Origin of the sequence: Mesorhizobium sp. B3-1-6, assembly GCF_006439555.1 — a bacterium.
Lineage (GTDB): Bacteria > Pseudomonadota > Alphaproteobacteria > Rhizobiales > Rhizobiaceae > Mesorhizobium.
Genome location: NZ_VFTM01000004.1, coordinates 1 through 55272 on the forward strand (window position 1 = coordinate 1; position 55272 = coordinate 55272).

60 protein-coding genes and 1 pseudogene are annotated in these 55272 nt (G+C 64.8%); 42 read left to right on the forward strand and 19 right to left on the reverse strand.

Translation table 11 applies throughout. The annotated features are described in order from the left end of the window. A pseudogene (locus tag FJ414_RS05370) lies at positions 1 to 434 on the reverse strand (hypothetical protein); the annotation flags it as partial. A gap of 538 nt (positions 435 to 972) precedes the next feature. Between FJ414_RS05370 and FJ414_RS05375 the strand changes: the two are divergent. Then, on the forward strand, positions 973 to 1683 hold the full coding sequence (locus FJ414_RS05375; RefSeq protein ID WP_140642090.1) for a helix-turn-helix transcriptional regulator: 711 nt from the start codon (positions 973 to 975) through the stop codon (positions 1681 to 1683). After that, positions 1680 to 2450: a helix-turn-helix transcriptional regulator gene (locus FJ414_RS05380; RefSeq protein WP_140642092.1), complete on the forward strand. Its 771-nt coding sequence runs from the start codon at positions 1680 to 1682 to the stop codon at positions 2448 to 2450. Before FJ414_RS05375 ends, FJ414_RS05380 begins: the two co-directional genes overlap by 4 nt. A gap of 61 nt (positions 2451 to 2511) precedes the next feature. Here FJ414_RS05380 and FJ414_RS05385 read toward each other — a convergent pair whose 3' ends face one another. From FJ414_RS05385 to motA, 6 genes are read right to left on the reverse strand one after another with little or no spacing between them, the layout of a single operon-like run. Then, complete coding sequence (locus tag FJ414_RS05385; protein WP_140642095.1) at positions 2512 to 2949, reverse strand: hypothetical protein; 438 nt, start codon at positions 2947 to 2949, stop codon at positions 2512 to 2514. 17 nt (positions 2950 to 2966) lie between these two features. After that, complete coding sequence (gene flhB / locus FJ414_RS05390; RefSeq protein WP_140642097.1) at positions 2967 to 4049, reverse strand: flagellar biosynthesis protein FlhB; 1083 nt, start codon at positions 4047 to 4049, stop codon at positions 2967 to 2969. 24 nt (positions 4050 to 4073) lie between these two features. Then, positions 4074 to 5096, reverse strand: coding sequence for a flagellar motor switch protein FliG (locus tag FJ414_RS05395; RefSeq protein ID WP_140642099.1), 1023 nt, complete (start codon positions 5094 to 5096; stop codon positions 4074 to 4076). A 43-nt stretch (positions 5097 to 5139) separates the two neighbouring features. Next, positions 5140 to 5532: a flagellar motor switch protein FliN gene (fliN, locus tag FJ414_RS05400; protein ID WP_140642101.1), complete on the reverse strand. Its 393-nt coding sequence runs from the start codon at positions 5530 to 5532 to the stop codon at positions 5140 to 5142. Between the two features lie 30 nt (positions 5533 to 5562). Beyond that, positions 5563 to 6501: a FliM/FliN family flagellar motor switch protein gene (locus FJ414_RS05405; RefSeq protein ID WP_140642103.1), complete on the reverse strand. Its 939-nt coding sequence runs from the start codon at positions 6499 to 6501 to the stop codon at positions 5563 to 5565. Positions 6502 to 6535: 34 nt separating this feature from the next. Beyond that, on the reverse strand, positions 6536 to 7411 hold the full coding sequence (gene motA / locus FJ414_RS05410; protein ID WP_140642105.1) for a flagellar motor stator protein MotA: 876 nt from the start codon (positions 7409 to 7411) through the stop codon (positions 6536 to 6538). 146 nt (positions 7412 to 7557) lie between these two features. Here motA and FJ414_RS05415 point away from each other — a divergent pair, with 146 nt between their 5' ends. The 32 genes from FJ414_RS05415 to FJ414_RS05570 all read left to right on the forward strand — a co-directional run bounded on the left by FJ414_RS05415 (position 7558) and on the right by FJ414_RS05570 (position 37975). Next, on the forward strand, positions 7558 to 8679 hold the full coding sequence (locus FJ414_RS05415; RefSeq protein ID WP_140642107.1) for a DUF1217 domain-containing protein: 1122 nt from the start codon (positions 7558 to 7560) through the stop codon (positions 8677 to 8679). Positions 8680 to 8686: 7 nt separating this feature from the next. Next, positions 8687 to 9409 carry a flagellar basal-body rod protein FlgF gene (gene flgF / locus FJ414_RS05420; RefSeq protein WP_041012679.1) on the forward strand — a complete coding sequence of 241 codons (723 nt, stop codon included), beginning with the start codon at positions 8687 to 8689 and terminating at the stop codon, positions 9407 to 9409. A 4-nt stretch (positions 9410 to 9413) separates the two neighbouring features. Further along, positions 9414 to 10835: a flagellar protein export ATPase FliI gene (gene fliI, locus FJ414_RS05425; RefSeq protein WP_140642109.1), complete on the forward strand. Its 1422-nt coding sequence runs from the start codon at positions 9414 to 9416 to the stop codon at positions 10833 to 10835. After that, a complete protein-coding gene (locus tag FJ414_RS05430) occupies positions 10816 to 11595 on the forward strand; it encodes a hypothetical protein (RefSeq protein WP_140642112.1) in 780 nt (259 codons plus the stop codon). Before fliI ends, FJ414_RS05430 begins: the two co-directional genes overlap by 20 nt. An 85-nt stretch (positions 11596 to 11680) precedes the next feature. Beyond that, positions 11681 to 12061, forward strand: coding sequence for a flagellar basal body rod protein FlgB (gene flgB / locus FJ414_RS05435; RefSeq protein ID WP_140642115.1), 381 nt, complete (start codon positions 11681 to 11683; stop codon positions 12059 to 12061). 2 nt (positions 12062 to 12063) lie between these two features. Continuing rightward, entirely contained in the window at positions 12064 to 12480 is a 417-nt protein-coding gene (flgC, locus tag FJ414_RS05440; protein WP_140642117.1) for a flagellar basal body rod protein FlgC, read from the forward strand. Beyond that, positions 12480 to 12809, forward strand: a complete 330-nt coding sequence (locus FJ414_RS05445; RefSeq protein ID WP_140642120.1) for a flagellar hook-basal body complex protein FliE — start codon at positions 12480 to 12482, stop codon at positions 12807 to 12809. Before flgC ends, FJ414_RS05445 begins: the two co-directional genes overlap by 1 nt. A gap of 9 nt (positions 12810 to 12818) precedes the next feature. Then, the gene (flgG, locus tag FJ414_RS05450; RefSeq protein WP_140642123.1) at positions 12819 to 13607 is read left to right on the forward strand and encodes a flagellar basal-body rod protein FlgG; all 789 of its coding nucleotides are present in this window, start codon (positions 12819 to 12821) and stop codon (positions 13605 to 13607) included. Between the two features lie 6 nt (positions 13608 to 13613). Then, the gene (flgA, locus tag FJ414_RS05455) at positions 13614 to 14135 is read left to right on the forward strand and encodes a flagellar basal body P-ring formation chaperone FlgA (protein WP_181181535.1); all 522 of its coding nucleotides are present in this window, start codon (positions 13614 to 13616) and stop codon (positions 14133 to 14135) included. A gap of 149 nt (positions 14136 to 14284) precedes the next feature. Then, positions 14285 to 15373 carry a flagellar basal body P-ring protein FlgI gene (locus FJ414_RS05460; protein WP_226892228.1) on the forward strand — a complete coding sequence of 363 codons (1089 nt, stop codon included), beginning with the start codon at positions 14285 to 14287 and terminating at the stop codon, positions 15371 to 15373. Positions 15374 to 15381: 8 nt separating this feature from the next. Next, positions 15382 to 15987 carry a MotE family protein gene (locus tag FJ414_RS05465; protein ID WP_246672307.1) on the forward strand — a complete coding sequence of 202 codons (606 nt, stop codon included), beginning with the start codon at positions 15382 to 15384 and terminating at the stop codon, positions 15985 to 15987. Continuing rightward, entirely contained in the window at positions 15984 to 16688 is a 705-nt protein-coding gene (gene flgH / locus FJ414_RS05470) for a flagellar basal body L-ring protein FlgH (RefSeq protein ID WP_140642128.1), read from the forward strand. The genes FJ414_RS05465 and flgH overlap by 4 nt, the downstream gene beginning before the upstream one ends. A 17-nt stretch (positions 16689 to 16705) precedes the next feature. Beyond that, positions 16706 to 17200 carry a flagellar basal body-associated FliL family protein gene (locus tag FJ414_RS05475; RefSeq protein WP_140642130.1) on the forward strand — a complete coding sequence of 165 codons (495 nt, stop codon included), beginning with the start codon at positions 16706 to 16708 and terminating at the stop codon, positions 17198 to 17200. Next, positions 17197 to 17928: a flagellar type III secretion system pore protein FliP gene (gene fliP, locus FJ414_RS05480; RefSeq protein WP_140642132.1), complete on the forward strand. Its 732-nt coding sequence runs from the start codon at positions 17197 to 17199 to the stop codon at positions 17926 to 17928. The genes FJ414_RS05475 and fliP overlap by 4 nt, the downstream gene beginning before the upstream one ends. A gap of 245 nt (positions 17929 to 18173) precedes the next feature. Then, complete coding sequence (locus tag FJ414_RS05485) at positions 18174 to 19160, forward strand: flagellin (protein WP_140642134.1); 987 nt, start codon at positions 18174 to 18176, stop codon at positions 19158 to 19160. A gap of 263 nt (positions 19161 to 19423) precedes the next feature. Next, positions 19424 to 20494 carry a flagellin gene (locus tag FJ414_RS05490; protein ID WP_140642136.1) on the forward strand — a complete coding sequence of 357 codons (1071 nt, stop codon included), beginning with the start codon at positions 19424 to 19426 and terminating at the stop codon, positions 20492 to 20494. A gap of 174 nt (positions 20495 to 20668) precedes the next feature. After that, complete coding sequence (gene fliF / locus FJ414_RS05495) at positions 20669 to 22327, forward strand: flagellar basal-body MS-ring/collar protein FliF (protein WP_140642138.1); 1659 nt, start codon at positions 20669 to 20671, stop codon at positions 22325 to 22327. Between the two features lie 3 nt (positions 22328 to 22330). Beyond that, positions 22331 to 22957 (forward strand): hypothetical protein, encoded by a 627-nt coding sequence (locus FJ414_RS05500; RefSeq protein ID WP_140642140.1) that lies wholly within the window; start codon positions 22331 to 22333, stop codon positions 22955 to 22957. After that, positions 22954 to 24360 carry a MotB family protein gene (locus FJ414_RS05505; protein WP_140642142.1) on the forward strand — a complete coding sequence of 469 codons (1407 nt, stop codon included), beginning with the start codon at positions 22954 to 22956 and terminating at the stop codon, positions 24358 to 24360. Before FJ414_RS05500 ends, FJ414_RS05505 begins: the two co-directional genes overlap by 4 nt. Then, positions 24357 to 25769 carry a chemotaxis protein MotC gene (locus tag FJ414_RS05510; protein ID WP_140642144.1) on the forward strand — a complete coding sequence of 471 codons (1413 nt, stop codon included), beginning with the start codon at positions 24357 to 24359 and terminating at the stop codon, positions 25767 to 25769. Before FJ414_RS05505 ends, FJ414_RS05510 begins: the two co-directional genes overlap by 4 nt. Further along, positions 25766 to 27133, forward strand: coding sequence for a flagellar hook-length control protein FliK (locus FJ414_RS05515; RefSeq protein WP_140642146.1), 1368 nt, complete (start codon positions 25766 to 25768; stop codon positions 27131 to 27133). The genes FJ414_RS05510 and FJ414_RS05515 overlap by 4 nt, the downstream gene beginning before the upstream one ends. Continuing rightward, positions 27084 to 27653: a lytic transglycosylase domain-containing protein gene (locus FJ414_RS05520; protein ID WP_181181536.1), complete on the forward strand. Its 570-nt coding sequence runs from the start codon at positions 27084 to 27086 to the stop codon at positions 27651 to 27653. Before FJ414_RS05515 ends, FJ414_RS05520 begins: the two co-directional genes overlap by 50 nt. A 221-nt stretch (positions 27654 to 27874) precedes the next feature. Next, entirely contained in the window at positions 27875 to 28543 is a 669-nt protein-coding gene (locus FJ414_RS05525) for a response regulator transcription factor (RefSeq protein ID WP_140642148.1), read from the forward strand. 214 nt (positions 28544 to 28757) lie between these two features. Then, a complete protein-coding gene (locus FJ414_RS05530) occupies positions 28758 to 30011 on the forward strand; it encodes a flagellar hook protein FlgE (protein WP_140642151.1) in 1254 nt (417 codons plus the stop codon). Between the two features lie 29 nt (positions 30012 to 30040). Beyond that, positions 30041 to 31492, forward strand: a complete 1452-nt coding sequence (flgK, locus tag FJ414_RS05535) for a flagellar hook-associated protein FlgK (protein ID WP_140642155.1) — start codon at positions 30041 to 30043, stop codon at positions 31490 to 31492. Positions 31493 to 31495: 3 nt separating this feature from the next. Continuing rightward, entirely contained in the window at positions 31496 to 32545 is a 1050-nt protein-coding gene (locus tag FJ414_RS05540; RefSeq protein ID WP_140642157.1) for a flagellar hook-associated family protein, read from the forward strand. Between the two features lie 31 nt (positions 32546 to 32576). Then, positions 32577 to 32924 carry a flagellar biosynthesis regulator FlaF gene (gene flaF / locus FJ414_RS05545; RefSeq protein WP_140642159.1) on the forward strand — a complete coding sequence of 116 codons (348 nt, stop codon included), beginning with the start codon at positions 32577 to 32579 and terminating at the stop codon, positions 32922 to 32924. Next, complete coding sequence (gene flbT, locus FJ414_RS05550; protein WP_140642161.1) at positions 32921 to 33358, forward strand: flagellar biosynthesis repressor FlbT; 438 nt, start codon at positions 32921 to 32923, stop codon at positions 33356 to 33358. The genes flaF and flbT overlap by 4 nt, the downstream gene beginning before the upstream one ends. A 1-nt stretch (position 33359) precedes the next feature. Next, entirely contained in the window at positions 33360 to 33767 is a 408-nt protein-coding gene (gene flgD / locus FJ414_RS05555; RefSeq protein WP_027165132.1) for a flagellar hook assembly protein FlgD, read from the forward strand. A 126-nt stretch (positions 33768 to 33893) separates the two neighbouring features. Continuing rightward, on the forward strand, positions 33894 to 34160 hold the full coding sequence (fliQ, locus tag FJ414_RS05560) for a flagellar biosynthesis protein FliQ (RefSeq protein WP_140642163.1): 267 nt from the start codon (positions 33894 to 33896) through the stop codon (positions 34158 to 34160). Between the two features lie 154 nt (positions 34161 to 34314). Further along, positions 34315 to 36180 carry an asparagine synthase (glutamine-hydrolyzing) gene (gene asnB, locus FJ414_RS05565; RefSeq protein ID WP_140642165.1) on the forward strand — a complete coding sequence of 622 codons (1866 nt, stop codon included), beginning with the start codon at positions 34315 to 34317 and terminating at the stop codon, positions 36178 to 36180. Positions 36181 to 36331: 151 nt separating this feature from the next. Then, positions 36332 to 37975: an MFS transporter gene (locus FJ414_RS05570; RefSeq protein ID WP_140642167.1), complete on the forward strand. Its 1644-nt coding sequence runs from the start codon at positions 36332 to 36334 to the stop codon at positions 37973 to 37975. Between the two features lie 56 nt (positions 37976 to 38031). Here the strand turns inward: FJ414_RS05570 and FJ414_RS05575 are convergent, their stop codons facing one another. From FJ414_RS05575 to FJ414_RS05620, 10 genes are all read right to left on the reverse strand, one after another. Next, positions 38032 to 38400 (reverse strand): cupin domain-containing protein, encoded by a 369-nt coding sequence (locus tag FJ414_RS05575; RefSeq protein WP_140642169.1) that lies wholly within the window; start codon positions 38398 to 38400, stop codon positions 38032 to 38034. A 67-nt stretch (positions 38401 to 38467) separates the two neighbouring features. Next, complete coding sequence (locus FJ414_RS05580) at positions 38468 to 39853, reverse strand: FAD-binding oxidoreductase (RefSeq protein WP_140642172.1); 1386 nt, start codon at positions 39851 to 39853, stop codon at positions 38468 to 38470. An 81-nt stretch (positions 39854 to 39934) separates the two neighbouring features. After that, entirely contained in the window at positions 39935 to 41047 is a 1113-nt protein-coding gene (locus FJ414_RS05585) for an ABC transporter ATP-binding protein (protein ID WP_140642173.1), read from the reverse strand. Next, positions 41044 to 41841, reverse strand: a complete 798-nt coding sequence (locus tag FJ414_RS05590; protein ID WP_140642175.1) for an ABC transporter permease — start codon at positions 41839 to 41841, stop codon at positions 41044 to 41046. The genes FJ414_RS05585 and FJ414_RS05590 overlap by 4 nt, the downstream gene beginning before the upstream one ends. Beyond that, complete coding sequence (locus FJ414_RS05595; RefSeq protein WP_140642177.1) at positions 41841 to 42710, reverse strand: ABC transporter permease; 870 nt, start codon at positions 42708 to 42710, stop codon at positions 41841 to 41843. The genes FJ414_RS05590 and FJ414_RS05595 overlap by 1 nt, the downstream gene beginning before the upstream one ends. A gap of 19 nt (positions 42711 to 42729) precedes the next feature. Beyond that, a complete protein-coding gene (locus FJ414_RS05600; RefSeq protein WP_140642179.1) occupies positions 42730 to 43803 on the reverse strand; it encodes a PotD/PotF family extracellular solute-binding protein in 1074 nt (357 codons plus the stop codon). A gap of 38 nt (positions 43804 to 43841) precedes the next feature. Next, a complete protein-coding gene (locus FJ414_RS05605; RefSeq protein WP_140642181.1) occupies positions 43842 to 44510 on the reverse strand; it encodes a cupin domain-containing protein in 669 nt (222 codons plus the stop codon). Between the two features lie 354 nt (positions 44511 to 44864). Beyond that, a complete protein-coding gene (locus FJ414_RS05610) occupies positions 44865 to 46646 on the reverse strand; it encodes a chloride channel protein (RefSeq protein ID WP_140642183.1) in 1782 nt (593 codons plus the stop codon). 158 nt (positions 46647 to 46804) lie between these two features. Then, positions 46805 to 47314 (reverse strand): cupin domain-containing protein, encoded by a 510-nt coding sequence (locus FJ414_RS05615; RefSeq protein WP_140642185.1) that lies wholly within the window; start codon positions 47312 to 47314, stop codon positions 46805 to 46807. 17 nt (positions 47315 to 47331) lie between these two features. Next, a complete protein-coding gene (locus tag FJ414_RS05620; protein WP_140642187.1) occupies positions 47332 to 48060 on the reverse strand; it encodes an NAD(P)H-binding protein in 729 nt (242 codons plus the stop codon). A gap of 62 nt (positions 48061 to 48122) precedes the next feature. Between FJ414_RS05620 and FJ414_RS05625 the strand changes: the two genes are divergently transcribed. Further along, entirely contained in the window at positions 48123 to 48596 is a 474-nt protein-coding gene (locus FJ414_RS05625; RefSeq protein ID WP_140642189.1) for a MarR family transcriptional regulator, read from the forward strand. A 13-nt stretch (positions 48597 to 48609) separates the two neighbouring features. Here FJ414_RS05625 and FJ414_RS05630 read toward each other — a convergent pair whose 3' ends face one another. Then, complete coding sequence (locus FJ414_RS05630) at positions 48610 to 48909, reverse strand: putative quinol monooxygenase (RefSeq protein WP_140642191.1); 300 nt, start codon at positions 48907 to 48909, stop codon at positions 48610 to 48612. Positions 48910 to 49030: 121 nt separating this feature from the next. On the opposite strand from FJ414_RS05630, the gene flhA reads away from it, so the two are divergent. The 7 genes from flhA to FJ414_RS05665 all read left to right on the forward strand — a co-directional run bounded on the left by flhA (position 49031) and on the right by FJ414_RS05665 (position 54367). Continuing rightward, entirely contained in the window at positions 49031 to 51118 is a 2088-nt protein-coding gene (flhA, locus tag FJ414_RS05635) for a flagellar biosynthesis protein FlhA (RefSeq protein ID WP_140642193.1), read from the forward strand. Further along, on the forward strand, positions 51115 to 51867 hold the full coding sequence (gene fliR / locus FJ414_RS05640) for a flagellar biosynthetic protein FliR (protein ID WP_095766355.1): 753 nt from the start codon (positions 51115 to 51117) through the stop codon (positions 51865 to 51867). The genes flhA and fliR overlap by 4 nt, the downstream gene beginning before the upstream one ends. A gap of 5 nt (positions 51868 to 51872) precedes the next feature. Further along, entirely contained in the window at positions 51873 to 52259 is a 387-nt protein-coding gene (locus FJ414_RS05645; protein WP_140642195.1) for a hypothetical protein, read from the forward strand. A gap of 71 nt (positions 52260 to 52330) precedes the next feature. Next, positions 52331 to 52900, forward strand: coding sequence for a rod-binding protein (locus tag FJ414_RS05650; protein ID WP_246672308.1), 570 nt, complete (start codon positions 52331 to 52333; stop codon positions 52898 to 52900). 8 nt (positions 52901 to 52908) lie between these two features. Beyond that, a complete protein-coding gene (locus FJ414_RS05655) occupies positions 52909 to 53328 on the forward strand; it encodes a hypothetical protein (RefSeq protein ID WP_140642197.1) in 420 nt (139 codons plus the stop codon). Positions 53329 to 53359: 31 nt separating this feature from the next. Then, on the forward strand, positions 53360 to 53890 hold the full coding sequence (locus tag FJ414_RS05660; protein ID WP_140642199.1) for a hypothetical protein: 531 nt from the start codon (positions 53360 to 53362) through the stop codon (positions 53888 to 53890). Positions 53891 to 54082: 192 nt separating this feature from the next. Continuing rightward, the gene (locus FJ414_RS05665) at positions 54083 to 54367 is read left to right on the forward strand and encodes an SCP2 sterol-binding domain-containing protein (RefSeq protein WP_140642201.1); all 285 of its coding nucleotides are present in this window, start codon (positions 54083 to 54085) and stop codon (positions 54365 to 54367) included. Positions 54368 to 54461: 94 nt separating this feature from the next. Here FJ414_RS05665 and FJ414_RS05670 read toward each other — a convergent pair whose 3' ends face one another. Then, the gene (locus FJ414_RS05670) at positions 54462 to 54986 is read right to left on the reverse strand and encodes an N-acetyltransferase (protein WP_246672311.1); all 525 of its coding nucleotides are present in this window, start codon (positions 54984 to 54986) and stop codon (positions 54462 to 54464) included. Positions 54987 to 55272 lie beyond the last annotated feature (286 nt).

The following is a 55272-nucleotide window of genomic DNA, read 5'->3' on the forward strand; positions in this document are numbered from 1 at the left end:
GGGACCTTGTTTTGCATCAGGAATTTGACCCAATCGGCGCCGATGAACTCGCGGTCGGCGAGCAGCAGTTCGATCGAGGCCGCGCCGAACAGGTCGAGATAGCGCCGCATCAACTCGATGCGCTGGTGCGTGTTGCTGTTGCCCTGGCGGTCGAGCGCCAGGCATTTGGGCCGCGACAGGTTCAGCATGCGCACGACGAGCTGCGCGACGAGTGCCTGATCCAGCCGGATCGACTGGAAGAAGCGCTGCAGGCGGCGATAGTTCGACCCGTGTTGCGCGGCCCCCGGAAACTGGCTCGCCACATGGCTCAGATTGACCGTGCGGCCTTGAACCATGCCGATGATCAGAACCGCGAGTGTTTCCAGGCGCGAATTGCGCAGTGCAAAATGACGGCTTAGGGTCTCGATGAGGGCGGTGTGAATCGTGATCGGCATCGGTGGATCCTTTTGGCGAAGAATCCTCCAATCAAATCACTTCAACCCGTCCTCACCCTTGCGTCGTGTACTGTGGAATCCGTTTCAGCGCGACGCGCTTTAAGCCAATCCCCGTCAAGGAGATACGCCCTTGGATGCAACCGGGGGCGTATTTTTGCGACCCCGCCGCGAAATCATCGGCTCAATTCGACTGTGAAATCACCGCCAAGTAACGCGAAGACCGGCTGCTGAGTCGCAAAGCGAGTCCACCGGATTCGATTTTGTCAAATCGCGTTTGATGTCGGATTCATCTGCGGGTAGATTAGACCCGAATCAGCCGGTCCATGGGGGGCGCGGCGACCACCCAAAGTCTCAAGTTCCGGCGCCAGGCTGGTACCAGACGCGGACGGTTTCGCGTTCCCTAGAGGGATTCGGCGCGGTTGGGCGCCGTTCGCGCCCGTGGGTGTGTCTTCGTAAACGTGACGCGTTTCGGGTCCGGCCGCTGGTTTTGCCAGCACCGGGCACAAGGATCGATTCCGGCAAGAATCCAAGAATTAAAATGAGCAGTTCCGCCGCGCTTCTCCAACCCGACGCTTCAGGCTCGCGCCTGACATCGCGCGGCGATCTCACCAGTTTCTTCATGCAGCTTGCCGCCGATATCGGCGCCGACAGCTACATGCTGGTCGCCATCGTGCACGACCAGGACCGCAACGATGCGCGCATCGTTTCCTCGAACTGGATCTTCGACGGCATAGAGCTGATCGGCAAAAGGCTGATTGCCAACCTGGCGCTGGGCCCCTTGACCGTGGCGCCGGGCGTACGCCCGAAGCCGCTGGTGGCGGCGCACGCGCCCGACGCCGGCGCATTGCTGACCGGCGAGGAAGCCCGCCTGCTCGACGTGCTCGGCCACGCCGAAATCTATTCGTTGCGGCTCAATGTCGGCCGGCAGCGCCTGTTCGTGCTGTTCTCAGCCGCCGAGGCGGGCAAGATCGACCTGGCCGCCCTGATGAAGGCGCAGATCAAATGCTGCTACGCGCTTTCCAGCATTCCGCAGCTGATCGCCGCGGCGTCCATGCAGGATCCGCTGTCGGACCGCGAGCGCGAATGCCTGTTCTGGGTTTCGGAAGGCAAGACCACCGACGAGGTGGCCGTCATCCTCGGTGTCTCGTCGAACACCGTCAACAGCTACATCACGCACGCCATCCAGAAGTTCGCGGCCAGCAACCGCGCGATGGCGATCGCGACCGCGATCAGGAGCGGCATCATTTGAAGCACGCACAGGTCAAAGAGGCCGCCGCGGCCCTTTTCAACGATCAATGCAATCCGTTCGGCGCCTTCTCGCTCGGCTCGGAGACCCATCACGCGGTCACCATTCCGGATGCCGTGCGTCGCTGCCGCTGGATCGCCGTCGATATCAACGCCTCGGCCTTCGGCCTCTATTTCGTCAGCCCGTCGCCCGAGCGCGCGCGTCTCGTGGCGTGTTTCGATTCCGATTATCCCGGCACCGCGGTCGCGACCAAATTCATCTCCGGCGCCAATGGCGAGGATATGGTGCGCCACAGCCGCATCTCGACGGCGCCGCGCTGGTGGGCCGACGACGGCTCCGCCGGATCGCGGCACGCCTTTCAGCCGCTCGCCTGGGCCGAGCCGACCGCGCCGCTGGCGCCCGGCACCAACGGCATCGCCTTTCCGGTGCATGCCGATCGCGGCCAATGCGGGCTGGTCATCTTCCTGGGCTCGGAGATCGCGCTGTCCGACGACATGCTGTGCGAGATCCATGCCCGCTCCTTCGCGCTTTTCGCGGCGGTCGCCCGCATCCGCCCCGGCGACACCGGCAGGACGCGCTCGATCTCCAAGCGCGAGCTCGAATGCCTCAAGCTGACCGCCAACGGCAACACCAGCGAGGAGATCGCCAAGCTCCTCAAGCTCTCGGTGCATACCGCCAACCAGTACCTCACCCAGTCGACGCAGAAGCTCAACGCGGTCAACCGCAACCAGGCGGTCGCCAAGGCGTTGCGGCTCGGCCTGATCGAATAGCTACACAACTGCGGCGCTGTAAACGCGCTGCAGCGAGATTGGCACGGCTGCAATCAAATCGTCAGGGGAATGCGAGCGGCTCGGTCCTGCGGATGCGAGCCTCTTCGATCGCGTCCTCGAGCAAGGCCGTGTTGTGCTCGGGCGTCTCGCCGGGCTTCTCGAACGACACGTAGTTGACCACCACGGACGCCTCGTGCTCGGTCAGCGTCAGCTGGAAATAGACCGTCACGCCGCGCGGGCGCAGCTCGAGATCGAGCACGATGCGCGGGCTGCCGCTCCAGTCGACATGCGCCTCGCCCCCATGGCCGAGCCGCAGCTTGCCCGGCCGGAAGTAAAGCTCGGCCGCCGAGTCCACCAGGTCCGAGAGGCAGGCGAAATGCTCGAGCCGGATGAAGGCGATATAGTCGGCAACGTCGATGAGCCTCAATTCGCCCACCACGGGCTCGATGGCGCTGGCGACGATCAGCTCGCGGGAGTTGGCGTGTGGTTGCCGGTCCATGGATTAGCGGCGTCCGTTCATTGGGTTGCTTTGCGCGTGGCCTTCTTCGAGTAGACGATCCGCACCAACTCGGCGACGGCCTGGTAGAATTGCGACGGGATCACGCTATCAACCGAAACTTGCTTGTACATGGAGCGCGCGAGCGCCACGTCCTCGAAGATCGGGATGTTGTTCTCCCTGGCGATCTCGCGGATCTTGAGCGCCACCAGGTCCTGCCCCTTGGCCAGCACGATCGGCGCGGAATCTTCCTCCCGCACATATTTCAGCGCGATCGAATAGTGCGTCGGGTTGGCGATCACCAGCGTCGCGCGCGGCACGGCCGTCATCATGCGCTTGCGCGCCCGGTCGCGCGCCAGCGAGCGCAGCCGCGACTTGACGATCGGATCGCCTTCCGACTGCTTCATCTCGTCCTTGACTTCCTGCTTGGTCATGCGCAGGTCGCTCCGCCAGTGGAAACGCGACCAGACGATGTCGACCACCGCGATCAGCCCCATGACGAAGACGATCGCCACCAATATGTCGACGAAGATGCCGCGTATGACCAGACCGAACGAGACCGGATTGGTGATCATGCCGGCGAGCAGCTTGCGATGATCTTCCGAGAGCGTGAAGGTCAACACCGCGATAGCGAAGCCGAGCTTGGCCAGCGACTTCAGGAATTCGACCCACCCCTGCACGCCGAACATCCGGCTCCAGCCCTTGGCGATCGAGATGCGCGACAGCTGCGGCCTGATCCGCTCGCCGACGATTTGCGGCATGTTCTGGAACACCGAGGCGCCGATGCCGGCAACCGTCAGCAGCACCAGCAGGCTGACGACGGCGTCGCCGATCTCGACCATGACCTGCTTGTAGAGCGAAATGACGTCGGTCTCGGTGTCCATCGGCCAGGCTTCCGGCTTTTCCAGGAACGTCGACAGGAACATGCCGAGATCGACGATCGCGTCCTTGGCATAGAAGACGGCGAAAACCAGTATGGCGAGGAAGGACGCAAAGATCGCGGTCTCACGCGAATGGGGCAGCTTGCCCTGTTCGATCGTGTCGCGGATCTTCTTTTCTGTGGCTTCCTCTGTTTTGGAATCCTTGTCGACCGCTTCAGCCATGGCGCTCTGACCGGGTGATTATCGTCAAGCGGCTTCGGCGGCGGCGGTCTGCGTCGAGGGCAGCTCGAAGGCTCCTTCGCGCGACAGCCGGATGGCGGCGACCGATATGCCCTTGCGCGCCGCCATGATGTCGGCAAGCGCAATGCCTTCCGATCCCTGTCCGAGTTCGGATTCGATCATGCGGCGAGAGCGCGCGCCGATCGCCGAGAGCGCCGATTCGGCGAGTTCCGGCGCCGCGCCGCGCAGCGCCAGCGTGACGAGCTCGGTCGATAGCCCGTCGAACAGCAAAACCCGGGCTTTCTGCGGCAGCAGCGGCAGATCGTCGAAGGCGAACAGCCGCGACCTGACGCCGGCGAGATCGGGCGTGCCGAGATCCTCCAGGTCCTGCATGAGGTCGTCCAGTTCCGGCTTCGCCATTTCGTTGAGCATGCTGGCGACGCGTTCCTGGCCGGCGGACGTGTCCCTGCTGGCCTTCTGCGACAGCACGCTCACGCGCAGCTGGTTCTCGACGATCCGCGATGCCGCGTCCGGGATGTTGGCCATTGTCACCATGCGCTTGATGATCTGGCTGCGCATCGGTTTTTCCATGGTGAGCAGCACGTTGGCGGCCGTCTGCGACGCGAGCTTCGAAAGCACCATGGCCGACGTCTGCGGATGCTCGCCGGCAAGGAAGCCGCCAAGCCGCGCCGGCTCGAGCTTCTCGAGGTCCGGCCATATCGGCGGCGGTCCTTCCGGAACCGGCTCGAACTTCTTTTCGCCCATGATAGCGCTCATCTCCTCGGGCGACAGCGATTCGTTCAGGATCGTATCCATCCGGTCGGCTGAATCGAGCAGGCCGGCGCCCTCGGTGAACTCGGCTTCGAACTCGGCGACGATGCGCTCCAGGTCGGCCTGTGGAATGGTGCGTAAGAGACGCGCGCCCTCGATCAACGCCTTCAACTCGTCCTGTTTGAAGAATTTGAGCAGGCGGCTGGCCGCGGGCTTGCCCATGGCCACCAATATGGCCGCCGCCTTTTGCGGACGTGTGAGCGCCAATGCCGTCGTCATGCGTGCTGTCCTCGCTGCCGATTGGTCCGCTCGCCCGCCATTCTCAGGCGCTCTTCGTCGCGGCGATGATTTCGGTGAGCCGGATGCCGAAACGCGTCGGATCGCTTTCCAGCACCGTGATCTCGCCGCGCGCTATTCTGCGGCCGTTGACCACCACGTCGACCGGCTCGCCGATGCGGCGATTGAGCGCGACGGTGGAACCCTTCTGCAGCGCCATCAACTCCGACACGGGCATCTCCGTGCTGCCGAGGATGATCTGCACGTCTACCGGAATGGTCATGATGATCGAGGAATTGGCGCCAGACCGAAGCGCAGCATCCGGACGGCCCTCCTCTTCACGGAGCACGCCGCGCAGTTCTTCGATAGCGCGATCAAGCTGCTCGTTAGGTTGGCCGGTTTCCGTTTCGGCCTCGGCTTCCACATTTGTCGCTGCCATGCTTCGTCTCCATGAATCCCGGGCCTGGCGTCAGCCCGGCATCAGTCCGTCGATGAAATCCTGCCCGGCATCATGCGGATGACTGATGCGGACGGTGTAATTCTGCCCCAGCTTGCCGAACTCGCAGACAAACAGTGTCTTGTCGCGGGCGCTGAGCCTGGCGTTGAGCTGCGCGTTGTCCTCGAATTCGATCACCTGGCCGGGTTCGAACGTGGCGAGGTCGCCGAGCGTCAGCCGGGCGAGCGGCATCGTCGCTTCGAGCCGGACGGTCGAGCGCATCACCTCTTCGGAGAAGCGGGCCCGCCAGTCGAATTCCGTGGTCTCGCCGTCCTCGCCCGTGGCGACGTCGCCGCTGCGCGAGGAAAGCAGCAGGCGCTGCGGGATCATCACCGTGAGCGTGCCGCTGTCGGACGGCGTCGACAGGCCATAGACGATGCGCACGGCGGCGCCGTCGCGCAGCACCCGCCGCCTCGCATCGTTGCCGGATATTGCTTTCGGCACCGGCAGGCGCAGCTCGAGCGAACGTTTGCCGGATCCGTTGAGTGCCGTCGCGACCTCCTGGAACACACTGGTCGCGACGTCGGCCTCGATCTGCGACAGGTCGCGCTCGATCGGCGCCACCGGCTGGTCGGGATCGCCGCCGAACAGCGCGCTCACCATGACGGCGACCGCTTGCGCATCCATCACCAGCGTCATGGCATCGGCCGAGGCCGGCGAGGCAACAACGGTCAGCGCAAAGGCATCGCCGGCGCGCGAACGCGCCTCGGGAACGCGGCCGACCTCCACCACTTGCAGATCGACGATCACTGGCGCGCCGAGCTCGCCCGCAAGCGCCTTCTGCAACACCGGCAGCGCCCGCTCGGCCATGCCGCGGCCGACGCCGATCACCTGCGCCGCCTCGCCGCTGTCGCCGACGAGCCGCTCGATGATCAACTCCCGGGTTTGCGAAGGACTGCCCGGACTTGTCATGACGGCAGGCGGCCCTGTCTCGGATGCAGCATGCTCAGGCCGCCTTCTTCTCGGCGGAGCCGGCGTTCATGGTGCTCTGCTCCACCGCGTCGATCGTCGGACGCTCGTAGGAGGATATGGTCTTGCGGCCGAATTCGATCGCCACCTGCGGCAAGGCGCCGTTCATATACGCAAGCAGCGTCTGCTTGACGATGATGTAGAGGCGATTCTTCTTTTCGCGCACCGTCTTGATCTTGGTGGCGACCGGACCGACCACCGCATAGGACAGGAAGATGCCGAGGAAGGTCCCGACGAGTGCCGCGCCGATCAGGCCGCCGAGGATTTCGGGCGACTGGTCCAGCGCGCCCATCGCCTTCACCACGCCGAGCACGGCCGCCACGATGCCCAGCGCCGGCAGGCCGTCGCCGACCGCGACCATCGCGTGATAGGCTTTCAGCTTGTCGGTGCGGATCGTCTGGATCTCTTCGTCCATCAGCGCTTCGATCTCATGCGAGCGGGCATTGCCGATGATGATGATGCGGCAGTAGTCGCAGATGAAATTCGTCAGGTCGTGGTTCTTCAGCACGGTCGGAAAAGCCTGGAAGATGGCCGACTCCTCCGGATTGTCGATATGCGCCTCGACTTCGCTGCGCGACTTCGAGCGCAGTTCGCGCATCAGGCTGTGCAGGACGCCCAGCGTCTCGAGGTAGTCGCGCTCCTTCGGCACCGCCTGCTTGAAGGCTTCGAGAATACCCTTGCCGGTATCCTTGACCGTCTTCATCGGATTGGCGACGAGGAAGGTGCCGAGCGCAGCGCCGCAGATCACCACCGCTTCCCATGGCTGCATCAGCACATGCAGATGCCCGCCCATGGCCATGAAGCCGCCGAGGACGCAGCCGAGCGTCACCACAAGTCCGATCAGAATGCCCACGACAGGTCCTTCCGCATGTCACGTCGTGATCAGGGATAGTCCTCGTGCCTTGTGTGAGGCTTGAATCGAAGGCCGCGAACGCGATTCAGCTTCGCGCAAGGAAGTGACGTTATTGTGCAGGGATAGCTTCGGCCGGAGGCGTATCCTTGCTCAGTACCTACACCAGCTACCAGTTGATCGCGAAAGACATCAACAAATCGATCGTCCAGGTTGAGAAACAGCCGACGGTCGATCGCGATACGCAGTATTATCTGGCCAATATCGGCAAGGTTACATCGATCGACGATTTCGTAAACAATGATCGCCTGTTCAAATATGCCATGAAGGCTTACGGGCTGGAGGACATGGACTATGCCAAGGCCTTCATGGTCAAGGCGCTGAAGGAAGGCATCTCCGACGCCGACAGCTTCGCCAACAAGCTGACCGACAAGCGCTACGCCCAGTTCGTCGCTGCCTTCAACTTCGCGGCCGATGGCACCAGTGCGACGATCTACAACCCGACACAGCAGCAGGTTACGGCGAACTACGCCACACAGGCCGAGATCGCCGGCCTTGATCCGGATTCGGACTATGTAAAAGGCGAGACGACCTACTATCTCGCCAACATCACCAAGGTGAAGTCGATCGACGATCTGATGTCGAACGACCGGCTCTACACTTACGCGCTGGCCGCGTTCGGCCTGGATTCGGCCACCGAGGACAAGGACCTCGTCAAGTCCGTCCTGCAAGGCGGCGTGAAGGATCCCGACAGCGTCGCCAACCAGCAAACCAACAAGGCCTATGCCGGGCTCGCCGCCGCCTTCAACTTCGCACAGTACGGCGACACGACCACCACTCGCGTTGCGGCGCAGCAGCCGACCGTCGACATGTATCTGCGCCAGACATTGGAGGAGAGTGCCGGCCAGACCAACGAAGGCGTGCGGCTGGCGCTTTATTTCCAGCGCAAGGCGCCGGACATCACCAGCTGGTACGACGTGCTCGCCGACACCGCTTTAGCCAGCGTGGTCCGCGCAGCGCTCGGCCTGCCCGATTCCTTTGCCACCGCCGACATCGACAAGCAGGCGCAGCTCTTCGAGCAGAAGCTCGACATCAACGACTTTACCGACCCGGACAAGCTCAGCAAGTTCCTGACCCGCTTCACCAGCATGTACGAGATCAACCACCCGACCTCGACGGCGGTGACGTCTGTCAGCGTGCTCTTCGCGCAGCCGACCAGTGTCGGCATCTCCACCGATCTGATGATGGCCATGCAGCAGTTGAAGTTCTGAGAAGATCATGCAGGACAGTCTTTACGTCGCCCTTTCCTCGCAGATCGCGCTCGAGCGCCGTCTCGACACCATCGCCGATAACGTCGCCAACGCCTCGACCATCGGCTTTCGCGCCACCGGCGTGAAGTTCGAGGACGTGGTCTCGGGCACCGGGCCGAAGTCGGTCTCCTTCGCCTCCTCCGGCAAGACCTATCTTTCCGGCGCGCATGGCGCGCTGACCGAAACCGGGAATCCGTTCGACTTCGCCATCCAGGGCGACGCCTGGTTCGCCATAGAGACGCCCGCCGGCACGGTGATGACGCGCGACGGCCGCTTCTCCATGAACGAGAACGGCGAACTGATGTCGATCGAAGGCTACCCGGTGCTGGACGGCGGCGGCGCTCCGATCCAGCTCGATCCGCGCAACGGCCCGCCCAAGGCGGGCGCCGACGGCTCGCTCAGGCAGAACGACCAACTGGTCGGCGCCATCGGTCTCTACAATTTCGACCCCGGCGAGAATTTCGTCCGCTATGGCAATTCGGGCATCGTTCCGGCGCGCACGCCCGAACCCGTCACCGATCGCTCGGACGTCGGCGTCGCTCAAGGGTTTCTGGAAGAGTCGAACGTCAATCCGGTGCTGGAAATGACCCGGCTGATCCAGGTGCAGCGTGCTTTCGAGAACACGGCGGCGCTGATGCGGCAGACCGATTCCTCCACCGACGACGCGATCAAGACGCTTGGCTCGAAGTGACGGCATGACGAACGGCTCGTCCCTGTTGCGCGCTTCCGATAGCCCGGCGGATACCGGACGTGCCGACAGGCTGGCCGCGCTCGAACGCGTCTGGCGGCGGTTCGACGATCCGCAGGTGCTGCTTTCGCGCGGCGGCCGCGTCGTCGAGATATCGCCGACACATTACAAGGTCCGTGGTCTGTCCGGGATTGCCAGGCTCGGCGACATCGTCGAGCAGCGCGGTAAGGCCGGCGCACGCCGCGGCGAGATCGTCAAGATCGGCAGCGACGAGGTGGTGGTCGCGCCGTTCGAGCGCAGCACCGATGCCGGCATCGGCGATGCCGTCTTTCGCCGTGGTCCGCTCGCGGTCACGCCGCATGTCTCCTGGCGCGGGCGCGCGATCGACGCATTGACCCGCGTCATTGACGGTGGTCCGCCGCTGATCAGGCCGAATGCAGCCAATGCCGCGCATAGCGCGACGCCTGGCGCCCTGGCGCGCCAGCGCGTCGGCACCGGCTTCCTCACCGGCGTCAGGGTGATAGACATCTTCACGCCGCTCTGCTTCGGCCAGCGGCTTGGCATCTTCGCCGGTTCCGGCGTCGGCAAGTCGACGCTGCTTGCGATGCTGGCCGGCGCCGAGGCCTTCGATACGGTGGTCGTGGCGCTGATCGGCGAGCGCGGCCGCGAGGTGCGCGAATTCCTCGAGGATACGATCGGCGCCCAGAGCATGGCCAAGACTGTCGCCGTCGTCGCCACCAGCGATGAAAGCGCCATGATGCGCCGGCGCGCGCCCGACACGGCCATGTGCGTGGCCGAGCATTTCCGCGACCAGGGCCATCGCGTGCTGCTGGTGCTGGACTCCATCACACGCTTCGCGCACGCGCTGCGTGAGGTGGCGACCGGAACGGGCGAGCCGCCGGTCGCGCGCGGCTATCCGGCCTCGGTCTTCACCGACCTGCCGAAGTTGCTCGAACGCGCCGGGCCGGGGGCCGAAGGCCCCGGGGTTAAAGGTAGGGGTTCGATCACCGCCATCATTTCCGTGCTGGTCGACGGCGACGACCACAATGATCCGGTCGCCGACTCGGTGCGCGGCATCCTCGACGGCCATGTCGTGCTCGACCGCGCGCTCGCCGAGCAGGGTCGTTATCCGCCGGTCAATCCGCTGTCGTCGATCTCGCGCCTTGCCGACAAGGCCTGGAGCGCCGAGCAGCGCATGCTGGTGACGAGGCTGAAATCGATGATCGCGCGCTTCGAGGATACACGCGACATCCGTCTGCTGGGCGCTTACCAGAGCGGCGCCGATGCCGAGCTCGACAACGCGGTGCGCCAGGTGCCGCTGATTTACGAGGCGCTCACGCAATCGCCGAGGGACCGCGCATCGGCCGATCCGTTCGCCGACCTCGCCCGCCATCTCAAGGGGAAGCTGAATGGCGATCAAGGAGACTGAATTCCAATACACCGAGCGCATGTTGCGCGACATGCTTGCCGAGGCCGAGGCGGCGGAACGGGCTGAGGCCGACGAGGCAAGAACTGCCAAGCAGAAGGCCGCGCTCGCCAGGACCGAGAAGGCAACGGCGCTTCCGACCAGAGCCGACAAGCCTCATCCGCCGCGGACATCCACCGCCGACATGGCACAGGCCAGCCGCGATTCGTTGCTCGATGGCCTTTTTCCCCGCACCGAATGGCCCGAGCCGCCGAAAGCCCAGTTCCCGCGCCTCACCGACAAGAGCGCCGACCGCCACAGCGATTTAGTCATCGCCGCGCTCGGCATCACACTCGGCCTGATCTGCGCGCTGTTCCCCTGGTATATCTTCTTCAACCAGGAGCAGTTCGGCGTTCAGGCCATCAAGTTCGGCGGCAGCGGCAGCAACTCCGGACGCGCCGGCGGCGGCATCGTGGCCGAACGCAGCGGACCGCTGACGGCCAAGGACGTTCCCAATGCCGATATCGACCTGTTTGCCACCGGAACGGTGCAGGACGATCCCGCGCCACCGCCCGGCGACCAGCCCTTCCCGACCGCCGCTTCGGAATTCAAGATGGTGCATGTCGCCAACGGCCGCGCCATGATCGAGGACGATACCGGTCTGTGGATCGTCCAGCGCGGCTCGGTTCTGCCCGATTCCAGCCGCGTCGCCTCGATCGAGCAGCGCGGCGGCAAGTGGGTGATCGTCACCAGCACCGACAAGGTGATCCAGCTCACCAAGTAAGAACCCGGGCCTTACAGCTCGTCCCGCGCAAGGTCCGCGCAAGACTGGCCGCCTAGTCTTGTGCGTACTTGCCCGGGAGATTCCCATGGAACCCGTAAATCTTTTCGATCTTGCCACGCGGCAATCGCAATGGCTGGCCGTGCGCCAGTCGGCGATTGCCTCGAATATCGCCAATGCCAACACGCCGGGCTACACGGCCAATGACGTCGAGCCCTTCGAAAAGGTCCTCGACCGCACCGCCGTGACGCTTGCCGCCACGCAGACTGGCCACCTTGGCGCCGAAACGGCCCATGCCGGCTTCAACGTCAGGCCGGAAGACGCTGACGGCGCGATCATGCCGTCGAAGAACACCGTGGTCCTCGAACAGGAGCTGATGAAGGCCGGCGAGGTGCGCCGCTCCTTCGAGCTCAACACGGCGATCGTCAAGGCCTTCCATTCGATGATGACGATGGTGGTGAAGAGCTGATCATGGATGCGCTGACTGCAGCCCTCAAAGTCGCGGCTTCCGGTCTTGGCGCCCAGTCGGAGCGCCTGCGCGTGGTCTCGGAAAACCTAGCCAACGCCCAATCGACCGGCAGCACGCCGGGCGCCGAGCCCTATCGTCGCAAGACGATCACCTTTCAGTCCGAGGTCGACCGCGCAACCGGCGGCTCGCTGGTGGAAGTCAGCGCGATCTCCCGCGATCCTTCGGACTTCCCGATCGAATTCCAGCCCGGCAACGAAGCCGCCGACGACAAGGGGTACGTCAAGATGCCCAACGTCAACACGTTGGTCGAAATGGCCGACATGAGCGAGGCGAACCGCTCCTATGAAGCCAACCTGCAGGTGATCAAGCAGGCTCGCGATCTGATTTCCATGACCATCGACCTGATGAGGAACCAGTAATGATCGGCGGTATCGGGGCAATACAATTCAAAACGGCGGTCGATGGAGCGGAACAGGCTTCACCGGGTCTGCTGCAGGGCGGTGTCGGAACGCAGGCCGGCGAAAGCGTCGGCAGCACCTTCGCCGAAGTCCTCGGCCAGGCGGCGACGAAGACCGTCAACACGCTGCAGGGCGCAGAGCAGATGTCGATACAGGCGCTCAAGGGCGATGCCGACACGCGCCAGGTCGTCGATGCGGTGCTGAGCGCCCAGCAGGCGCTGCAGACCACCATCGCGATCCGCGACAAGGTCGTCTCGGCCTATCTCGAAATCAGTCGCATGAGTATCTAGGAGCGCGTCATGAAAGCCCTTGCGATCGCCGCCACAGGCATGAACGCCCAGCAGACCAACCTGGAAGTCATCGCCAACAACATCGCCAACATCAACACCACCGGCTACAAGCGGGCGCGGGCCGAATTCTCCGACCTGCTCTACCAGGTCGACCGCACGCAGGGCGTGCCCAACCGCTCCAACACCTCGCTGGTGCCGGAAGGCGTCTCGATCGGTCTTGGCGTCAAGACCACGGCGGTGCGCAACGTCCACACGCAAGGTGAATTGGCCAGCACCGGCAACAGCTTCGACCTGGCGTTGACCGGCAGGGGCTGGTTCCAGATCGAGGGTGCCGACGGCGGCACGCTCTATACCCGCGCCGGCGCCTTCAACACCAATGCCACCGGGCAGCTCGTGACCGCCGACGGCGCCAACGTCATCCCGGCCATCACCGTGCCGACCGACGCCGTCGAGGTGATCGTCAACAAGACCGGCCAGGTCTTTGCCCGCATCGACGGCCAGACCGACCTGCAGCTGCTCGGCCAGCTTCAGATCGTCAACTTCGCCAATGAGGCGGGCCTGGCGCCGCTCGGCGACAACCTTTTCCAGGAAACGGCTGCCTCCGGCCCGGCCAATGTCGGCGTTCCCGGCGATCCGGGCTTCGCCACGATCCAGCAGGGTTATCTCGAGTCTTCCAACGTCGATCCAGTCAAGGAGATCACCGAGCTGATCTCTGCCCAGCGCGCCTACGAAATGAATTCCAAGGTCATTCAGGCCGCCGACGACATGGCCTCGGTGGTCTCCAAGAACATCAGGTAACGGATGATGGCCGGGCCGATCTCCTCCGCACTCCGTCGCGCCGCGCTGGCCACCGCCCTGGTGGCCGCCGGCACGCCGGCTTTCGCGCAGGACGCGACCGGCCAGTCGGCAAACCAGATCGCCGCCGGCCAGGCCGTCGGCGAGGCCGTGCTGATCCCCAACCGGGTCATCTATCCCGGCGAGACCATCGAGCCCGCCTCGCTCAAGCAGGTGACGCTCATCCCCGGCAAGCACAAGCCGGACGGCATGGCGACGCGCTCCGAGGAACTCCAGGGCAAGGTCGCCAAGCGCACGCTTCTGCCCGGCCGGTATATCCCGGTCAGCGCCATCCGCGACGCCTGGCTGGTCGAGCAGGGCGCTTCCGTACAGGTCTATTTCACCGCCGGCGCGCTCACCATTTCGGCCGCCGGCGTCACGCTGCAGCCAGGTGCTGCCGGCGACCAGATCAAGATCCGCAACATCGACAGCGGCAAGATCATCTCGGGCACGGTGATGGCCGACGGCACCGTCAAGGTCGGCGCTTCGTGATGCGCGTCCTTCTCCTTTTGCTGAGCGCGGCCATCGGCCTGCAGCCGGCATTGGCGGATGGGCTGACGCCCAAGGCCAAGCGCGAGCTCGCGCAGAAGAACGGCGGCGTCTACGACGATCCGGAATACGATCCGGCCACCACCACGCGCATGTTCCGGGTCTCGACCGGGCCGAGCACGCTGCCGCCCGGCCAGGTCGCCGCGCGCATCAAGGACATCGCCCAGCTGCAGAGCGCGCGCGACAACCAGCTCGTCGGCTACGGCCTGGTCATCGGCCTCGCCGGAACCGGCGACAGCCTGCGCAACTCGCCCTTCACCGAACAGTCGATCCGCGCCATGCTGGAGAATCTCGGCATCGCCACCGAAGGCGGCAGCGCGCGCGCCAAGAACGTGGCCGCCGTCATCGTCACCGCCAACATGCCGCCCTTCGTCCAGTCGGGCAGCCGCATCGACATCGATGTCTCCTCGATGGGCGACGCCACCTCGCTCGCCGGCGGCACGCTGGTGATGACGCCGCTGAAGGCAGCCGATGGTGAAATCTATGCCGTCGGGCAGGGCTCGGTGATCGTCGGCGGCTTCACCGCCCAGGGCCAGGCCGAGCAGTTGACGCAAGGTGTGCCGACCGCCGGCCGCGTGCCGAACGGCGCCATCGTCGAGCGCTCGGTGCCGGCCGAATTCGACGACCAGGGCGTATTGACGCTGCAATTGCGCAATCCCGATTTCTCCACCGCCATCCGCATCGCCGACGCCATCAACGATTACACCTCGCAGCGCTTCGGCATGCGGGTCGCCGCGGAACGCGACGCCCGCACGGTGCAGATCAGGCGGCCGAAGAACGTCTCCGCCGCGCGTTTTTATGCCGAGATCGAAAATCTGGTCGTCGAATCCGACGCCCCTGCCCGCGTCGTCATCGACGAACGCACCGGCACCATCGTCATCGGCAGCAATGTCAGGATCTCGCGCGTGGCGATCAGCCATGGCACGCTTACGGTGCGCATCACCGAAGCGCCGAAGGTGGTCCAGCCGGAACCCTTCTCCAGGGGCGAGACCGCGGTCGAGCCTTTCACCGCCATCGAAGCGAGCCGGCCCGACGCGCGCGTCGCGGTGCTCGACGGCCCCGATCTCGAAACGCTTGTATCCGGCCTCAATCGCCTCGGCGTGAAGCCCGACGGCATCATCGCCATCCTGCAAGGCATCAAATCGGCCGGCGCCTTGCAGGCCGACCTGGTTCTCCAATAGGCACGCCGATGACCGCGCTTTCCTCCCCAACACCCCGCCGTCACCTGAGCCTCTGCGCCATCGGAGCAGTGGTTGCTCTGCTTGGCGGGACGGCCTCCCATGCAGACGAGGTGCGACAGGTGTTGCCGGGCGGTCAGGCGCCGGTTCAGCCGGCCCAGCTCACACACGAAAGCGCGCCGCTTCAGCCGGCTGCGCTCGCGGCCGGCAAGGCGCCTGACGAAAGCGAGGTCCAGCGCTTCTGCTCCAACATCGCCGACGCCGCGCGCGACCGCCGCTACGCGCTTCAGGCCGAGGAATTGAAGCAGCTGCAGGCCGGCATCGACGAACGCATGAAAGCGCTCGAGGCAAAGCGGGCCGAATACGAGGAATGGTTGAAGCGCCGCGAAGTGTTCCTGGCGCGCGCCGAGGACGGCGTCGTCAAGATCTATGCCGGCATGAAGCCCGACGCCGCCGCCGAACGGCTGGCGATGGTCAATGCCGAGCTCGCGGCGGCCATCCTGATGAAGCTCGATTCGCGCAAGGCCGGCGTCATCTTGAACGAAATGGACCAGAAGGCGGCAGCGACGCTCACCGGCATCATGGCCAGCGCGGCGCGAAGGGTTGATCCGTCATGAAGTTGAAATTCTTTGTCCTCGTCGCGGTTGCGGCATTGTCCGGCTGCGGCACCAATTTCAAGGAGATCGGCCGGGAGCCCGCTCTGTCGCCGGTCGGTTCCGGCATCGGTGAGGGCGGTTCCGGCCCCTACAGCTACCCCGAGCCGCCTGCCTCGCGGCCGAAGAAATTCTCGCTGTGGGACGATCGCCAGAGCCGGCTCTTTACCGATCCGCGCGCGCTGCGCGCCGGCGACATCCTTACCGTCAACATCAAGCTCAACGACCGGGCCAATTTCAAGAACCAGAACGACCGCAGCCGCACCGCCGCGCGCAAGCTCGGCTACGACGTCAATCTCGGCTGGGAAAACGCAAGCACCAGCGGCAAGGGCGACGCCGGCCTGAGCTCCAGCACCGAGACCAATGCCGACGGCGAGATCAAGCGCTCGGAGGACATCGCCCTCAACGTCGCCGCCGTCGTTACCGAGGTGCTGCCCAACGGCAATCTGATGATCAGGGGCTCGCAGGAGGTCCGCGTCAACTACGAGCTTCGGGTGCTGACCATCGCCGGCATGGTTCGTCCGTCCGACATCGGCGCGGAGAACACCATCCCCTACGAGCGCATCGCCGAGGCGCGCATTTCCTATGGCGGCCGAGGCCGTGTGAGCGAGGTCCAGCAGCCGGCCTATGGCCAGCAGGTCCTCGACCAGGTTCTTCCCTTCTAGGACCGGAGAGCGCTGCCGTGGCCAATGTCGAGCAGGTCCAGCCCAAGAAGGGACCTTCCCTGGTGATCCAACTCGCCATGCTGTTGGTCATAACGGGCGCGGCGGTCGGCATGGGCTGGCTTTCCGGCGGCTATCTCAAGCAAGGCGAAACGCCGGCACCGGTGCCCGCGGCACCGGAAAACGCCGGCACTGCGGAAAAACCCGCCGAAGGCGGCAAGGCGGCCGCCGGGCCGGCGCTGGTTCAGCTGGCGCCGATCACCACCAATCTCGCCTCACCGTCGGACGTCTGGATCCGGCTGGAGGCGTCGCTGCTCTACGATGCTCCCCAGCCGCCGGAAATAGCCGAGCAGATCCACCAGGACCTGCTCGCCTATGTGCGCACGCTCAAGCTGCACCAGATCGAAGGCGCCAGCGGCTACCAGCATCTCAAGGCCGATCTCGAAGAGCGCGCGGCGCTGCGCAGCGGCGGCCACGTCAAACAGGTTCTCGTCAGGACGATGCTGCTCGAATGAGAAAGTTCCTCATAGCCACGGCGCTCATCGTCGTCACCACTTCCGTCGCCGCGGCCCAGCAGCTCGATCTTGGCGGCATCGGCAAGGCCGACGGTACGACGGTCGGCTATCTGATCCAGATGTTCGGCCTGCTCACGGTGCTTTCGGTGGCGCCGGGCCTCTTGATCATGGTGACGAGCTTCACCCGCTTCGTCATCGCCTTCTCGATCCTGCGCGCCGGCATCGGCCTGCAATCGACGCCGGCCAACCTGATCCTGATCTCGCTCTCGCTGTTCATGACCTTCTATGTCATGGCGCCGACCTTCGACCAGGCCTGGAACACCGGCGTCAAGCCGCTGATGGACAACCAGATCACGCAGGCCGAGGCGTTCGAGAAGATTTCCGGCCCGTTCCGCGACTTCATGCTGCACAATGTGCGCGACAAGGACTTCGACCTCTTTGCCGACCTCGCCCGAGAGCGCGGCCAGACCGTCTCGCGCGAGAGCGTCGACCTGCGCATCCTGGTGCCGGCCTTCATGATCTCGGAGATCCGGCGCGGCTTCGAGATCGGCTTCCTCATCGTCCTGCCCTTCCTCGTCATCGACCTCATCGTCGCCACGGTCACCATGGCCATGGGCATGATGATGCTGCCGCCGACGGTGGTATCGCTGCCGTTCAAGATCCTGTTCTTCGTGCTGATCGACGGCTGGAACCTTCTGGTCGGCAGCCTGGTGCGATCCTTCACCTGATCGTTCCCGGCGGACCGCGCAAGTGTGCCGCGCCAAGCCTCGACGGCTTGAGGAAAGTGCGCGCAAGCCTTCCAACATTATTTTCGATTAACCGTCCGATTTAGGTCTTTGGTAGCAACTTGCCGCCATAGTCGCCTGCAGATGGCGGGTGATCGGGTTCACAGATCATTGGCATGATGCCGCACCGTCATACCGGACATGCCGGTATGTCAAAAAAATCCGTGTAAAAACAAGGTACATGTACCATGGCCAGTATCATGACCAACGCCTCGGCGTTGACCGCTCTGCAGAGCTTGAACGCCACCCAGAAGAACCTCGACACCACCCAGGCCCGCATCTCGACGGGCTATCGCGTTTCCCAGGCTTCCGACAACGCCGCTTACTGGTCGATCGCCACCACGATGCGCTCCGACAACCAGGCCATGTCCACCGTTTCGGACGCTCTCGGCCTCGGCGCCTCGAAGGTCGACACCGCCTACACCGGCATGGACAGCGCGATCTCGACCATCAACCAGATCCAGCAGAAGCTCACCGCTTCGTATGGCCAGACCGATGCTTCCAAGGAAAAGACCCAGGTCGAAATCGCCGCTCTTCAGAAGCAGTTGAAGGCCTATGCCGATGGCGCCACCTTCTCCGGCACCAACATGCTGTCGGTATCGACGGCTTCGGGCACGGCGGCGGACGTCAAGATCGTATCGGCCTTCAACCGCGGCGCCACCGGCTCGGTTTCGATCTCGACGATCGACGTCAACGTGGAAAGCATCAAGCTCTATGACGCAGGCGCTGCCCCGACCGCGAAGGGCATCCTCGACACAGAGCGTCTCGGCACCACCGGCGCCGCTGTCGCCGCGGCCTCGGCCCCGACCCTGGGCGCTGCTGCCGCTGCCACCGACACTTATTCGGTCGCCGGCCTGAAGATCTTCTCCGGTACCACCGCTGCAAGCGACACTCAGATCCAGGCGATGATGAACGTCGTCGACGCCGCGCTGAAGGACATGACGAACGCCGCCACCAAGCTCGGCGCCGCCAAGAGCTCGATCGACCTGCAGAAGACCTTCACCTCGAGCCTGATGGACTCCATTGACCGCGGCGTCGGCCAGCTCGTCGATGCCGACATGAACAAGGAATCGACCCGCCTCCAGGCGCTGCAGGTCCAGCAGCAGCTCGGCGTCCAGGCGCTGTCGATCGCCAACGGTTCGTCGCAGTCGATCCTGTCGCTCTTCCGCGGCTGATCGCTCTATACTGACCAGGCTAAAGCATCGGGCCGCGCCAAAAGCGCGGCCCGATTTTCGTTTGCTCAAGGCCCGCGCAACCCTCGTTTCTTAACTTCTCGAAAGCCTACTTTTAACAGGCCATTAACCATATCGCGCTAGATATGGTTAACCAACGACTTACGACAGGTTGTCGAGTCGGCCCGACCGGCACGACCGCAACCGGTGGGCAGGTCGAGACCCGGCCTGTGTGGCATGCCGGCTTTTGAGAAGGAGCGAGTTTCTTGGCGAGCATCATGACGAACGCTGCGGCGTTGACTGCACTTCAAAGCCTCAACGCTACCAACAAATCGCTCGAGCAGACGCAGGCCCGGATCTCGACCGGCTACCGGGTCTCCGAGGCCTCCGATAACGCTGCCTACTGGTCGATCGCCACCACCATGCGCTCCGACAACTCGGCGCTGTCGACCGTGCAGGACGCGCTCGGCCTTGGCGCCTCGAAGGTCGACACCGCCTATACCGGCATGAACAACGTCCTTTCGACGATCGGCCAAATCAAGACCAAGCTTTTGTCGGCCGTCGGCCAGTCGGATGCCAACAAGGCCAAGACGCAGACCGAAATCACCACGCTGCAGGCGCAGATGAAATCCTTCGCCGACGCCGCCACCTTCTCGGGCTCGAATTATCTTTCGGTGACGTCGACGCAGGTCGCGGCCGCCAATGACGGCGTCCAGCCGGACGCCAAGATCGTCTCTTCGTTCAATCGCTCCTCGTCCGGCGCCATCTCTCTCGGCACCATCGACATCGATGTCGAGAGCACCAAGCTGTTCGATTCCGGCCTCGCGACGGCGGTCAAGAACCAGGGCATTCTCGATCGCCAGACTTCGATCTATTCCACCGCCGCGGACCAGTCGGCGTATGACGCCGCCTATGCGGCCTCGATCGCCGGCGGCGCCACCGACATCGCCGCTAACACCGCCGGTCAGGCCGCTGTGACGGGCACGCCCGTCAAGATCGACAACGTCTCCGCCTTCAATCTCGACATCACGGCAACGGGCGTGACCGACGACATCATCACGCAGATGGTCACCAAGATCGACAACGTCATGAGTCAGCTTACTGACGCCGCTACCGTGCTCGGCGCCGCCAAGAGCTCGATCGACCTGCAGAAGACCTTCACCCAGAGCCTGATGGACTCCATCGACCGCGGCGTCGGCCAGCTCGTCGATGCCGACATGAACAAGGAATCGACCCGCCTCCAGGCGCTGCAGGTTCAGCAGCAGCTCGGCATCCAATCCCTGTCGATCGCCAACAGTTCCTCGCAGTCGATCCTGCAGTTGTTCAAGAACGGCTAAGCCGCGGGATTATTCCCACCAGAAAAAGGCCGCGCCCGAGGCGCGGCCTTTTTCGTTGCTCGATAAGACGCCGGTTCGACGCTTTGCGGGCTCTTCGGCGGCACGCCTATCATCCTCGCACAAGCTTCGCGGTCTAGTCTTCCGGCGGACAGTCATGCTGGGAGCGGTTGAATCGTGCCGGAACAGATCCAGAGCGTCATCGCGAATTTGAAGAGCTTCGGCGTCAGGCGTCTGGCGCTCATGGGTGGCATCGCGGCCCTGGTCATGGCCGTTATCGGCATCGCTTCCGTCTATCTCAACCGACCGGCCTATGAGACGCTCTATGTCGGCCTCGAGCGTTCCGACGTCAACCAGATCGGCCTGGTGCTGGCCGACGCCGGCATCGGCTTCGATGTCGGCTCCGACGGCACCTCCGTGCTGGTGCCGGCCGGCACCACCGCGCAGGCGCGCATGCTGCTTGCCGAGAAAGGACTGCCGACCAGCGCCAATGCCGGCTACGAGCTGTTCGACAATGTCGGCTCGCTCGGCCTCACCTCCTTCATGCAGCAGATCACCCGCGTGCGCGCGCTGGAAGGCGAGATCGCGCGCACCATCCAGTCGATTTCCGGCGTCAAGGCGGCGCGCGTCCACATCGTCATGTCCGAGCGCGCCAATTTCCGCCGCGACGAGCAGCAGCCCTCCGCCTCGGTGGTCATCCGCTATGCCGGCAACGATGCCGAGAAGAGCGCCATGTCGATCCGCCACCTCGTCGCGGCGGCTGTTCCCGGCCTGTCGGCCGACAAGGTCACCGTGCTCGATTCCAACGGCAACCTTTTGGCCGCCGGCGACGACCCGTCCAACACGAGCGCCGCGCGCACGTTGGGCGTCGAGCAGACGGTCGAGGCGCAGATCGGCGACAACATCCGCCGCGCGCTCACTCCTTATCTCGGCCCAGATAATTTCCGCGCCAGCGTCAAGGCCGACGTCAACACCGACACGCGCCAGACCGAGGAGACGATCTTCGATCCGAACTCGCGCGTCGAGCGTTCGGTGCAATCGGTGAAGACCAACGAGGCCAGCAACCAGAAACAGGCCTCGACCCCAACCAGCGTCGAGCAGAACCTGCCCGAGACGCAGACCACCAGCACCGAAGGACCGCAATCCACCTCGCAGAACGACCGTAAGGAGGAGATCACCAACTACGAGATCAACTCCAAGAAGATCGCCACCGTCTCCAACGGCTACACGGTCAACAAGATGTCGATCGCGGTCGTCGTCAACCAGGACCGGCTGAAGACCATCCTCGGCAAGGACGCCACGCCCGACCAGATCGCCAAGCGCGTCGCCGATATCCAGAAGATGGTGGCCTCGGCGACCGGCTTCGACGACAAGCGCGGCGATGTCATCGACGTGTCAGCAGTCGAGTTCATCAACGGCCTCGACGGCGAGCCGATCGATCAGCCCGGCATCCTCGCCTCGATCGGCACCTATACCGGCACCCTGATCAATGCCGGCGCCTTCATCGTTGTCGTTTTCCTGGTGGCCTTCTTCGGCCTGAAGCCGATGGCCGCCGCGCTGACGGCGTCGGCGAAGCCTGCGGCCATTGCCGGCCCGAGCTTCGACGACGTACAGCGTTCCTTGCCGACACCGGACGCGCCCGTCGCCGCAATCACCGCCGAGACCCCTGCCGGCGCCCTGCCCGGCGCGCGCGCCGGCGCAACCCCGCTCGACGACCTGCGTCAGAAAATCCGGCCGGCGCCGCAGGAGCGGCTGGCCCGCATGGTCGACCTCAACGAGGAGCGGACCGCGCAGATCCTGCGCAAATGGGCTGCCGCCCCGGAAGCCGTGGGTTAGGCCATGGCCTCGGCGCTCTTCGATCTCCTGCCCGATTTTGGTTCGCGGACCCCGCGTGTCAGCCAGCCGCCGTCCGCGCGCGCCGCCGAGCATATGCCTGCCGCAGCGCAGGCGCCGCAGGCCGATATCGGCGCGCTGATCGCCGAGGCGGTTGCCGATGCGGAGGCGTCGCTCGAGGCACGCCTTGCGCTCTCCCATCGGGCTGCGCTCGACGCCGAGCGTCAGGCCAGCGACGATGCGGCGAAAGCTTTCCTTGAGAGCTTCGGCGGCGATCTCGGCGCTGTCGTCGCCACGCGCATCGAGGCCATGGAGCAGCGCGTTGCCGAGCTTGCCGGCGCGACCGTCGCGCGTATCGTCGGCGGCCTTCTCAGCGACGACCTGCAGCAGCGTTCGCTCCTGGCCCTTTCGCGCGTGATCGGCGCCGCGGTCGCCGATGGCGAGGCCGTGCGTATCGGCGTCCGGGGGCCGCTCTCGCTGTTCGAGCCGCTGAAGGCGGCGCTTGGATCCCGCGCCGCCAATCTCGACTTCACCGAGGCTCCGGGCTTCGACCTGACCGTCACCATCGACGAAACGGTGTTCGAGACGCGTATCGCCGAATGGTCGGCGTCCTTGTCGGAGGTCCTGTCATGAGCGCCGTCGACCATGCCGACCCCCGGCACGAGATCATCATCGTCAAGCGCAATCACGACGGTCATGACGACGCTCACCATGGTGGCGTGTGGAAGATCGCCTTCGCTGACTTCATGACGGCGATGATGTGCTTCTTCCTCGTCATGTGGCTGATCAACGCCGCCAACGAGCAGACCAAGGCAGCCGTCGCCAGCTATTTCAATCCGGTCGAGCTGATCGACCGCAATTCCAGCCGCAAGGGCCTGGAGGACCTCGGCGATGGCCCGAGCAAGGTCGGGCTGACCGCGGACAACCCGCAGCAGGGCGCGACCAAGGCGGGCGATAACGGCAAGGGCGGCGCCGGTTCCTCCGAGCGCCGGCAGACCAAGGACGGGGCGCAGGATGCCCAGCTCTCCGATGAGAAGCTGTTCGCCGATCCCTATGCGGTGCTGGCGGAGATCGCCGCCGATACGGGCGTGATGCAGAACGTCAGCGCCAAGGGTGAAGGCGGCGCCCAGACGGCCGGTCCGGCAACCGGGGCCTCCGGCGGCGAATCCTATCGCGATCCGTTCGCGCCGGATTTCTGGTCGCAGCAGGTGGCGGCGCCTGACGCCGAGGCAACCGCCGAGCGCGCCAAGATCGATGGCGATCCGGTCGTCAAGCCTGGCGACAAGGTCGCCACCGTCGCGGTGCCGAAGGTGAAGGCCGTTCCGGCCGCCCCTCCGCTGACGGCCGCGCCGCTGGAACCGCTGGCGGCTCCGGAAGGCACCGACGCCAAGGGCGAGCAGAAAGCCGCGCAAAGCAAGGCCGGAAAGCTGTCGAGCGAAGGGAAGAAGAGCGAGAAAGCCGACGCCGACAAGCGCGAGATTGCGGACACCGACACGAAGGCTGAAGCGGCCAAGGCGGAAAAGACCGAATCCGAGCAGGCCGCCGACAAAGGTGACAAGGCGCCGAGCAAAGCCGCCCTTCAGCAAGCGGCGGATATCAAGAAGGAACTCGCCAAGGCATTCCTGCCGGGCGAAAAGCTCACCGACGGTGTCTCGGTCGAAGCCACCGACAAGGGTGTCGTCATTTCGATCACCGACCAGCTCGATTTCGGCATGTTCGAGATCGGCTCGGCCATGCCGCGCCGCGAGCTGGTGCTGGCGATGGAAAAGATCGGCCGCATCATCAACGAGAAGAAGGGCACCATCACCATCAGCGGCCACACCGATGCGCGACCGTTCCGCAGCGACGCTTACGACAACTGGCGGCTGTCCACCGCGCGCGCCCATTCGGCCTACTATATGCTGGTGCGCGGCGGCGTCGACGAAAGCCGCATCACCGAGGTCGCAGGCTTCGCCGACCGGCAGCCCAAGATCGCCTCCGATCCGATGGCTGCCGCGAACCGGCGCATCGAAATCCTGATGGCGGCCGGCAGATGAGGGCCAGGACCGTCATCGGCGGCGCGATAGCGCTGCTGCTGTTAGGCGCGGGGTCGTCACCGGCGGCTTTCGCGCAGGATGCGCTGCAGCCCTATCAACTGGTGCGTTCGCTGCAGCTGGTCCAGGATCGTATTGCCGGCGGCGATCACGCCGCGCTGCCGATGCAGGCAAAACTCCTCGAAATGATCGACGCCCGGATGCGCGACGCGAACGCCGAGGATTTCAAGGAGCCGAAGAACTTCCGCGCCTTGCTCGTCTATGGCATGAGCGGCGGCAATCCGGTGACGGTCGCGGCGGCGGCTTCGCGCGCGGTAACCGACCCGCAAAGCCTGGCCCTCGCCAAAGGCGTCGTCGCCTATCTGAGCGGGCAGCCGGCCGAGGCGATCGAAATGCTGAAGCCGATCGATCCGATGAGCGTGCCCGCCGATCTCGGCGCCTTCCTGGCGCTGGTCAAGGGCTCGCTGCTTGCGGCCGACGACCCGTCGGCAGCGCTTGCGCTGCTCGACGAAGCACGCCTGCTCAGCCCCGGCACGCTAGTCGAGGAGGCTGCGCTTCGCCGCTCCGTGGGCATCGCGGCCGCGCAGGGCGACGCAGCACGCTTCGCGCTGGCTTCGACCCAGTATGTCGCGTCCTTTCTTTATTCGCCCTACGCCAGCCAGTTCGCCGATGCCTTTGTTTCCGGCGTCATCACGCTGCACATGGCCATCAGCCAGGACAAGATCGCCGATATCACCTCGATGATGGATCCCGAGCGCGAGAAAGTGATCTACCTGCGCATCGCGCGCCGTGCCGCGATCGACGGGATGACGGAGCTCTCGGCTTTCGCCTCGGCCAAGGCCGAACTGGGCCGCAACGGCGACGGCAACCGGGATGATCCGCGCACCCAGCTCTATTCGAGCCTCTCCACCATGACATCGGCCAATGTCGATGAAGTACGCGCCAAGTTGGGCAAGATCGATCGCGGCAAGCTTTCGCAAGGCGACCGCGACCTGCTCGACGCCGCGCAAGCTGTCGCGGGCGAAGTGATGGCGCCGGTGAAAGCGGCCGCCAATGCTGGACCTAAGCCGGCAACCGTTGCGAAAAGTGACGAGGCGAAATCAGCGACGGAGGCCTCGGCCGATCCGGCCAATGCGGACTTGCCGCCGGTGGAAGGAGCGATGCCCGACAAGCCAGCGGTCGCTGCAAGCGATCAGGCGAAAGACACGACTTCGCCGCCCGCTGTCCCGCAACCGGCGCAAGCATCGGCTGAAACGCCGGCGTCCGCTCCGGCACCGATCGACGCCGCGCCGGTGGTGCAGGCATCGGCGCCGGCCACGCCCGATCCGCAAGACCCGATCGATGCGGCGGTGACCAGCACTCGCCGTCAGCTAGACCAGATCGACCAGTTACTCGGAGCAGCCCCCAAATGACCAGCGTCAACCAGACCCTGCCGGGCTTTGCTTCGACCCAGCCCCGGCAGCACTCGACCGGCGGCGAGGACAAGGATCAGAATTTCGGTGACCTGGTGCATGGGCCCGAGAAGACCGACCGGCCACAGGACAGGCACGCGACCGGACCGGTGATGCCGGACGCGCATCCGGCAAGGCGCTCGGCGGCCAATGCCGGCAAACAGGAGCCGGACCAGGGCCCGCAGGAGGGGAAGACCGGCTCGCAGAAAGCAACCGCGGGAAAGTCCGGGAAGACCACCGCCCAGGCCGATCAGGCAAAGCCGACGGCGGACAAGGATTCCACGGCGCAAACCGACGAGTCCGCGCCGCTGCAGGATCGCCTGCCATTGCTGATGGCGCTGAGCGACATGAAACATTTCGCGCAATCGTCGGGCACGGGCGGCAAGGGTTCCGCCGACGGTGAAGAGGCCGCGAGCGACGGAACATCGTTGAAATTGCGGCTGCGCCCAGGCAAGCGCGAGGCGGTCGACGATTCCGCCGAGCCGCAGTCGCGATCCGCTCGTTTGATGGCGGCTGAAGATCACGGGCCCGACTTCGGGCAAAAGCCGGCGAAGGCGGACATGGCTCTCGACATGGCGGGCCGCAACGATACCAAGATCCTGCCGAAGCAAGGGAATGAACCGCAGGCCGACAACCCGGTACCGCCGCAAGGTTGGCGGCCGGCTTCCGCCTCCAAGGCATCGCAGCAATCCCAGTCGAGCACGCAGCAGACACCGGCCAAGCCGTCTTCTTCCGCCACACGCATGGACGTCGTCAGCCAGCAGAGCTTCCCGGCGCCGGCACAAAACCCGATCGGCCAGACGGCATCGGCGCTGGTTGAGGCGCTTGTCTCCGACAACGGCGTCCAGCAGGCCTTCGCAAGCGCCTCGGCAGGCTCGCAGACGACCAATTCTGTTGCCGTTCCGACACATGTGCTGAAGATCGAGCTCCACCCCTCGGAGCTCGGGTCGGTTATCGCCAGCCTGCGGCTCTCGGGGGAGCAACTTTCGATTGAGATGAAGCCCGAGACACACGAGGCATACCGCCGCCTCACCGCCGACAGCGACGCCATCGTCAAGTCCATGCGCAGCCTCGGTTTCGACGTCGACAAGGTTACCATCCTGCAACCCTCGATAGCAGCGCATGCGGCCAGCCGCGCCGACGCAAGCAGCGCCATGCCGATGTCGACGGGCCGCGACCAGCCTTCGTTCCAGCCCGGGAACTCGGGCGGCAACGGCGCGGGCGGCGGCCGGCAACCGGGAAGGAACGATGGCAATGGCGCACAGGAATTCGGTCATGCCGCTTCGCCTCTTCGCGAGCGCGCTGACGACGATATGTATATCTAGTTTCGCTGCCGGCACGGCCAGCGCCGCCGCCAATTCCTGCGAGCCGGAGATCCTGCGCGCCGCCGATCGCTACGGTGTGCCTGCCGGGATCCTCTACGCCGTCGGCCTGACCGAGACCGGAAAGAAGGGCAGCCTTCAGCCTAATGCTTTGAATATAGAAGGAAAAGCCGTTTTCCCTCGCAGTCGCGGCGAAGCGCTCGCCGCATTCGAGGACGCGCGTCGCGAGGGCAAGACGCTGATCGATCTCGGCTGCATGCAGATCAACCATCGCTATCACGGCGATCATTTCCGCAGCGTCGAGGACATGCTCGACCCGCATCAGAATGTCGACTACGCCGCGCGCTTCCTGGCGAGCCTGCATGCTCGGCATATGACCTGGTCGATGGCCGTCGCTCGCTACCATGCCGGTCCCGACAACGACCCGGCACAGAAGGTCTATGTCTGCCGCGTCATCGCCAACATGGTCGCCACCGGCTTCGGCAAATGGACGCCGAATGCCAGCACTTTCTGCAACCAATAGTTGTCAAATTTCGGATCCAGCCGACCTTCGCCAGCCTATCCGCCGGCGCCAATGTTCGTCTGCCAACAGTTGGCGCGAGTACACCCGCACAACCGCTTTTATTACGGCTCCCAAAAAAACTCCCAAGAAAATAGCTACAAGAAATGATGGTTTTTCAGGATTCGTCGAGCCGGGTAGCCCTTTCCGCACGGGGCAAGTGAAATGATTCGGAGGGCGGGCCGATGATCGTGATCGTTGACGAGCGAGAGCTCGTGACAGAGGGCTACTCTTCACTTTTCGATCGCGAGGGCGTGGCCACGGCCGGCTTCGCCCCAGGCGAATTCGGCGAGTGGGTGAGTTCCGCCGCCGACACCGATCTCAGATGCGTCAGGGCTTTTCTCATCGGCGACTGCCGCGATGGCGCGATATCGCCGCGCCAGATCCGCGACCGCACCGGCGCGCCGGTGATCGCGCTCAGCGAACATCACTCGCTGGAACATACGCTGCGGCTGTTCGAAAGCGGCGTCGACGACGTCGTCCGCAAGCCAGTGCACATCCGCGAGATCCTCGCCCGCATCACAGCCATCCGCCGCCGCGGCTCCGAAGAGGCCGCCTATACCGAAGTCGGGTCGATGCGTATCTTCATGGACGGCCGCGATCCGGAGATCAACGGCGAGCCGCTGCCGCTGCCGCGGCGCGAGCGGCGCATCCTGGAATATCTGGCCAGCAACCGCGGCCGGCGCGTGACCAAGACCCAGGTCTTCAACGCCATCTACGGCATCTTCGACGAAGAGGTCGAGGAGAACGTGGTGGAGAGTCACATCTCGAAGCTGCGCAAGAAGCTGCGTGAGAAGCTCGGCCACGACCCGATCGATTCCAAGAGATTCCTCGGCTACCGGCTGGTGTTTTGATGGCCGCCCTCAAGCATGATCCCGAACCGAAGGTCAGCGAAAGCAAAAAGTGGGAACCGGTTTTCGGACAAAGGTCATGCTCCAACAAAGAGTTAGAGCGTGATGGCGATTCAACGAAGCGCCATCACGCTCTAGGCACATCCCGCACCAGCCTCGCGCAAGACACGAGGCATAATTTTATGGCCTCCTACCCAGGCACTGCGGAGATCGATCGATGAGCCTCTACGGAATGATGCGGACCGGCGTTTCCGGTATGAACGCGCAGGCCAATCGCCTCTCCGCGGTGGCCGACAACATCGCCAACTCGGACACCACGGGCTACAAGCGCTCTTCGGCCGAGTTCTCGACACTGATCATGCCCGGCACCGGGGGCGCCTATAATTCCGGTGGCGTGACCACGACGATCCGCTCGGCCGTCGGCACACAAGGCGTCATGACCTACACCACCTCGGTGTCCGACCTTGCCGTCAACGGCGACGGCTTCTTCGTCGTCCAGGATGCCAGCGGCACCCCCTATCTCACCCGCGCCGGCTCCTTCGTTCCGGACGCGCAAGGCCGGTTGGTCAATGCCGCGGGTTACCAGCTCATGGCCTACAGCTACGCCAATGGCGACCCGGCCGCGACCGCCAACGGCTTCGAAGGCCTCGTGCCGGTGCAGATCTCCGACCAGCAGATGACGGCGACGCCGAGCACCGAGGGCCTGTTCTCCGGCAACCTGCCGGCGGGAGCGACGCCGCCCTCCGGCCCGCTGCCGTCCACCAACGACCCTAACGCGGAATACACGTCGAAAACCTCGCTGGTTGCCTATGACAATCTCGGCAACAAGAAGCTGCTCGACGTCTACTTCACCAACACCGGCGCCGGCACCTGGCAGGTCTCGGTCTTCGACCAGTCGAAGGCGACCGCGGGCACCTCTTTTCCCTATACGGGCGGCGCTCTGGGATCGGCCAACCTCACTTTCGACACCACGACAGGCAAGCTTACCGGCGCGACGGACAGCGTCTCGTTCACGGTACCGGGCGGCTCGACGCTGGACCTCGATCTCTCCCAGCTGACGCAGCTCGGCACCGGCTTCACCGTTGCCGACGCCAAGGTCAACGGCAACGCGCCGAGCTCCATCCAGAAGGTCCAGATCGGCCAGGACGGCATCATCTACGCGCAGTTCGAGGATGGCTCGACCAAGGCGCTTTACAAGATCCCGCTGGCCGACGTTCAGAGCCCCGACAACCTCACCGCAATGCCCGGTAACGTCTATGTGCAGAGCACCGACTCCGGCGCCGTCCACATCGGCTTTGCCAATGAAGGCAAGCTCGGCTCCATCGTCTCCGGGGCGCTTGAAAACTCCAACGTCGATATCGCCGAGGAACTGACCAACATGATTGCGGCGCAGCGCAGCTACACCGCCAATTCCAAGGTCTTCCAGACCGGCTCGGACCTGATGGACGTCCTCGTCAACCTGAAGAGATAAACGACGGGCGCCGCCCGTGAAAGATCAGCATGTCGCTTTCCTCCGCACTAAGCATTGCCCAATCGGCGCTCCTGGCCACGTCCAAGCAGACCAGCGTCGTATCGCGCAATGTGGCCGACGCGTCGAATCCTGACTATACCCGCCGCATCGCCGTGGTGACCAGCACGGCGCCCGGCGCCCGGGCGGTGGAAATCCAACGCGCGGCGAATGATCTCCTGTTCCGCCAGAACCTTTCGGCGCTGTCGGCATGGAGCGGCCAGAGCGCGCTTTACAACGGCATGGATCAGCTCGATCTGTCGGTCAACGGAGTCGACAACGCGTCGTCCCCCTCGACGGCAATCGCCAACCTGCAGCAGTCCCTGCAGCTTTACGCCACGACGCCATCAAACCAGAACCTCGGCACCAGCGTCGTCGACGCCGCCAAGCAGGTGGTGAACTCTCTCAACAGCGGCACCAAGGCGATCCAGGACTTCCGCACCCAGGCCGACAGCCAGATCTCCACCGCCGTCAACGATCTCAACTCGCTGCTCAGCCAGTTCCAGGACGCCAACAAGGCGGTCATCTCGGGCACTCGCTCCGGCACGGACGTGTCCGACGCGCTCGATCAGCGCGACGCGATCCTGAAGAAGATATCGGAATACGTTCCGGTCTCCACCTTCACGCGCGGCGACAACGACATGGTCATCACCACCAAGGACGGTGCGACGCTGTTCGAGACTGTGCCGCGTTCGGTGACCTTCGCGCCGTCGTCCGGCTATTCGGCCGGCACGCCCGGCAACGCCGTCTATATCGACAACGTGCCGGTCTCTGCCGGCACCGGCGACAACACCACCGCCGACGGCAAGCTTGCAGGCCTTCTGAAGCTGCGCGACGGCGTTGCCTCGACCATGCAGAGTCAGCTCGACGAGATCGCGCGCGGCCTGATCACGGCATTTGCCGAGACCGCGCCGTCGCAGCCAAATGCTGCGGGCCTGTTCACATGGTCGGGCGCCCCGGCAATTCCGGCCGCTGGCACCCTGGTCGACGGCCTCGCCGGCACGATCAGCGTCAACGCCGCCTTCGATCCGAGCGCCGGCGGCAATCCCGCGCTGTTGCGCGACGGCGGCGCCAACGGCGCGGCCTATGTCGTCAACACCGGCGGCGCATCCTATTCGGACCTGCTGATCGGCTACGGCAACAAGCTCGATCAGCCGATGGCCTTCGACAGCTCGGCCGGTATCACCGTCAGCTCGGGCGTCTCCGACTACGCGGCCAATGCCATCGGCTGGTTCGAAGGCGTGCGCCAGCAGGCCTCGACCAATGCCGACAGCAAGCAGGCACTGGCCGCGCGCACGGCCGAGGCGCTGTCCAACGACACCGGGGTCAATGTCGACCAGGAGATGTCCCTGCTCCTCGACCTCGAGCACACCTATCAGGCCTCGGCGCATATGATGAAGACGGTCAGCGACATGCTGGACTCGCTGATGGCCGCGGTAGGATAATCCATGAAAGCGACAGGCGTTTCCTCAGCTGCCATTTCCAACGCGCTGCGTTACCAGCAGGCGAAGATGCAGGCTGACCTCATCAAGGCGACCAAGGAATCGCAGACCGGCACCGTCGCTGATGTCGGCCTGGCGCTTGGCAGCCGCACGACCCAGGCCGTCACCTTTCAGCGCGACCTCGACCGGCTGAACGGCATCGTCGATTCCAACGCGCTCGTCTCAGCGCGCCTGACATCGACCCAGGATTCGCTCGGCCAGATCGCCGGTGCCGCGCAGAGCTTCCTGTCTGCCCTGACCAGCGGCGTGTCGGGCGACTCCTCGACCAGCATCCTGCAGACCGCCGGCTCCTCGGCGCTGCAGCAGATGACGGGCATCCTCAACACCAGCGTCAACGGCGAATATCTGTTTGCCGGCACCAACACCGACGTCAAGCCGGTCGACGATTTCAACGCCGCCGGCTCGCCGGCCAAGGCTGCGTTCGATGCCGCCTTTTCGAGCTATTTCGGCTTTACCCAGACAGATCCGGCGGCGGCCAACATCACCGCCGCGCAGATGGACGACTTCATCACCACCCAGGTCGAGCCGCAATTCCTGGGCGCCGGCTGGCAGGCCAACTGGTCGGGCGCCACGGACGACCAGATCACCAGCCGCATTTCGCTCAACGAGACCACCCAGACCTCGGTCAGCGCCAACGAGCAAGGCATCCGCAAGCTCGCCATGGCGGCTACCATGGTCCGCAGCATGCTCACCGGCAGCATCAGCGAGGCCGCCCAGAACGCCATCGTCAGCCGCGCGCAGGCGCTGGTCGGCGATGCCATCGGCGGCATCACTCAGATACGGGCCGAGACAGGCATTGCCCAGCAACGCGTGTCCGACGCCAGCGACCGCATGAAGACGCAGGTCGACCTCTTCGAGAAGCATATCGTCGACCTCGAAGGCGTCGATCCGGCCGAAGCCGCCACCCGCGTCGCCGACCTGACGCAGCATATCGAGACCTCCTTCGCCTTGACCGCGCGTCTGCAGCAGCTCAGCCTGCTGAACTATCTGACTTGAACACATAAACCGGAACGCCAGAGCGCCGACGATGTATCAATTCTCCTACGCCGACATCCAGACCGACTCCGTCGCCGATGCCAAGGACCGGGAGCGGCAGTTGCTCACCCGTTCGATCGACATGCTGGCCGCCGCGGCAGCCGTCGGCACCGAGTCGATGGAAGCGGTCGAGGCGCTGCACTTCACCAACCGCATCTGGACCACCTTTGTCCAGGATCTCGGCTCCAGCGACAACGCCCTGCCCAAGGAGCTGCGCGCCAACCTGATCTCCATCGGCCTGTGGCTGCTGCGCGAGACGGAAGACATCCGCCAGGGCCGCACCAACAATTTCGAAGGACTGATCGAGGTCTCCCAGATCATCCGAGACGGCATCCAATGACCAACACGCTGAAGATCTCGCTGAAGCCCAACGAGAAGATCTATGTCAACGGCGCGGTCATCCGCGTCGACCGCAAGGTCACCATCGAGCTGATGAACGACGTGCAGTTCCTGCTCGAAAGCCATGTCATCCAGGCCGACCAGGCGTCGACGCCTCTCAGGCAGCTCTATTTCATCGTGCAGATCATGCTGATCAACCCGGTCGGCGCCTCCGAGGCGCGCGACATGTTCCGCCGCTCGCTGCCGATGCTGATCGCAAGCTTCGACAACCAGGACATCTGCAAGGGCCTGAAGCAGATCGACCGGATGGTCGGCGAGGATGATATCTATGAGGCGCTGAAAGCGATCCGCGCCCTCTATCCGCTCGAGCGCAGGGCGCTCGAAGACAATGACGACATTCCCGAAACGCCGCGCGCATTGGCTGTAGGAGCATAAGATGGCCGTGGACATGACGACAACGATCCCGGTTGGCGCCAACCAGGCCAGCCAGCAGACCTCGAAGACGGCGGTGGATTACCAGTCGTTCCTGAAGCTCCTGATCGCCGAGATGAAGAACCAGGATCCGACCAAGCCGATGGATTCGACGCAGTATGTCGCGCAGCTCGCCACTTTCTCCCAAGTCGAGCAGTCGGTGCAGACCAACACCAAGCTCGACCAGATCATGCAGTCCTCGGCCTTGTCGCAGGCCGACGCGCTGATCGGCCGCTCGATCACCTCGGCCGACGGCAAAACCACCGGCACGGTGGCGTCGGTGACGCTCTCCAGCAGCGGCCTTATCGCCGTGCTGCAGGACGGCACCCAGGTCCCCGTCGGCGCGGGTGTGTCGATCAAGCCGGCCGCCTAAGCAGGTTTTCCGAAAGGGGGGCCGGTTTCGGGATAAAGACATGCTTAAAATCAAAAAAGCTAAAGCAGGTCGCGTGAAACGTTTTTCACGCGACCCGCTTTAGCCGGCTTCGCACAGGGGCAGCCCATGAACGAGGCCGACGCCCTCGATATCGTCCAGTACGCCGTGTGGACGGTGCTTACGGCTTCCGCCCCCGTGGTGCTGGTGGCGATGGTGGTCGGCATCGGCATCGCGCTCATCCAGGCGCTGACCCAGATCCAGGAAATCACGCTTACCTTCGTGCCGAAGATCGTCGCCATCATGCTCGTGGTGGCGCTGACCGGCCCGTTCATCGGCGGCCAGATCTCGGCCTTCACCAACGTCATCTTCGGGCGCATCGAACACGGCTTCTGACGCGAAGCCGCAGCGAGCGTCTGGCGGCCTGTTCGCAAGCCGCGAGATCGCTTGCGGCGGCGTTTCTTGCAGCTAGATTGTAGGCGCGACGGCGTCGGCCGACGTCTCAGGCGATTCAGGAAGCGATGCATCAGGCAAGAACGGCCGGCGGGCCATGTGCGGAATAGCCGGCGTCTGGCGAAAGCGCGATCCGATCGGCAGCGGCGATCGTCGCGACGTCGCGCGCATGATGCAGGCCTTGGCGCATCGCGGTCCCGACGATCACGGCAACTGGAATAACGCCCGCCTGGCGCTCGGCCACCGCCGGCTGACCATCATCGATCCATCGCCCGCCGCGCGCGAGCCGATGCTGACCGCGTCCGGCGACGGCGTGCTGTGCTACAATGGCGAGGTCTATAATTTTCGCGCGCTGCGCAAGACGCTGCAGGCGGAAGGCCTGACGTTCCAATCGGTCTCCGACACCGAGGTGGTGCTTCAGGCCCTGCATCACTGGGGTCCGCAAAAAGCGGTGCCGCTGTTCGACGGTATGTTCTCCTTCGCCTATTTCGATGCCCGCGACGGCGCCCTGTGGCTTGCCAGGGACAGGCTGGGCATCAAGCCGATGTCGGTCGCCGAAACCGGCGACCGCGTGCTGTTCGCCTCGGAGGACAAGGCGATCCTCGCCTGCCACGACTTTGCGCGCCGGATCGACACGCGCGAGCTGACGCTGCGGCTTGCCTGGCAGAGCCGCGATTCGAGCTACAGCGTTTTTGACGGCATCGAGCGGCTCCCACCGGCAAGCCTTTGGAGGATCACCGGAGACGGCATCGACAGGCGCCGCTTCTGGCACGTCCTCGATGTTCTCGATACCACGCGCATCGCCGGCGACAGGACGTCCGACGCCGAGCATATGGCGACGCTCGAGAGGCTGCTCGAGGAAAGTGTCGAGCTGCATTGCATCGCCGATGCCAGCCTTGCAACCGCCTGCAGCGGTGGCGTCGATTCCGGCCTGATCACCGCGCTTGCCAAGCGCTTCAGGCCAGAGCTGCACGGCTACGTCATCGACCAGAAGCTCGGCCACAGTGAAGCGCCGGACGCCGAGCGCACCGGTCGCCATGTCGGCGTCAGCCTGCGCCGGGTGGCTTTCGACAAGGACCGGTTCCTCGAGCTCTGGCCGCGCGCGATCTGGCACATTGAAACCGACGGCTGGCATGCCAGCCACGCCGCGTTGCTGGCGCTTGCCGAGCAGTGCCGCGCCGACGGCGTCAAGGTGCTGCTCACCGGCGAGGGTTCCGACGAGCTCTTCGGCGGCTACAAATGGCAAGCATCGACGATCAGGGTCTGGCGCCAATCCTGGCTGCAGCGCCTGTTCCGCTCGAAGGCCAGGCAGGACCGCAAATTCGCCGAATTGCGCCGCGCGCCGTTTCGAAACTCGATCGGTCGCGGCTCGCCGACGGACCGCATCATGGCGCTCAGAGCCCTGTCGCCCGAGCTGAACTTCCTGCAGACAAAGCTGTTCGACAGGCTGGAAGGCGTCGCGCCGGCCAGCGACCGCGCCTTCCTGGCAAGCTGCTTCTACGACCTCTACTCGCATCTGCAGGACCTGCTGCACCGGCACGACCGGTTGAGCATGGCGGCCTCCGTCGAGCTCAGGGTGCCGTTCCTCGAGAACCGGCTGATCGACTTCGCCCTTCACCTGCCGCGCAGGCGGAAATACCGCGACGGAACCGGTAAGTGGCTGCTGAAAAAGGCGGCCGAGCGCCATCTGCCGCGCGAAAACATTCGCGCCGAAAAGAACGGCTTCGAGATGGATGCCGCTTTTTCAGCCGGAACGCAGGGCCTGCTGCGCGGCGGTGTGCTGCGCGACGCGATGAAATGGTCTGCTTCCGAATTGGACGACCTGATCGACATGGCAAGAAGCCAGGAAACGTCGCGCCTGCGTCTCGTCGGCATGGAAATGCTGCTCAGGCTTTACATGAATGGCGAGACGGCAGGCGGCCTGACCGAGGCCCTGCATGCCGAGGCGAGAAACGCCAAATAGCCAAAAGTTGGTCCAGACCGGCCAGATGCTTGGTTTAAAGCTTCGCCGACGCATTTTCGCCTTTGCCTTCCTGTTGTTGGGCCGCACTCTTTGGCGAGTCGCCTGCCCTTCCGGGTGCGGCGAGCCCTCTACAGCGGACGAAGGCGCAACCATGATCGACGACGAGCCGGAAAGCGAACGCGTCTCCGCGCTGGCGCCGTTCCGGCACGGTATCTTCCGCGCCGTCTGGTCGGCCAGCCTGGTGTCGAATTTCGGCGGCCTGATCCAGGGCGTCGGCGCCGCCTGGATGATGACCACGATCGCCACCTCGCCCTACCAGGTGGCGCTGGTCCAGGCCTCGACCACCTTGCCGATCATGCTGTTCGCGCTCGTTGCCGGCGCCATCGCCGACAGCTTCAACCGCCGCAAGGTGATGCTGGTGGCGCAGACCTTCATGCTGGTCGTCTCGGCGCTGCTGACCTTGTTCACCTGGCAAGGCTGGATGACGCCATGGACGCTGCTTGCCTTCACCTTCCTCATCGACAGCGGCACGGCGCTGAACAGCCCGTCATGGCAGGCCTCGGTCGGCGACATGGTGCCGCGCGCCAAGGTGCCGGCGGCCGTCGCGCTTAATTCGCTGGGCTTCAACATCACCCGCAGCGTCGGCCCGGCCATCGGCGGCGTCATCGTCGCCGCAGCAGGTGCGGCGGCCGCCTTCGCCGCCAACGCCGTCAGCTATATCGGCCTGATCGTCGTGCTCGCCCGCTGGAAGCCGGCGCTGCCCGAGCAGACCCTGCCGCGCGAGTCGCTGGGCGCGGCGATGGGCGCCGGCCTGCGCTATGTCGCCATGTCGCCCAACATCGCCAAGGTGCTGGTCCGCGGTCTGGCCTTCGGCTTCAGCGCCGGCGCGGTGCTGGCGCTTCTTCCCCTGGTGGCGCGCGACGTCGTCAAGGGCGACGCGCTGACCTACGGCATCATGCTCGGCGCCTTCGGCATCGGCGCGGTCGGCGGCGCGCTGATCAGCGTGCGGCTCAGGCAGCTGCTGTCGAGCGAGGTGATGGTGCGCATGGCCTTTTGCGGTTTCGCCCTATGCGCCCTCAACGCCGCCGTCAGCCACAATGGCTGGCAGACGTCCGCGGGCCTGCTCATTGGCGGCGCCTGCTGGGTGATCGCGCTCTCGCATTTCAACGTCACGGTGCAGATGTCGACGCCGCGCTGGGTGGTCGGCCGCGTGCTGTCGATCTACCAGACGGCGACCTTTGGCGGCATCGCGCTGGGCAGCTGGATCTGGGGCGTCGTCGCCGACGCGCATGGCGCCGAGACCGCGCTGATCGCGGCGGCGGTCGCGATGCTCGCCGGCAGCGCCATTGGCTTCGCCCTGCCGCTGCCGCGGCAGACGGTGCTCAACCTCGATCCGCTCAACCGTTTCAAGGAGCCGATGCTGGCGCTCGATCTCAAGCCGCGCAGCGGCCCCATCGCCATCATGATCGAGTACGTCATCCGCGAGGACGACGTGCCGGAATTCCTTGCGACCATGGCCGAGCGCGGCCGTATCCGCCGCCGCGACGGCGCCCGCAACTGGACGCTCGCGCGGGATCTGGAAAATCCGTCGGTTTGGATCGAGCACTACCACACGCCGACCTGGGTCGAGTATATCCGCCACAACCGGCGCGCCACCCATGCCGACGCCGTGGTCGGCGAACGCATCCGCGCGCTGCACAGCGGCGAGAACCCGCCGCGCGTGCGCCGCATGATCGAGCGCCCGACCACCGCCGGCACGACGCTCGTCTCGCCGAAAGGCCCGATCGATCACTGACGGCACGTCGTTCGAAGCACGCTTCCGGCAAACGACATGCGCCGAAGGATCAGGGATCAATCGGCGCTCTGGATCATGTAGAGCTTGCGGGTGGTCTCGTGGATGCGCCACTCGCCCTTCCATCCCTGCGGCAGGACGAGAAGGTCGCCCGGCCCCAGCTCGCGCATCTCGCCATCGGCGCTGCTCACCTCGGCGCGGCCGCAGATGATGTGGCAGATCTCCGACGAGTTCGTGCGGTCGGCGGTGAACCGTCCGGGCGTGCATTCCCAGATGCCGATATCGATGGTTCCGTCCGGCGATTGGAAGAACGACCGCGCGGCCTCCATCTGATCCCCTTCGAAAGAGGTCGGCTTCGGTGAAAAAGCGCCGATGTCGGCCTTGGCGAGGTCGTGGAAAGTCGAGAGATCGATCAAGCTGGTCTCCATGGGTCAGGGCAATTCCAGCGGTCTGGAACTGCGCGAAAACGAACGATTGGGCGGACGCCGAACCGCCCTAGTGGCCAGTCAAGCTGTCGGCCAGGGCGGCCAGCTTCGAGGTATGCGAAAGCCCGGCGGCCTCGCGGTTATCGGCGATGCGGTAGAGCTGGTACATCGAATGGACGCCCAGCCAACGGAACGGCTCCGGCTCCCATGGCCGCACCTTGCGGTTGACCCAGGGCAGCCGCGTCAGTTCGGTGCTCTCGCCGAGCACGAGATCGCTCAGCGTGCGCCCCGACAAGTTGGAGCTGGACACGCCGAGCCCGACATAGCCGCCGGCCCAGCCGATGCGCGTCGCGGGATCGAGGCCGACCGTCGTGCACCAGTCGCGCGGCACGCCGAGCACGCCGCACCAGGCATGATCGATGCGGCATCCCGCCGTCTGCGGCAGCAGCGTCGTCAGGATCGTGTGCAGCTGGTCGATCGTCGCCTGCTGCGTCTGCCCGTTGACGTCGGTGCGCGACCCGTAGCGGTAGGGCACGCCGCGCCCGCCCATGGTGATGCGCCCCTCGCGCGTGCGCTGGGCATAGCAATAGGCATGCGCCGCATTGCCGAGCAGCTCGTGCCCCTCCCAGCCGATCTTGCGCCAAAGTTCCTCCGACAGCGGCTCGGTGACGATCTGCGCGCTGTTGAGAGCCAGCCAGGTCCGCTCCTCTCCTGGAATGCCGGCCGTGAACCCTTCCGTGGCGCGAATGACGGTTTCGGCCCGCACCGTGCCATGGTCCGTTGTCACAACGCCCTTGGCGATCGCCGTCACCGTCGTCTTTTCGTAGATCGAAACACCGAGACGCTCGACCGCCGCCGCCAGCCCGCGCACCAGCTTGGCCGGCTGCACGCGCGCCTGGCCGTGGATGACGAAGCCGCCGAGTACATTGTGGATATTGATGCGCGCGCGGGTCGCAGCCTGGTCTAGCAGTTCGATGCGTTCGGGGTCGGCATCCCAGGAGCGGATCGTCTCGAATTCCTCGCGCACCCGCTCCAGCTGCGCCGGATTGGTGGCAACCGTCAGATTGTCGACGCGACGGATGTCGGCATCGATGCCTTCTTCCGTCGCCACCCGGATCACCTCGTCGACACAGCCGGCCATCGCCTTCTGCATGGCGGTGACGCCTTGCCGTGTCGACGTCTTCAAATACTTCTCGCGCGACCAGCCGAAGCCGCCCGATAGCCAGCCGCCATTGCGCCCCGAGGCGCCGAAGCCGGCAAACTCGCGTTCGACGAGCACGATGCGCAGCGATGGCTTCGCCTTCTTCAGATAGTAGGCTGTCCAAAGCCCGGTATAGCCGGCGCCGACGATCGCGACATCGGCCTCGATGTCGCCGGGCAAAGGCGGACGCGGCGCGGGGATATGACCCAGATCCGCATACCAGAACGAGATGTCGCCATTGCGCTTGACTTGCATGGGATGGCTTCCGCTAGAGCAATTCCAGGAAAAGTGTGAAACGGTTTTCGGTCCGGGATTGCGTTAAAACAAAGAGATGGATCAGGTGAGCGTTGTGTCGGCCGTGCTGTCGTCGGGCAGGAGTTTCGCATCGGCGCCGTCGAAGCAGAGCTCGACCTTCTCGCCGAGGCCAAAACTCTCGCCGGCGAGCGGCGAGCGCACGATCGCGGTCGAGCCGTCTGCGAGCTTCACTTCATATTTCGACCCCGAGCCGAGATAGATCGCCTCGGCGATCGTCCCCGACAACCGGTTCGTGCCGGCGGCATCCTGGCCCGATCGGCGGATGGCAAGCTTCTCCGGCCGCAGCAGCATGACCGGATTGGCTTCGCCGGCCAGCCGACGGGGCGCGGTGACCGTCTCGCCGGCGACACTCAGAGCCGTCCCGGTGCCGTCGCTTTTCGCCTCGCCGCGCAACACGGTGGAATCGCCGATGAAGCGGCCGACGAAGAGCGTCGCCGGTTCGTCATAGAGCTGGCGGCCGGTGCCGATCTGCTCGATGCGCCCGCGATTGAAGACGGCGATGCGGTCCGACAGCACCAGGGCCTCTTCCTGGTCGTGCGTGACATAGACGAAGGTGGTGCCGAGCTCGCGATGAATGCGCTTGATCTCGAGCTGCAGCCATTCGCGCAGCTTCTTGTCGAGCGCGCCGAGCGGCTCGTCCATCAGGAGCAGCGGCGGATCGAAGACGATGGCGCGTGCAAGCGCGACGCGCTGCTGCTGGCCGCCGGACAATTCGCTCGGATAGCGATGCGCGAAGTCGCCCATCTTGACCATGTCGAGCGCTCTCGCAACCCGCTTCTTGCGCTCGTCCTGCTTGATGCCACGCAATGTCAGCGGATAGGCGACGTTGCGGCCGACCGTCATATGCGGGAACAGCGCGTAGTGCTGGAACACGACGCCGATATTGCGCTTGTGGGCCGGCACGCCGACGACGCTCTTTCCCCCGACCAGAAGCTTGCCGCTGGTCACGTCGGTGAAGCCGGCGACGACGTTGAGCGTCGTCGTCTTGCCCGAGCCGCTCGGCCCCAGCAGCGTCATGAACTCGCCTGGCTCGATCCTGAGCGAGACACCGTCCAGCGCCTTGAAGGACCCGTAGGCCTTGCTGACCATGTCGAGGTCGATCGCGGCGCCGCGATTTTCCGCTCTCGGGTTCATAGGCGTCCCTTCCGTTCGCGGCCGAGGAGGAGCATGCCGCCGCCGATCAGGATCGTGGTGGCGAACAACAGGATGGTGCCGACGGCCGCGACCGTCGGGTCGGCATCGCGCGTGATCGAGGAAAATATCTGCACCGGCAACGTCTTGAGATAGGGGTTGGTGATAAAGAGCGACACCACGATCTCGTCGAAGGACGTGGCGAATGCGAACAGCAACCCCGACAGGATGCCGGGCAGGATCAGCGGCAGCGTCACCGTGCGGAACGTGGTCAGCGCGCCGGCGCCGAGGCTTGCCGCCGCGGTCTCAAGCCGCCTGTCGAACACTTCGAGATTGGCCGAAACCGCGATCAGCACGAAGGGCAGCGCCAGGATCGTATGCGCAAGCACGAAGCCGGTCAGCGTGCCCACGAGCTGCGCATCGAGATAGACGGCATAGATGCCGATGGCCAGAACCACGCCCGGCACGACCATCGGCGTCAGCATCAGCATGCGCAAGAGATTGGCCGGTCGCGCCTTCATGCGGTCGAGGCCGAAGGCGGCGAGCGTGCCGAGCACCGTCGCCAGCACCGCCACCAGCGAGGCGACCTTGAGCGAGTTGAGGAAGCTGGAAGACCAATCCGGGTTGGTGGCGAAATTCAGGTACCACTGCCAGGAAAAGCCCTGCGGCGGAAAGGCGAGCGACTTGTTCTCGTTGAACGACATCGGCACCACGACCAGTGTCGGCGCCACCAACCATATCGCCACCAGCAGGCAGACAAGCCCGAGGATGACGCGCGTGAGCGGCTTCATCTCCATCAGCGTCGCCCCGCTTCCCGATGCCTCGACCGCATCACCGGCGCCGCAAGCGCGAGCAGCACGAAGGTCGCGACCAGCAGCACCACGCCCATGGCGCCACCGCGTCCCCATTGCAGCAGGCTGAGCACCTGCGTCTGCACCAGCGTCGACAGCATGGTCGAGCGCGGTCCGCCGAGCAGCGCCGGCGTGATGTAGAAGCCCAGCGCCAGGATGAAGACGATGATCGCGCCGGCATAGACGCCTGGCAGCGACAGCGGCAGGTAGACGGTGAAGAACGCGCGCGATGGCCGCGCTCCGAGACTCCGCGCCGCCTGCACCAGCCTGAGATCGATCCCCTTCATCACCGAATAGAGCGGCAGGATCATGAACGGCAGGAGCACCTGCGCCATGCCGATCACCACGCCCGTCTGGGTACGGATCAGGCGGATGCCGTCGAAACCGGCCGATCTCAGCAGCGAGTTGATGACGCCGGAATCCTGCAGCAGGATCACCCAGGAAAGCGTGCGCACCACGCCGCTCACCCAGAACGGGATCAAGACGCAGAGCACAAGGACGAGCCGCGCGCGTGGCCCGACGGCGGTCATCAGATAGGCGTAAGGGTAAGCGCAGAGCACGCAGACCACAGTCACCCAGGCCGAGATCGTAAAGGTGCGCTGGAGCACCGTCAGATTGACGGGTGCGCCGAAGAACCAGGCATAGTTCTGCAGGCCCCATTGCGGCTCCGACAGGCTGCGCAGCACGATGGTGATTAGCGGATAGCCGATCACCGCGGCCAGCAGCACCAGCGCCGGCAGCGTGAGCGCGAACGGCCGCCATGCCCAGCCCGCCCGTTGCGGGGCGGAAGGCGTCGTCGGTTCGAGCGCGCTCACGGACCTCTCCTTCAGCCCGTCAGTTGCCGGCCATCAACGCCGACCACTTCTCCTGCGCCACGGCGAAGTTCGGGACCCAGAACTTGAAGTTCTGCTTGTAGCCCTGCTTCTGGCGCTCAGGCGTGTTGGTCAGGAAGGCGGCGACGGAGGCGTCGACCTTGGGCTGCGCGTCGCTGTTGATCGGCGTGTAGGACGTCTTTTCCGCCAGGATCTCCTGCGACTGCTTGCCGAGATAGGCGTTGAGCAGCGCGTAAGCGGCATCCGTGTCCTTGACGCCGACCGGGATCGTCATCTGGTCCATCACCACCAGCCAGTCCTGCCATGCGGGCGCATATTTGGCGCCGTTCTTGACCGCGGTCATGGCGCGGCCGGTCCACATCATCAGCATGTCGGCTTCGCCGGACTCCGCCAATTGCTGCGATTCAGCGCCCGTCTTCCAGAAGATGGTGTCGGGACCGAGCTTGCGGACCACGTCGATGGCCTTGTCGATATCGGCCACCGTCATCGCCTTCGGGTCGCCGCCGGCGACCTTGAAGGCCTGTTCCAGCAGCCCGCCGGTCGGGCTGCCGGAGCCGTCGATCCCGCGCACGCCCGGGAACTTTTCCGTGTCGAAGAAGTCGGCCCAGCTCTTGGGCGGATTATCCTTGTACTTCTCCTTGTTGTACATCAGCACGACGCCGTAATTCATCGCCGGCACCGAGCATTCGCCGACCTGGCCTTCCGGGATTTTCGAGACGTCGAGCTTGGTCAGGTCCAGTTTCTGGAACAGCTTGCCGCAATAGACGTAAGGCGGCAGGTCGTCGGTATCGACGACGTCCCAGGTGACATTGCCGGATTCGACCTGCGCCTGCAGCTTGGCGATCTCGGTCGGACCGTCATTGAGCAGCTTGACGCCGGACTTGTCGACGAACTCCTTCAGCGCCGCCGCCTGTCCGTCCTGGTAGATGCCGCCATAGGAGACGAGCGTCAGGGTCTTGCCTTTCAGCGACCCCTCCTTGACCTCGCCCGCCACAGGCTTGTCCTGCGCAAAGGCCGCGCCGGTCAGAACGCCGAGCGCCAGAACGGCGCCGATGCCATATCTCGATTTCAACATAACGATAACTCTCCCATTCATGCCCGCGTTTTGATCAGCTACCTGGCGGCGGGCGGTTTCCAGGTCGTGTATTGGTCGAGCTCGGCGCGCGCCGAGGTCGGCGGCGCGATGATCCACATCACTTCGGCCCGGCCGCTGCCGATGTTCTCCGTGCGATGCGGGGTGGACGTGGTGTATTCGACGCTGTCGCCCTCCTCGAGGACATGGCTCGCCTCGCCGAGCGACACCTCGACGATGCCGCGTAGGACGATCAACATCTCATGCGCGTCGCCATGCGTGTATTGGTCGGACCCCGTCGAGCCGCCGATCTCGAACTCCCCGACATAGACTTCCATGTCGCTCAACGGGGGCCGCGACAAGAGCATCTTGCGACACCCGTCGCTGGGCGGCAGGCTGGGCCGCTCGCTGCGCCGCAGCACGCCGTGATGATTTTGAGCCGTGCTTTCGGCAAACAGCAGCGCGACGCTGACTCCGAGCGCCGAAGCCATCTGGTTGAGCGATGCCGTGCTGGCGCCGGTCAGGCCGCGCTCCAATTGGCTGATGAAGCTGGCGCTGGTTCCAGTCGCCTCGGCGAGGTCGCGCAAGGAAAGGCGGCGGGCAAGGCGCAGGCTCTTGAGCCGCATGCCGAGCACCTCTTGCGCGGCTGCTGCGACCGAACCGTTCCTGTCCCCGGTTGAAGCCTGGCCCTTATCGATAGCCTTGGGCATCTCGTTTGTTCTCCACTGAACATTTTGTACAGTGAGACTGTACAGAGCGCAAGCAGCAAGAATCCGTCGCTGCAGGCGGCTTCATAATGGGAGCGAACCGACACTCACCCTTTTGGAATTGAGATCAATTTACCGGCTTGGAATTGACAGGCTGCGGACCTGCCGGCGGCCAATATCTCGCGGTTCCCCCCGTGACCCGTCTGGTTGAGCCCTTCCAACGTCGTCATCCTCGGGTCTGCACGTCCGCTTCGCTCCCGCTCCGCCCGTGGCTGACGAAGTTTAGACGTCTCAGCTAATCTCCGGGGCTGCGATGTGCCGGGGTAGTATGCACCGGCAAGATTCCTGTGTTGAAAACTAGCCCTCGCCGGCCAGGTCGCGGCGCGCCTTGTCGAGCTCTTCGGCGTAGCGGCGCATCAGATGGCTCTCGGTGAGCAGGCCAAGCACGATGCGCTCGTCGAAGTCCTCGACCACCGCCAGTTCTTCGGCCCCGGTGCGCTGGAAGGTCTCGGCGGCGGTCTGGACATTCATCGACGGCACCAGCACCGCATCCTTGAACTGGGCGAGCGCGCTCACCGGCGTCTCGCCATCGGAGGGATCGCTGTGCAGTTCCGGCACGAGCAGCATGCCGACATACTGGTCGGCCTGTTCGACGGCGATGACGCGCTGGCCGGAGCCGAGCGGGATCTCCTTGCGGAATTCGGAGAGCGTGATCGAGGCGGGAATGGTGCGGACGTCCTTGCGCATCATCGAGCCGACGGTGAGGCTGCGCATCCAGCCGACGTCATGGGCGCTGCGGATCGTCTCGCCGCGCAGATGGAAACGCCAGGTCGAGAAGGAGTAGCCGAAGGTCTCGCGCACCAGGATCGCCGACATGATCGAGGCGGCCAGCACCACGCCGGTGAGGGTCAGGTCGCGGGTCGATTCCAACGCCAGGAACGTCATGGTCAGCGGGCCGCCGACGACGCCGACCGCAAGCGAGGTCATGCCGACGACGGCGGCGACTGCCGGGTCGATGCCGGCGGATGGCGCGGTCAGCGCCATGACGCCGGCGAAGACCTTGCCGAGCAGCGCTCCCAGGAACAGCGAAGCGAAGAACAGGCCGCCGCGGAAGCCCGAGCCGAGCGAGATGGCGGAGGCCGCCAGCTTCATCACGAAGACGCTCGCCACCACCGGCAGCGCATAATTCATGGCGAACTCGCGATGCAGCGCGCCATGGCCGCTGGAGAGCACCTGCGGCGTGACCAGCCCGAGCAGGCCGACGAAGATGCCGCCGATGAACGGCCGGACCGACGCATCGATCGACAGCCGCACGAAGAGACGCTCGACGATGCTCACCAGATGCATGATGGCGATCGAGGCTGCCCCGCCGAGCAGTCCGAGCAGCAGGAACGGCACATACTCGCTGGCGGTCAAATTCGGCAAACCTGACAGCTCCAGCGGGAACGGCACGCCGCCGAACATTTCCGCCGTCAGCGAGGCGGCGATCGCCGCCGTCATAACCGGCGCCACATTGACGACGGAATAGATGCCGATGACCAGCTCGAAACCGTAGAAGGCCCCGGTCAGCGGCGCGTCGAAGGCGGCGGCAATCGCGCCGGCCGCGCCGCAGCCGACCAGAATGCGGACGTCGTTGCGGCGCAGCCGGAACGCGCGCGCAAGTCGGGAAGCTATGCCGGAGCCGATCTGCGTATAGCCGGCTTCCAATCCCACCGAGGCGCCGAAGCCGCTGGAGATCATCGTCTGCGCCACGATGATGAAAGTGTCGGTGAGCGACATGCGCCCGCCATAGAGCGCATTGGCCTCGATCGGGTCGACCGGAGTGCGGAACTTGCGCTTTCTCAGCCAGATGACGGAAAGGCCGAGCAGCAGGCCGCCGATCGCCGGGAACATCGCCTGCACCGGGTCGGCGAGCGAGAACATCGCCGAAAGACGGCCGCCCGGTTGCACGTCGAACAGCAGCCAATGCATGCCTTGCACCAGCGCGCTCATGCCGGTGACCAGCGCGCCGGCGATGGCGCCGACCATGCCGGCCATCAGCACGATCGCAATGCCGCGCGCCTCGAGCACGGGGATCGAACTGATCAGCACCGCGCGAAGCCGGCGGGCATAGACTTGTGGGTCGTTTCTGGCAGGCAACGGAACGGCTCGCCGGTATGCGAAAGATAAACAACTGCCGTGCCTGATACGCGCGGCGGCCTTGCGTGGCAACCGCAATGCCGACCGCTTGTGGCGCCATTTTGGCGTTGCGCGAATTAGCGTTAAGAACGCTTGCCGCCACGATAAAGGCGATAGATTTAGTCGGGTAACGGAACGGTCAGCGGGCCGCAGTCGTCCTCCGCGACGAAGATCGCCAGCAGTTTCGCCGGCTCGGTGGCGCTGGCATTCTCGGCGAAAGAATGGATCGCGCCTGGCGCTTCGAACCAGGTCTGGCCTTGACTGTAAGTAACTGCCGGTCCGCCTTCCATCTGCGAACGCAGCGCTCCCTTGATGACGAAGGCCGTGACGGAACCGGGATGGCGATGTCGCGGCGTATAGGCATTGGGCGGAAACTCGACCAGCGCCGTGGTGATCGAATGCCCAGACACATTCGGCAGCTTTTCGCAGGAGAGCGGCTTCGCCGTGGTGGTCGGGCGCGCCGTCGCCCCCTCCCCGGCATCAGCCCCCGTCATGTGGACATGCGCGCCCATTTCGTCAGCGGCGGTGGATGCCCTGTTGCTCTGGACTACGGCCATGCCAAGCAACCCCGCAGCGATGGCGGCGACGCCGACCAGTGCAAGGCCGCGTGAAGAAACATCTTCGATCATGACGGCAACTCCCTCGCTTACTCGGCCAGGCGAAAGCCGGCGCGCCAGCCGAGCTCGGCGACAGCCTTGTCGGTCGTGATATGGCCGTTCGGCTCCGCGACATTGAAGGCGCCCCTCGTTCCCCGCTCGACGGCAAGCAGAGCCGCGTTGGCGGCGGCATCGACATGCACCGCCGGGTCCGCGGCGGCTGCCGCGCCGGTGCCTGGCCCGTAGAGATGACCGTAGCGCAGCACGATGCCGGCGATCGGCGAAGCGCCGAGCACATGCTTCTCCAGCGCAATGACGCCGCCAACGCTGACGGCCCGACCGCCTTCCGCGCCACTGTCCAAAGGATCGGTTTCGTCGTGTGGCTCGGGTCCCAGCGCGTAGGCCCAGGCGATGCTTTGCGCGATCAGCCGCTTCGCACCGGCAGCCTTCGCCGCTTCGACGAGGTTGCGGGTTCCTTCATCGCGGATGCGGGCGTTCCGAGCGATTGCCTCGGCCATCTTCGATGGATCGAGCCCGGCCGGAAGGTCCGTGAGCTGGTGGATGACGATCTCCGGCTTTGCCGCCAAGACAGCCGCGCGCAACCCGCTCGCATCGAACACATCGACCACCACCGGATCGGCGCCGAGCGCTCGAATATCTTCTGCTTTTGCCGCCTGACGCGTCGTCGCCGTCACCCTATGCCCGGCCGCCACCAGCTGCGGCACCAACCGGCGGCCGATCGCGCCCGAGGCGCCCGCAAGAAAAATGCGATGGCCCATCGTCTTTCGCTCCTTGACGCGATAATATCAGAACACGAACAACATATAAGAGCTATGATATTATGCGCAAGGGGATTCCATCCATTCCGTCCGCCGGTGAAGGCAAGCGCGGCGAGCAAGGCTATCTGGGCTATCTGCTGCGCCAGGCGGCTGGCGCCTACCGCTTGAAGGTGGAGCGAGCGCTGGATGAATTCGGCGTGACGCAGGCGCAGTTCGCGGCCCTCACCATGATCTCGGCCTATCCTGGCCTATCCAATGCCGATCTGGCCCGGCTCGCGGTGCTGACGCCGCAGACGGTGAGCGTGATTGTCGGCAATCTGGAAAAGGCCGGTTCCCTTCTCCGCCGACCCCATGCCGTCCACGGCCGTATCCAGCATCTCGACCTTTCGGACAGCGGCCGCGCCTTGCTGAAGAAATGCCGTGAGCGGGTTTACAAATTGGAAGGCGAGCTCACCGCCGGCCTCTCCGCCGAGGAGGAGCGCGCCGTGCGGCGCTGGCTGGTCGCCGTCGCGACCGCGGATGCGGCACAGCCGTAAATGCCTCTGACGATCAGGTCGGCGCGCCGCCGTCCGTTTCATAAAGCGTGAGCTTGCGGTCGCCGATGCCGAGTTCCGCCCAGCTCGCGCGCCATTCGGCGATATGCGCCGATTTGAAATGCGCCTCGAGCGCTGCGCGGTCGCTCCAGGCCTCCGAGACATGGATGAGCCCGGCATCCAGCACGTCCTGCGCGTAGGAATAGCCGAGGCAGCCCGGTTCGGCGCGGCTCGCCAGGATCATGCGTTGCATGGCTGGCTTTGCCTGGTCGAGCCTGTCGGCTGGCAGCCGGATCGTGCCGGTGATCAGGAGCATCCGCCATCCTTTCGCAAGATCGTGGCCAGGTCCCGTAGCCACTCTCCCACCTTCGCGCAAGCTTGGAGAGTTACGGTCAAGGGCCTGCCCTGTGCGTGGCGGCCCTGGATTTGAGGACGATATGGCGATCAGCGAAACACTCCCGTCCGGCCTGGCGGTCAAGAACGGCCGCGACATCTTCTTCGCGCTGGGCATCGTCTTCATCCTGGCGGTGCTGTTCCTGCCGATCCCGGCCTTCCTCATCGATATCGGCCTTGCTTTCTCGATCGCGCTTTCGGTGCTGATCCTGATGGTGGCGCTGTGGATCCAGCGGCCGCTCGACTTCTCGTCCTTCCCGACCGTGCTGCTGATCGCCACCATGCTGCGCCTGTCGCTCAACATCGCCACCACCCGCATGATCCTGTCGCACGGCAACGAGGGCACTCATGCCGCCGGCTACGTCATCTCGGGCTTCTCCAAGCTGGTGATGTCGAGCGACTTCGTCATCGGCCTCATCGTCTTCATGATCCTGATCGTGGTGAACTTCATCGTCATCACCAAGGGCGCCACCCGTATCGCCGAAGTCGGCGCGCGTTTCACCCTCGACGCCATCCCCGGCAAGCAGATGTCGATCGACGCCGACCTTTCCGCCGGCATGATCGACGAGAAGACGGCGCAGCTGCGCCGCCGCGAATTGGAGGAGGAATCCTCCTTCTTCGGCTCGATGGACGGTGCCTCGAAATTCGTGCGCGGCGACGCCATCGCCGGCCTGATCATCACTGCCATCAATATCGTCGGCGGCATCGCTATCGGCTATCTGCGCCACGGCATGGGTCTTGGCCAGGCGGCCGACGTTTTCATCAAGCTGTCGGTCGGCGACGGCCTCGTCACCCAGATCCCGGCGCTCATCGTCTCGCTCGCCGCCGGTATGCTCGTCTCCAAGGGCGGCACGCGCGGCTCAACCAACCAGGCGGTGTTCGGTCAGCTCGGCGCGCATCCGCGCGCGCTTTACGTCGCGGCCTCGCTGCTGGTCATCCTCGGCCTGATGCCCGGCCTTCCGCTGTTCCCCTTCTTCGCGCTTGCCGGCGGCATGGCCGGCCTCGGCTACATCATCCCGCTGCGCCAGGGCCGCGAACGCGCCGCCGCCGAAGCCCTGAAGACGCAGGAGAAGGCGAACAAGGTCGAGGAGGAGAAGAACTCGGTCAAGGCCTCGCTGGTCACCGCCGAGATCGAGCTTCTGATCGGCAAGCAGCTTTCGACCAGGCTGATGGTGGCGCACCAGGAACTGGTGTTCCGCATGTCGAAGATGCGCAAGAAATTCGCCCAGCAATATGGCTTCGTGGTGCCGGAGGTGCGCGTCGCCGACGACTTCGCCATCCCGCCCAAGAGCTATCAGATCAAAGTGCACGGCACTGTGGTCGCCGAATACCAGATGCGCGTCGGCGAGATCATGGTGCTGCTCGGCACGCGCGGCGTGCCGGAGATCCCCGGCGAGGAAATCCGCGAGCCGGCCTTCGGCATGCGCGCCTATTCCGTGCTCGAAACCTTCGCCGAGGACCTGAAGCGCGAGAACTTCACCTTCGCCGACAACATGTCGGTGCTGCTCACCCATCTTTCGGAAGTCATCCGCAACAACCTGCCGCAGCTTCTGTCCTACAAGGACATGAAAGCGCTCTTGGAACGGCTCGACCCCGAATACCGCAAGCTCGCCGACGAGATTTGCACCTCGCACATCTCCTATCCCGGTCTGCAGGCGGTGCTGAAGCTGCTGCTCGCCGAGCGCGTCTCGATCCGCAACCTGCATCTGATCATCGAGGCGATCGCCGAGATCGCGCCGCATGTGCGCCGCACCGAGCAGATCGTCGAGCATGTTCGTATCCGCATGGCGCAGCAGATCTGCGGCGACCTCTCCGAAGGCGGCACGCTCAAGGTGCTACGCCTCGGCAATCGCTGGGATCTCGCCTTCCATCAGAGCCTCAAGCGCGACGCAAAGGGCGAGGTGCGCGAGTTCGATATCGATCCGCGCCAGCTCGAGGAATTCGGCCAGGACGCCACCAAGGCGATCCGCAAGCATCTCGAGGCGGGCGAGCGCTTCGTGCTTGTCACCGCGCCCGACGCGCGTCCCTACGTGCGCATGATCATCGAGCGGCTGTTCACGACGCTTCCCGTTCTCAGCCATGTCGAGATCGCCAAGGGCGTCGAGATCAAGGTGCTCGGGACCATCTCGTGAACGCGCTCTCGCAAGGCGTCGTCATCGCCGCCTTCCTCGCCTTCTGCCGTATCGGCGCCTGCTTTATGCTGATGCCGGGCCTGTCGAGCGCCCGCGTGCCGCTGCAGATCCGGCTGTTCGTTTCGCTCGCCGCTACCGGCGGCCTGCTCGCTTTCCTGTGGGACCGCATCTACCCGTTCGTCGATCCGCGCCCGCAGGTCCTGGCGCCGATGATCGTCTCCGAGCTCCTGGTCGGCGGGCTGATTGGGGCCATGACCAGGCTCTACATGGAGGCACTGCGCTTCATGGGTTCGGCCATCGCCATGCTGATCGGCTATGGCGGCTCGGGCGGACCGGCGATCGAGGAGCCGGAACCGCAGGCGGCGCTCGCCGCCATCATCTCGTTCTCGGCGCTGCTCCTGCTCTTCGTCTTCGACTTCGACCACGAGATCGTCAAGGCGCTCGTCGCCTCCTACCAGGTCGCTCCAGTCAACGTGTTCTTCAACCCGCAGGCGGCGCTGGTCGACGTCACCGACACCGTGTCGGACGCCTTCTTCCTGGTCATTCGGCTCGGCAGCCCTTTCGTCGCCTATGCCATCCTGGTCAATCTGACGATCGGCTTCGTCAACAAGCTGACGCCGCAGATCCCGGTCTATTTCATCTCGCTGCCCTTCGTCATCGCCGGCGGCATGATCATCTTCTATTTCGCCGTCGGCACCTTGCTGTCGCTGTTCGTCGACGGCTTCGTCGACCTCACGCTGGCGAGATAGGCTCAATGACCGCGCGAAAGGACCGCCTGAAGAAACTGGTCAAGGTGCAGCAGCAGTTGAAGGCGCTGCACGAAATCCGCCATGCCGGCTTCCTCGCCGCCGCCGTCAAGGCCGAAGCTGAGGCCAAGGACCTGATCGAGCGCTTCGACACCGGCGCTTCGCTGGGCGCTCTCTTTCCGGAAATCTATCATCGCCGCATCACCGGCGCGCTCGAGCGCCAGAAAAAGAACCTGGAAGACGCCCGCCAGGAAGCCGCGTTGATCGCCACCGCGACGGCGCGCACCAACATGGTCGAGCGTGCCTACAAGGACGTGCGCCGCCGCGACGAGCGCGAGCGCTCTGACCGCGAGCGGCTCGATCTTATCACGCAGAAGCGAGTGGACGAAGGCTGACCTCCCGCAAGCCTGCCACAAGCTTGTTCAGTCATTGTGCGGATGACAAAACCGGCAAAGGGCGGACTTTCTTGGCCATTTCCCCACCCAGCGACATCGTCATGGACGTTGCCCGCGCAGCGGAACCGGCCGATGTCGAGGCCGCGCGCGCGACGCTCGCGAGAAGGGCGAATGGCGCCTCGGCACCGTTCGCTCTCGATCCATCCGCGAGGGTCGATGCCGGCTCCATCCTCTCGCGCGCGGCGGCCGACAAGGCGGAAGCCGCCAATCCGGCGAAGAAGTTCCAGCGCTTCGAGGCGATGGTGCTGACGACCTTCATCCAGAACATGATGCCCAAGGACACCGAGGGCGTTTACGGCAAGGGCCTGGCCGGCGACATGTGGAAGTCGCAGCTGGCCGAAAAGGTGGCCGATGTCATGGCCGCGCATGGCGGCATCGGCATCGCCAAATCGATGCTCGCCGACCATTATCTCGATGGCAAGCACAAGGTGCCGGTTGGCCCTGTTGCCGGGGGGCAGCAGAAAACCGAGATCGACCAGCAGACCCGGCTTTCGACCTCGATGATCGAGGAGCTTGAGCGCAAAGCCGCACGGTCGATGACCGGCGACGACACAACCATAAAAACGGACATCAAGATCTAGGGACCTACATGGCCGACCAAACGGACCTTTCCAACCTTCCCGCACGCACCAACGCAATGGAGGCGCCCGCCGCCGCACGACCCGGCAACCTCGCCGCCATCATCGGCCGCATCGAGGAAGTCGTGGACGAGGAGACCGCCGGCATCCGCAGCGGAACGGCCTATGACCTCAAGGCCTCGAACGCGCGCAAGAGCCGATACCTCTACGAGCTGAACCGCGCCTTGAAGGGCGCCAACGAGATCGAATTCCTCGAGCAGCATCGCGAAGGCCTGCTGCGGCTGCGCCAGAATCTGGCCAGGAACGAGGCGGCGATCCTCGCCCATCTCAACGCGGTCAACGAGGTCGCCACGCTTCTGAGGAACGCCATCCAGCGCGCCGATGCCGACGGCACCTATTCGGCCGGCGAGTTCGGAATGGCGCGAGCCTGACAAAGATGATCAAGGCGCAAGGACAGACCCGGTGATAAAGTTCATCGCCGCCGCGCTGTGGATCTGCGCCGTGACGCTCGGCGCGGTCTTCTATTCGTTCCAGGCGGCCGGCCAGCGCGGCGCGGCCGAGCCGCCGAAGCCGATGCTGGGCGGCCTCGACTACGTCAAGACCGACATGATCTCGGTGCCGCTGCTGCGCGGCGGCACGATCGATGGCTATTTCCTCACCAAGCTGGTCTACACGGTGGAGCCGGAACAGATAAAGAAGCTGTCGGTCCCGGCGCAGGCTCTGATGACCGACCAAGTCTATTCCTATCTCTATTCCAACCCGCAGATCGATTTCACCAAGAAGGAATCGATCGATCTCGACGTCTTCCGCAAGTCGATCCGAGACACCATCAACAGCCGGGTCGGCGTCGAGCTGGTGCACGAGGTGCTGATCGACCAGGTCAATTTTCTCTCCAAGGACGATATCCGCGACAACGCGCTTCGCCGCCGCAGGAATGCCGGCGAAACCGCGGCGGCGATGACCAAGCCCTTCCAGGCAGCGCCGGAGCATTGACCGCCTGGCCGCCGTCCGGCGGCGATGGGCATGGCCCAGTTCCCCTACGCGATATGACGCAAGGTGACCGCGTTGACGTTAACGTCAACTCGAAGCTATATGCGCCTGTGGTCGCGCTGGAGCGCGGCGCGTCTACCTCGCCCAGCGGCCAAGCGCCGGTGCGCGTCAACGCAACCAACGAGGAGAACCGCCATGGGCGTTCAGGAGATTGCCGACAAGATCAAGTCGCGCGTGGCAAGCGCCGGCTTCGAGCATTCCGTCAAGTTCGACACTGGCAGCGACGGCGTCATCGTCATCGACGGCGCGACCGTCTCGACCACCGACACGCCGGCCGACTGCACGATCAAGCTGTCGCTCGATGATCTGGATTCGCTGATTGCCGGCGACCTCAACCCGACCATGGCCTTCATGGCCGGCAAGCTGAAGGTCGAAGGCGACATGACCGTCGCCATGGCGCTCAGCCAGCTGCTCGGCTGACCCTTCGCAAAAAGCAAAACGCCGCCCGATGGGCGGCGTTTTCCAGGAAAAGTGCGTAGCGGTTTTCCGTCCGGAATTGCGTGAAAACAAAGACTCAAGCGACAAAGCCCGGCGCCTGTCCCTTGATCTTGCGGCCGGCGGCCTTGATCGTGCCCGTGGCGCCGTAAAGCGCGCCTTCCTTCAGCTCCAGCGCCAGAAGCCGGTGTCGCTCATAGGGGCCGGGCATGGCGAGCGCTCCGGTGCGGTCGGCCGAGAAGCCGAACCGTCCGTAATAGGGCGCGTCGCCGACGAGCAGGATCGCGCCATGGCCAAGCCGCGCGGCTTCGGCGGTCGCATGCCGCATCAGCGCCGAGCCGATGCCGCCGCTCTTCAATCCCGGCTCGACCGCGAGCGGGCCGAGCAGGAGCGCTGACGGACCGCCCTCGCCCAGCCTCACATCCCACAGCCGCACCGTGCCGACGACCGCGCCCGAGGGATCGCGCGCGACAAACGCCAGGCCTTCCGAGGGCCGGCGGCCGCGCCGCAGCTTCTCGGATGACTTCTTCCTGCGCTTCGGCCCCATGGCGCGGTCGAGCAGCGCTTCGCGTGCAGCAACGTCGCCCGCGCCTTCGCCAAGGATGACGAAGGCAGGCGCCTGGGCGGCTCCCTCGTCCGGCGCGCCGCGCGAGCCAGCCTGTGCCCGGAGGGCCAGGGAGGGCGCCAACGCATTTTCAGGCGAAGTGGAAACCGGTTCGTCGTAAGAAAATGCGCCAAGAAGCACTGCAGTCGAGCCATTCTCCCCCGCGGAGAAAAGCTCAGCCGACGGTCCGGACGAGGGGGCAAATTCGGTGGCCGCAACGGCCGATTTGGTCAGGTATTCCATGTCCGCGATCCTTCACGAGCGGAGATCTGTTCCACAAGCGAGC

What these genes read in the sequence shown, in the direction of transcription:
- FJ414_RS05375 (WP_140642090.1), top strand. Translation starts at nt 973, where the DNA reads ATGAGCAGTTCCGCCGCGCTTCTCCAACCCGACGCTTCAGGCTCGCGC.
- FJ414_RS05385 (WP_140642095.1), bottom strand. Translation starts at nt 2,949, where the DNA reads ATGGACCGGCAACCACACGCCAACTCCCGCGAGCTGATCGTCGCCAGC.
- flhB (WP_140642097.1), bottom strand. Translation starts at nt 4,049, where the DNA reads ATGGCTGAAGCGGTCGACAAGGATTCCAAAACAGAGGAAGCCACAGAA.
- FJ414_RS05395 (WP_140642099.1), bottom strand. Translation starts at nt 5,096, where the DNA reads ATGACGACGGCATTGGCGCTCACACGTCCGCAAAAGGCGGCGGCCATA.
- fliN (WP_140642101.1), bottom strand. Translation starts at nt 5,532, where the DNA reads ATGGCAGCGACAAATGTGGAAGCCGAGGCCGAAACGGAAACCGGCCAA.
- FJ414_RS05405 (WP_140642103.1), bottom strand. Translation starts at nt 6,501, where the DNA reads ATGACAAGTCCGGGCAGTCCTTCGCAAACCCGGGAGTTGATCATCGAG.
- flgF (WP_041012679.1), top strand. Translation starts at nt 8,687, where the DNA reads ATGCAGGACAGTCTTTACGTCGCCCTTTCCTCGCAGATCGCGCTCGAG.
- fliI (WP_140642109.1), top strand. Translation starts at nt 9,414, where the DNA reads ATGACGAACGGCTCGTCCCTGTTGCGCGCTTCCGATAGCCCGGCGGAT.
- FJ414_RS05430 (WP_140642112.1), top strand. Translation starts at nt 10,816, where the DNA reads ATGGCGATCAAGGAGACTGAATTCCAATACACCGAGCGCATGTTGCGC.
- flgB (WP_140642115.1), top strand. Translation starts at nt 11,681, where the DNA reads ATGGAACCCGTAAATCTTTTCGATCTTGCCACGCGGCAATCGCAATGG.
- flgC (WP_140642117.1), top strand. Translation starts at nt 12,064, where the DNA reads ATGGATGCGCTGACTGCAGCCCTCAAAGTCGCGGCTTCCGGTCTTGGC.
- FJ414_RS05445 (WP_140642120.1), top strand. Translation starts at nt 12,480, where the DNA reads ATGATCGGCGGTATCGGGGCAATACAATTCAAAACGGCGGTCGATGGA.
- flgG (WP_140642123.1), top strand. Translation starts at nt 12,819, where the DNA reads ATGAAAGCCCTTGCGATCGCCGCCACAGGCATGAACGCCCAGCAGACC.
- flgA (WP_181181535.1), top strand. Translation starts at nt 13,614, where the DNA reads ATGGCCGGGCCGATCTCCTCCGCACTCCGTCGCGCCGCGCTGGCCACC.
- FJ414_RS05460 (WP_226892228.1), top strand. Translation starts at nt 14,285, where the DNA reads ATGTTCCGGGTCTCGACCGGGCCGAGCACGCTGCCGCCCGGCCAGGTC.
- FJ414_RS05465 (WP_246672307.1), top strand. Translation starts at nt 15,382, where the DNA reads ATGACCGCGCTTTCCTCCCCAACACCCCGCCGTCACCTGAGCCTCTGC.
- flgH (WP_140642128.1), top strand. Translation starts at nt 15,984, where the DNA reads ATGAAGTTGAAATTCTTTGTCCTCGTCGCGGTTGCGGCATTGTCCGGC.
- fliP (WP_140642132.1), top strand. Translation starts at nt 17,197, where the DNA reads ATGAGAAAGTTCCTCATAGCCACGGCGCTCATCGTCGTCACCACTTCC.
- FJ414_RS05485 (WP_140642134.1), top strand. Translation starts at nt 18,174, where the DNA reads ATGGCCAGTATCATGACCAACGCCTCGGCGTTGACCGCTCTGCAGAGC.
- FJ414_RS05500 (WP_140642140.1), top strand. Translation starts at nt 22,331, where the DNA reads ATGGCCTCGGCGCTCTTCGATCTCCTGCCCGATTTTGGTTCGCGGACC.
- FJ414_RS05505 (WP_140642142.1), top strand. Translation starts at nt 22,954, where the DNA reads ATGAGCGCCGTCGACCATGCCGACCCCCGGCACGAGATCATCATCGTC.
- FJ414_RS05510 (WP_140642144.1), top strand. Translation starts at nt 24,357, where the DNA reads ATGAGGGCCAGGACCGTCATCGGCGGCGCGATAGCGCTGCTGCTGTTA.
- FJ414_RS05515 (WP_140642146.1), top strand. Translation starts at nt 25,766, where the DNA reads ATGACCAGCGTCAACCAGACCCTGCCGGGCTTTGCTTCGACCCAGCCC.
- FJ414_RS05520 (WP_181181536.1), top strand. Translation starts at nt 27,084, where the DNA reads ATGCCGCTTCGCCTCTTCGCGAGCGCGCTGACGACGATATGTATATCT.
- FJ414_RS05525 (WP_140642148.1), top strand. Translation starts at nt 27,875, where the DNA reads ATGATCGTGATCGTTGACGAGCGAGAGCTCGTGACAGAGGGCTACTCT.
- FJ414_RS05530 (WP_140642151.1), top strand. Translation starts at nt 28,758, where the DNA reads ATGAGCCTCTACGGAATGATGCGGACCGGCGTTTCCGGTATGAACGCG.
- flgK (WP_140642155.1), top strand. Translation starts at nt 30,041, where the DNA reads ATGTCGCTTTCCTCCGCACTAAGCATTGCCCAATCGGCGCTCCTGGCC.
- FJ414_RS05540 (WP_140642157.1), top strand. Translation starts at nt 31,496, where the DNA reads ATGAAAGCGACAGGCGTTTCCTCAGCTGCCATTTCCAACGCGCTGCGT.
- flaF (WP_140642159.1), top strand. Translation starts at nt 32,577, where the DNA reads ATGTATCAATTCTCCTACGCCGACATCCAGACCGACTCCGTCGCCGAT.
- flbT (WP_140642161.1), top strand. Translation starts at nt 32,921, where the DNA reads ATGACCAACACGCTGAAGATCTCGCTGAAGCCCAACGAGAAGATCTAT.
- flgD (WP_027165132.1), top strand. Translation starts at nt 33,360, where the DNA reads ATGGCCGTGGACATGACGACAACGATCCCGGTTGGCGCCAACCAGGCC.
- fliQ (WP_140642163.1), top strand. Translation starts at nt 33,894, where the DNA reads ATGAACGAGGCCGACGCCCTCGATATCGTCCAGTACGCCGTGTGGACG.
- asnB (WP_140642165.1), top strand. Translation starts at nt 34,315, where the DNA reads ATGTGCGGAATAGCCGGCGTCTGGCGAAAGCGCGATCCGATCGGCAGC.
- FJ414_RS05570 (WP_140642167.1), top strand. Translation starts at nt 36,332, where the DNA reads ATGATCGACGACGAGCCGGAAAGCGAACGCGTCTCCGCGCTGGCGCCG.
- FJ414_RS05575 (WP_140642169.1), bottom strand. Translation starts at nt 38,400, where the DNA reads ATGGAGACCAGCTTGATCGATCTCTCGACTTTCCACGACCTCGCCAAG.
- FJ414_RS05580 (WP_140642172.1), bottom strand. Translation starts at nt 39,853, where the DNA reads ATGCAAGTCAAGCGCAATGGCGACATCTCGTTCTGGTATGCGGATCTG.
- FJ414_RS05585 (WP_140642173.1), bottom strand. Translation starts at nt 41,047, where the DNA reads ATGAACCCGAGAGCGGAAAATCGCGGCGCCGCGATCGACCTCGACATG.
- FJ414_RS05590 (WP_140642175.1), bottom strand. Translation starts at nt 41,841, where the DNA reads ATGGAGATGAAGCCGCTCACGCGCGTCATCCTCGGGCTTGTCTGCCTG.
- FJ414_RS05600 (WP_140642179.1), bottom strand. Translation starts at nt 43,803, where the DNA reads ATGTTGAAATCGAGATATGGCATCGGCGCCGTTCTGGCGCTCGGCGTT.
- FJ414_RS05605 (WP_140642181.1), bottom strand. Translation starts at nt 44,510, where the DNA reads ATGCCCAAGGCTATCGATAAGGGCCAGGCTTCAACCGGGGACAGGAAC.
- FJ414_RS05615 (WP_140642185.1), bottom strand. Translation starts at nt 47,314, where the DNA reads ATGATCGAAGATGTTTCTTCACGCGGCCTTGCACTGGTCGGCGTCGCC.
- FJ414_RS05620 (WP_140642187.1), bottom strand. Translation starts at nt 48,060, where the DNA reads ATGGGCCATCGCATTTTTCTTGCGGGCGCCTCGGGCGCGATCGGCCGC.
- FJ414_RS05625 (WP_140642189.1), top strand. Translation starts at nt 48,123, where the DNA reads ATGCGCAAGGGGATTCCATCCATTCCGTCCGCCGGTGAAGGCAAGCGC.
- FJ414_RS05630 (WP_140642191.1), bottom strand. Translation starts at nt 48,909, where the DNA reads ATGCTCCTGATCACCGGCACGATCCGGCTGCCAGCCGACAGGCTCGAC.
- flhA (WP_140642193.1), top strand. Translation starts at nt 49,031, where the DNA reads ATGGCGATCAGCGAAACACTCCCGTCCGGCCTGGCGGTCAAGAACGGC.
- FJ414_RS05645 (WP_140642195.1), top strand. Translation starts at nt 51,873, where the DNA reads ATGACCGCGCGAAAGGACCGCCTGAAGAAACTGGTCAAGGTGCAGCAG.
- FJ414_RS05655 (WP_140642197.1), top strand. Translation starts at nt 52,909, where the DNA reads ATGGCCGACCAAACGGACCTTTCCAACCTTCCCGCACGCACCAACGCA.
- FJ414_RS05665 (WP_140642201.1), top strand. Translation starts at nt 54,083, where the DNA reads ATGGGCGTTCAGGAGATTGCCGACAAGATCAAGTCGCGCGTGGCAAGC.